This window comes from Streptomyces sp. NPDC020917, assembly GCF_044333795.1.
Taxonomy (GTDB): Bacteria; Actinomycetota; Actinomycetes; order Streptomycetales; family Streptomycetaceae; genus Actinacidiphila.
The window spans coordinates 1-48,804 of sequence record NZ_JBIRRR010000033.1 but is presented as its reverse complement, the minus strand read 5'-3'; the positions used below and the strand labels follow the sequence as shown (position 1 = coordinate 48,804).

General features: G+C 73.3%; 48 protein-coding genes. 31 read left to right on the top strand and 17 right to left on the bottom strand.

Features of this window, described 5'->3' with window-relative positions; genetic code table 11:
• The first annotated feature begins 372 nt into the window (after positions 1-372).
• A complete protein-coding gene (locus tag ACH4TG_RS39535; protein ID WP_398247919.1) occupies positions 373-969 on the top strand; it encodes a DinB family protein in 597 nt (198 codons plus the stop codon).
• Entirely contained in the window at positions 966-1,427 is a 462-nt protein-coding gene (locus tag ACH4TG_RS39530; RefSeq protein WP_398247918.1) for a VOC family protein, read from the top strand. The genes ACH4TG_RS39535 and ACH4TG_RS39530 overlap by 4 nt, the downstream gene beginning before the upstream one ends.
• Positions 1,428-1,494: 67 nt before the next feature.
• Here the strand turns inward: ACH4TG_RS39530 and ACH4TG_RS39525 are convergent, their stop codons facing one another.
• The 5 genes from ACH4TG_RS39525 to ACH4TG_RS39505 form a co-directional block, all read right to left on the bottom strand.
• Complete coding sequence (locus ACH4TG_RS39525) at positions 1,495-2,865, bottom strand: C39 family peptidase (protein ID WP_398247916.1); 1,371 nt, start codon at positions 2,863-2,865, stop codon at positions 1,495-1,497.
• A gap of 342 nt (positions 2,866-3,207) precedes the next feature.
• Positions 3,208-3,618, bottom strand: a complete 411-nt coding sequence (locus ACH4TG_RS39520) for a VOC family protein (RefSeq protein ID WP_398247914.1) — start codon at positions 3,616-3,618, stop codon at positions 3,208-3,210.
• A 5-nt stretch (positions 3,619-3,623) separates the two neighbouring features.
• Positions 3,624-4,097 carry a helix-turn-helix transcriptional regulator gene (locus tag ACH4TG_RS39515; RefSeq protein WP_398247912.1) on the bottom strand — a complete coding sequence of 158 codons (474 nt, stop codon included), beginning with the start codon at positions 4,095-4,097 and terminating at the stop codon, positions 3,624-3,626.
• A 28-nt stretch (positions 4,098-4,125) separates the two neighbouring features.
• Positions 4,126-4,746, bottom strand: coding sequence for a glyoxalase (locus ACH4TG_RS39510; RefSeq protein WP_398247910.1), 621 nt, complete (start codon positions 4,744-4,746; stop codon positions 4,126-4,128).
• A 132-nt stretch (positions 4,747-4,878) separates the two neighbouring features.
• Positions 4,879-5,481, bottom strand: a complete 603-nt coding sequence (locus ACH4TG_RS39505; protein WP_398247909.1) for a TetR family transcriptional regulator — start codon at positions 5,479-5,481, stop codon at positions 4,879-4,881.
• An 84-nt stretch (positions 5,482-5,565) separates the two neighbouring features.
• Between ACH4TG_RS39505 and ACH4TG_RS39500 the strand changes: the two genes are divergently transcribed.
• On the top strand, positions 5,566-6,465 hold the full coding sequence (locus ACH4TG_RS39500) for an SDR family oxidoreductase (RefSeq protein WP_398247907.1): 900 nt from the start codon (positions 5,566-5,568) through the stop codon (positions 6,463-6,465).
• Between the two features lie 109 nt (positions 6,466-6,574).
• Entirely contained in the window at positions 6,575-6,922 is a 348-nt protein-coding gene (locus ACH4TG_RS39495) for a VOC family protein (protein ID WP_398247905.1), read from the top strand.
• Positions 6,923-6,944: 22 nt separating this feature from the next.
• On the opposite strand, the gene ACH4TG_RS39490 is transcribed toward ACH4TG_RS39495, so the two are convergent.
• The gene (locus tag ACH4TG_RS39490) at positions 6,945-7,826 is read right to left on the bottom strand and encodes a LysR family transcriptional regulator (protein ID WP_398247903.1); all 882 of its coding nucleotides are present in this window, start codon (positions 7,824-7,826) and stop codon (positions 6,945-6,947) included.
• A gap of 80 nt (positions 7,827-7,906) precedes the next feature.
• On the opposite strand from ACH4TG_RS39490, the gene ACH4TG_RS39485 reads away from it, so the two are divergent.
• On the top strand, positions 7,907-8,269 hold the full coding sequence (locus tag ACH4TG_RS39485; protein WP_398247901.1) for a DoxX family protein: 363 nt from the start codon (positions 7,907-7,909) through the stop codon (positions 8,267-8,269).
• Between the two features lie 93 nt (positions 8,270-8,362).
• Here the strand turns inward: ACH4TG_RS39485 and ACH4TG_RS39480 are convergent, their stop codons facing one another.
• On the bottom strand, positions 8,363-9,079 hold the full coding sequence (locus ACH4TG_RS39480; RefSeq protein ID WP_398247900.1) for an SDR family NAD(P)-dependent oxidoreductase: 717 nt from the start codon (positions 9,077-9,079) through the stop codon (positions 8,363-8,365).
• Positions 9,080-9,157: 78 nt separating this feature from the next.
• Between ACH4TG_RS39480 and ACH4TG_RS39475 the strand changes: the two genes are divergently transcribed.
• The 3 genes from ACH4TG_RS39475 (at position 9,158) to ACH4TG_RS39465 (ending at position 12,850) form a co-directional block, all read left to right on the top strand.
• Complete coding sequence (locus ACH4TG_RS39475) at positions 9,158-9,721, top strand: MarR family winged helix-turn-helix transcriptional regulator (RefSeq protein WP_398247898.1); 564 nt, start codon at positions 9,158-9,160, stop codon at positions 9,719-9,721.
• 142 nt (positions 9,722-9,863) lie between these two features.
• Positions 9,864-11,690 (top strand): glycoside hydrolase family 15 protein, encoded by a 1,827-nt coding sequence (locus ACH4TG_RS39470; RefSeq protein WP_398247896.1) that lies wholly within the window; start codon positions 9,864-9,866, stop codon positions 11,688-11,690.
• A gap of 107 nt (positions 11,691-11,797) precedes the next feature.
• The gene (locus ACH4TG_RS39465) at positions 11,798-12,850 is read left to right on the top strand and encodes a PP2C family protein-serine/threonine phosphatase (protein ID WP_398247894.1); all 1,053 of its coding nucleotides are present in this window, start codon (positions 11,798-11,800) and stop codon (positions 12,848-12,850) included.
• Positions 12,851-12,883: 33 nt separating this feature from the next.
• Here ACH4TG_RS39465 and ACH4TG_RS39460 read toward each other — a convergent pair whose 3' ends face one another.
• On the bottom strand, positions 12,884-13,588 hold the full coding sequence (locus tag ACH4TG_RS39460) for a DUF6215 domain-containing protein (RefSeq protein ID WP_398247892.1): 705 nt from the start codon (positions 13,586-13,588) through the stop codon (positions 12,884-12,886).
• Between the two features lie 179 nt (positions 13,589-13,767).
• Between ACH4TG_RS39460 and ACH4TG_RS39455 the strand changes: the two genes are divergently transcribed.
• From ACH4TG_RS39455 to ACH4TG_RS39415, 9 genes are all read left to right on the top strand, one after another.
• On the top strand, positions 13,768-14,772 hold the full coding sequence (locus tag ACH4TG_RS39455) for a hypothetical protein (RefSeq protein WP_398247890.1): 1,005 nt from the start codon (positions 13,768-13,770) through the stop codon (positions 14,770-14,772).
• A gap of 174 nt (positions 14,773-14,946) precedes the next feature.
• Positions 14,947-15,990 carry an iron-siderophore ABC transporter substrate-binding protein gene (locus ACH4TG_RS39450; protein ID WP_398247888.1) on the top strand — a complete coding sequence of 348 codons (1,044 nt, stop codon included), beginning with the start codon at positions 14,947-14,949 and terminating at the stop codon, positions 15,988-15,990.
• Positions 15,991-16,039: 49 nt separating this feature from the next.
• Positions 16,040-17,044, top strand: a complete 1,005-nt coding sequence (locus tag ACH4TG_RS39445; RefSeq protein WP_398247886.1) for a FecCD family ABC transporter permease — start codon at positions 16,040-16,042, stop codon at positions 17,042-17,044.
• The gene (locus ACH4TG_RS39440; RefSeq protein ID WP_398247885.1) at positions 17,041-18,147 is read left to right on the top strand and encodes a FecCD family ABC transporter permease; all 1,107 of its coding nucleotides are present in this window, start codon (positions 17,041-17,043) and stop codon (positions 18,145-18,147) included. The genes ACH4TG_RS39445 and ACH4TG_RS39440 overlap by 4 nt, the downstream gene beginning before the upstream one ends.
• Positions 18,144-18,953 (top strand): ABC transporter ATP-binding protein, encoded by an 810-nt coding sequence (locus ACH4TG_RS39435; protein ID WP_398247883.1) that lies wholly within the window; start codon positions 18,144-18,146, stop codon positions 18,951-18,953. The genes ACH4TG_RS39440 and ACH4TG_RS39435 overlap by 4 nt, the downstream gene beginning before the upstream one ends.
• 826 nt (positions 18,954-19,779) lie before the next feature.
• Complete coding sequence (locus tag ACH4TG_RS39430) at positions 19,780-20,751, top strand: sporulation protein (protein ID WP_398247882.1); 972 nt, start codon at positions 19,780-19,782, stop codon at positions 20,749-20,751.
• A gap of 46 nt (positions 20,752-20,797) precedes the next feature.
• On the top strand, positions 20,798-21,883 hold the full coding sequence (locus ACH4TG_RS39425; RefSeq protein WP_398247880.1) for a sporulation protein: 1,086 nt from the start codon (positions 20,798-20,800) through the stop codon (positions 21,881-21,883).
• 371 nt (positions 21,884-22,254) lie between these two features.
• Entirely contained in the window at positions 22,255-23,154 is a 900-nt protein-coding gene (locus tag ACH4TG_RS39420) for an arginase family protein (protein ID WP_398247878.1), read from the top strand.
• An 89-nt stretch (positions 23,155-23,243) separates the two neighbouring features.
• Positions 23,244-23,873, top strand: a complete 630-nt coding sequence (locus ACH4TG_RS39415) for a DUF3887 domain-containing protein (RefSeq protein WP_398247876.1) — start codon at positions 23,244-23,246, stop codon at positions 23,871-23,873.
• Between the two features lie 24 nt (positions 23,874-23,897).
• On the opposite strand, the gene ACH4TG_RS39410 is transcribed toward ACH4TG_RS39415, so the two are convergent.
• The 5 genes from ACH4TG_RS39410 to ACH4TG_RS39390 form a co-directional block, all read right to left on the bottom strand.
• On the bottom strand, positions 23,898-24,398 hold the full coding sequence (locus ACH4TG_RS39410; RefSeq protein WP_398247875.1) for a DUF6328 family protein: 501 nt from the start codon (positions 24,396-24,398) through the stop codon (positions 23,898-23,900).
• Between the two features lie 43 nt (positions 24,399-24,441).
• Positions 24,442-25,359, bottom strand: a complete 918-nt coding sequence (locus ACH4TG_RS39405) for a carbohydrate ABC transporter permease (RefSeq protein WP_398247873.1) — start codon at positions 25,357-25,359, stop codon at positions 24,442-24,444.
• Positions 25,352-26,482, bottom strand: coding sequence for a carbohydrate ABC transporter permease (locus tag ACH4TG_RS39400; RefSeq protein WP_398247871.1), 1,131 nt, complete (start codon positions 26,480-26,482; stop codon positions 25,352-25,354). Before ACH4TG_RS39400 ends, ACH4TG_RS39405 begins: the two co-directional genes overlap by 8 nt.
• Complete coding sequence (locus tag ACH4TG_RS39395) at positions 26,472-27,725, bottom strand: extracellular solute-binding protein (protein ID WP_398247869.1); 1,254 nt, start codon at positions 27,723-27,725, stop codon at positions 26,472-26,474. The genes ACH4TG_RS39400 and ACH4TG_RS39395 overlap by 11 nt, the downstream gene beginning before the upstream one ends.
• Before the next feature lie 149 nt (positions 27,726-27,874).
• Positions 27,875-28,912 (bottom strand): LacI family DNA-binding transcriptional regulator, encoded by a 1,038-nt coding sequence (locus ACH4TG_RS39390; protein WP_398247867.1) that lies wholly within the window; start codon positions 28,910-28,912, stop codon positions 27,875-27,877.
• 156 nt (positions 28,913-29,068) lie between these two features.
• Here ACH4TG_RS39390 and ACH4TG_RS39385 point away from each other — a divergent pair, with 156 nt between their 5' ends.
• On the top strand, positions 29,069-31,216 hold the full coding sequence (locus tag ACH4TG_RS39385; RefSeq protein ID WP_398247865.1) for a glycogen debranching N-terminal domain-containing protein: 2,148 nt from the start codon (positions 29,069-29,071) through the stop codon (positions 31,214-31,216).
• Positions 31,217-31,225: 9 nt separating this feature from the next.
• Here ACH4TG_RS39385 and ACH4TG_RS39380 read toward each other — a convergent pair whose 3' ends face one another.
• On the bottom strand, positions 31,226-32,122 hold the full coding sequence (locus ACH4TG_RS39380; RefSeq protein ID WP_398247863.1) for a MurR/RpiR family transcriptional regulator: 897 nt from the start codon (positions 32,120-32,122) through the stop codon (positions 31,226-31,228).
• Positions 32,123-32,313: 191 nt separating this feature from the next.
• Between ACH4TG_RS39380 and ACH4TG_RS39375 the strand changes: the two genes are divergently transcribed.
• From ACH4TG_RS39375 to ACH4TG_RS39355, 5 genes are all read left to right on the top strand, one after another.
• On the top strand, positions 32,314-34,305 hold the full coding sequence (locus ACH4TG_RS39375) for a family 20 glycosylhydrolase (RefSeq protein ID WP_398247862.1): 1,992 nt from the start codon (positions 32,314-32,316) through the stop codon (positions 34,303-34,305).
• The gene (locus ACH4TG_RS39370; protein WP_398247860.1) at positions 34,302-36,224 is read left to right on the top strand and encodes an alpha-L-fucosidase; all 1,923 of its coding nucleotides are present in this window, start codon (positions 34,302-34,304) and stop codon (positions 36,222-36,224) included. The genes ACH4TG_RS39375 and ACH4TG_RS39370 overlap by 4 nt, the downstream gene beginning before the upstream one ends.
• Before the next feature lie 110 nt (positions 36,225-36,334).
• Positions 36,335-37,195, top strand: coding sequence for a class I SAM-dependent methyltransferase (locus ACH4TG_RS39365; RefSeq protein ID WP_398247858.1), 861 nt, complete (start codon positions 36,335-36,337; stop codon positions 37,193-37,195).
• A 258-nt stretch (positions 37,196-37,453) separates the two neighbouring features.
• Positions 37,454-38,248, top strand: coding sequence for a hypothetical protein (locus tag ACH4TG_RS39360; protein ID WP_398247856.1), 795 nt, complete (start codon positions 37,454-37,456; stop codon positions 38,246-38,248).
• Between the two features lie 67 nt (positions 38,249-38,315).
• Positions 38,316-38,915, top strand: a complete 600-nt coding sequence (locus tag ACH4TG_RS39355; RefSeq protein ID WP_398247855.1) for a hypothetical protein — start codon at positions 38,316-38,318, stop codon at positions 38,913-38,915.
• 49 nt (positions 38,916-38,964) lie between these two features.
• On the opposite strand, the gene ACH4TG_RS39350 is transcribed toward ACH4TG_RS39355, so the two are convergent.
• On the bottom strand, positions 38,965-40,206 hold the full coding sequence (locus ACH4TG_RS39350; protein WP_398247853.1) for a threonine/serine exporter family protein: 1,242 nt from the start codon (positions 40,204-40,206) through the stop codon (positions 38,965-38,967).
• 448 nt (positions 40,207-40,654) lie between these two features.
• On the opposite strand from ACH4TG_RS39350, the gene ACH4TG_RS39345 reads away from it, so the two are divergent.
• Positions 40,655-41,170: a GNAT family N-acetyltransferase gene (locus tag ACH4TG_RS39345; protein WP_398247852.1), complete on the top strand. Its 516-nt coding sequence runs from the start codon at positions 40,655-40,657 to the stop codon at positions 41,168-41,170.
• Positions 41,171-41,224: 54 nt separating this feature from the next.
• Here ACH4TG_RS39345 and ACH4TG_RS39340 read toward each other — a convergent pair whose 3' ends face one another.
• On the bottom strand, positions 41,225-41,551 hold the full coding sequence (locus tag ACH4TG_RS39340) for a hypothetical protein (RefSeq protein ID WP_398247850.1): 327 nt from the start codon (positions 41,549-41,551) through the stop codon (positions 41,225-41,227).
• Positions 41,552-41,567: 16 nt separating this feature from the next.
• Between ACH4TG_RS39340 and ACH4TG_RS39335 the strand changes: the two genes are divergently transcribed.
• Complete coding sequence (locus tag ACH4TG_RS39335) at positions 41,568-41,753, top strand: hypothetical protein (protein ID WP_398247849.1); 186 nt, start codon at positions 41,568-41,570, stop codon at positions 41,751-41,753.
• Between the two features lie 147 nt (positions 41,754-41,900).
• On the opposite strand, the gene ACH4TG_RS39330 is transcribed toward ACH4TG_RS39335, so the two are convergent.
• Positions 41,901-43,973, bottom strand: coding sequence for a glycosyl hydrolase family 8 (locus ACH4TG_RS39330; RefSeq protein ID WP_398247847.1), 2,073 nt, complete (start codon positions 43,971-43,973; stop codon positions 41,901-41,903).
• A 288-nt stretch (positions 43,974-44,261) separates the two neighbouring features.
• On the opposite strand from ACH4TG_RS39330, the gene ACH4TG_RS39325 reads away from it, so the two are divergent.
• The 6 genes from ACH4TG_RS39325 to ACH4TG_RS39300 all read left to right on the top strand — a co-directional run bounded on the left by ACH4TG_RS39325 (position 44,262) and on the right by ACH4TG_RS39300 (position 48,570).
• Positions 44,262-45,170, top strand: a complete 909-nt coding sequence (locus tag ACH4TG_RS39325) for a hypothetical protein (protein ID WP_398247845.1) — start codon at positions 44,262-44,264, stop codon at positions 45,168-45,170.
• Positions 45,167-46,144, top strand: coding sequence for an ADP-ribosylglycohydrolase family protein (locus tag ACH4TG_RS39320; protein ID WP_398247843.1), 978 nt, complete (start codon positions 45,167-45,169; stop codon positions 46,142-46,144). The genes ACH4TG_RS39325 and ACH4TG_RS39320 overlap by 4 nt, the downstream gene beginning before the upstream one ends.
• Positions 46,145-46,322: 178 nt before the next feature.
• The gene (locus ACH4TG_RS39315) at positions 46,323-46,742 is read left to right on the top strand and encodes a hypothetical protein (protein ID WP_398247841.1); all 420 of its coding nucleotides are present in this window, start codon (positions 46,323-46,325) and stop codon (positions 46,740-46,742) included.
• Between the two features lie 17 nt (positions 46,743-46,759).
• A complete protein-coding gene (locus ACH4TG_RS39310) occupies positions 46,760-47,584 on the top strand; it encodes a transcriptional regulator (RefSeq protein WP_398247839.1) in 825 nt (274 codons plus the stop codon).
• Between the two features lie 82 nt (positions 47,585-47,666).
• Entirely contained in the window at positions 47,667-48,059 is a 393-nt protein-coding gene (locus ACH4TG_RS39305) for a roadblock/LC7 domain-containing protein (protein WP_398247837.1), read from the top strand.
• A 136-nt stretch (positions 48,060-48,195) separates the two neighbouring features.
• The gene (locus ACH4TG_RS39300) at positions 48,196-48,570 is read left to right on the top strand and encodes a hypothetical protein (RefSeq protein WP_398247835.1); all 375 of its coding nucleotides are present in this window, start codon (positions 48,196-48,198) and stop codon (positions 48,568-48,570) included.
• Positions 48,571-48,804 lie beyond the last annotated feature (234 nt).

Sequence of the window (48,804 nt, the reverse complement as noted above, 5' to 3'; positions counted from 1 at the left end):
CCCCGTGTAGGCATCGAGCCAAAGGGCCCGCCGGTGTCTAGAGAGAGAACGCGCGCAGTGAGCGCAGCGAGCGAGCACGATCGACCGGCAGACACGGGGTCTAAGGGCCCGGCGGCGAGAGGCCGGCAAAAAAGGGCCAGGACGTTCACTTTTCGAGCTACCCGCACCGATCACGTTCAGCCGATCCGTTCACGTGACGAGCTACCTCCACCCCTCACGTTCAGCCGGTCCGTTCACGGTGCGAGCTACCCGCACCGATCACCTTCAGCCGATCCGTTCACGTGACGAGCTACCTCCACCCACCCACCCCACCTCACCCCCACCCCCCATAGCGGACGCGTTCCGTCCTGATCGGGTGACAGGGTGGTGGTCATGGAGCGAAGGCAGGTGGAGGGCGTCGACTGGAACCGGGTGCTGCGGGAGCAGTGGGAGTTCCAGTGGGACGGGCTGGTCCGGCCGCGGCTGGAGGGGCTCACGGACGACGAGTACTTCTGGTCCCCGGTGCCCGAGGCATGGAGCGTGCGGCCGCGCGGTACGTCGACGGCGCCGCTGCAGCTGGGTGCGGGCGAGTTCACGTGGGACTACGGCCATCCGGCACCGGATCCCGCTCCCTTCACCACCATCGCCTGGCGGCTCGGGCATGTCGTCAGCGGCGTGCTCGCCGTACGGAACGCGTCGCACTTCGGGGCGCCGGCCGCCTCGCACGACACCTGGCGGTACGCGGGCACCGCGGCCGGGGCGCTGGAGCAGCTGACGGCCCAGGCCGACGTGTGGCTGGCCGGGGTCCGCGCGCTGGGTGACGGCGGGCTGCGGGTTCCGGTCGGCGCGAAGGAGCCGTACCCGCAGGCTCCCATGGCCGACCTCGTGCTGCACATCCACCGCGAACTGATCCACCATCTGTCCGAGGTCTGCCTCCTGCGCGACCTCTACCTGCACACGCACCGCACCGCGAACGGAGCCTTCCGATGAGCCGCCACTTCCAGGTCACCTTCGACGCCCACGACCCGCGGGCGCTGTCGTCCTTCTGGCGGGACGTCCTGGGATACGTCCATCCCGGCCCGCCCGGTGTCGACGTGCCCGAGGGCGGGGACCCGCTGGCGGCCTGGGACGAGTTCCTGGAGCGGGTCGGGGTGCCCGAGGAGCAGCGCAACAGCCGGTCGGCGATCGAGGATCCGGACGGGCACGGCCCGCGGGTGTTCTTCCAGCAGGTGCCCGAGGGCAAGACCGCCAAGAACCGCGTCCACCTCGACGTCCGGGCGGCTCCGGGGCTCGCGGGCGACACGCGCATGGCGGCGCTGGAGGCCGAGTGCGACCGGCTCGTCGCGCTGGGGGCGGCACGGGTGCGGCGCCACGAGCCCGAGCCTCCGCTGAGCGCCGGCTTCATCGTGATGACGGACCCGGAGGGGAACGAGTTCTGCCTGGACTGACGGGTGGGCCTTGCGGCGCGGCGGGCCTCGTGGCGACGGCCGCCGCGCCGAGCGGTCCTTCGCTCCGCTACCAGGTCGGGTTCGCCGGATCCAGGACCGGCGGCAGCGCCTTGTCGTGCGGCGTGATGACGTAGGCGACGCCGCCGGAGCCGTAACCGGTCGAGCCGTCGGCCCGTGTCCAGTACGTGCGCAGCCAGATGTTCTCCAACTGGGCGCGGGCGTACACGTGGCGGACCTGCGCGTCGGACGCCGAGAACGGGTCGTCGACGATGAAGTCGCCGTTCGCGGTGAAGCCGATGACGACCATCAGGTGGCCGGCGGTGCCGTAGCCGGAGCCGGTCAGCTCGCCGTTGTCGAAGGCCACGGAGATGGCCACCGGGATGCCGGCCGCGACCAGTTGCTCCAGGTCGTCGGCGCTGGGCAGCTGCACGATCTCGGCGTCGAGTCCGAAGTGCGCGGCGTAGCCCGCGTTGAACGGCCAGTTGCCGGTGCCCTGGTAGCGGTAGTCGTAGGTCTCGCGGGCGGCGTAGTCGACGCTGGGGTCGGCGAAGGTAGGGTCCACCCAGGTCAGGTCGGCGGCGGTCGGTCCCGCGCCCCAGAACTCGTCGATCATCTCGTTGGAGGTCGGGCTGCACCAGGCGTCACCGCCACCGCCGTACTTCTTGTACTCGCCAGCGTGGATCTGCTGCGAGTAGCGGGGCACGGCCAGTTCGACGCCCTCGGCGCCGCCGGGCGGGCTGGCCGGCACCGACGTGCGGGCGGGGACGAGCGAGGCGAACGCGGCGAGCTGCCAAAGCCGCGGGGTGGCGGTGGTGCCGGTGAGGCGGTACAGCGTCGCCCGCAACTGGTAGGCCTGGACGGTGTGTCCGGCCGACGCGTTGAACGTGTCTGTGTCGACCTGCCCGTAGGGGGCGGCGCTCGGACTCACCGACGTCCGTGCGATGTCGGTGTCGAGGGCGGCCCAGTGGCCCATGTCCAGCCACCCGGTGCGCACGCCGTCCTCCATCGTGGCGTTCACCTCGACCTTGAGCCATGTGCCCGCGGGCGTCTGGGCGTTCCATGACGGGACGATCTCGGTGGCGCCGAACGCGACGGCGTGGACCGGCGAGGTCCAGGTGGCGTAGTCGTAGGTCTTCGTGGTGTGCAGGTACGCGTCCTTGTACTTGAGGGTGCCGACGGCCGCGGAGACGTCGATCCCCATGCGGTCGCCTGCGAGTTGCTCGACCCCGTCGGCGGTGCCCGCGGCGAAGTCGGCCTGGGTGGTCCACTTGTGGAAGTCGACGCGGCTTCCCGACGGCGACGCGGACGGCGCGGGCGAGGCGGACGCCGCATGCGCCGCGCCGGCGGCGAGCGCGCCGATGGACAGGACGAGCGCGGCGGCGGCCCGGGCCAGGCGGCCGGGCCGGTGCAGCGGGGACATCGCGGTGCGCGCACTCATGCACGAGCCTCCACGGACGCGGGTGGGCGGAGCGGGGCTGGGCGGAGCAGTGGCGGGACCGTCCGGGGGTGCCGGTTGGTGCCGCCGATGGCGATCGCTTCTGCCGAGGCAGGGTGCCAGTGCGGCGTGAGCACGTCAATACCGCACGGACAAGGGGCGCATGACGGTGTGTCGGTGCCGTCCGCCAGGAGGGCGCGGTCACCTGGGTCAGGTGGCGCGCACGTCGTCACCAACGGCCCGGGAATCAGCGGGAGGTGGGCCCTGTCCGCCGCCCGGCGCTCCGCCCCCCACCGGGGCGCCGGGCACTCCGTCCGGCCCGGCCCGGCGGAACGGCGCGGCGGATCAGGCGAGTTCCTGGATGCGGACCAGGTTGCCGGCGGGGTCGCGGAACGCGCAGTCCCGGATGCCGTAGGGCTGCTCGGTGGGCTCCTGGACGACCTCGGCGTCCGCGGCCCGCACCTGTGCGAAGGTCGCGTCGAGGTCCTTGGCGGCGAGCAGGATCCATCCGTAGGTGCCCTTGGCCATCATCTCGGTGATCATGCGCCGCTCGTCCTCGGTGATCCCCGGGTCGGCGGCCGGCGGGGCCAGCAGGAGGGACGTGCTGGGCTGGCCGGCCGGGCCGACCGTGATCCAGCGCATCTTGCCGGACCCCACGTCGGTGCGGACCTCGAAGCCGAGGACGTCGCGGTAGAAGGCCACGGAGGCGTCGGGGTCGTCGTGCGGGAGAACGCTGGTGTGAATCGTGATGTCCATGGCTCTCACGCTAGCTGCGGCTCGGGGACCTGCGCTTCTCGATTCCTGACCGGCCCGGCCGCCGGCCCGGCGCCGCCGTCCGGCAGGACCGCGGGCCCCCGCGCGGCGCCTGGCGCCGCCCGCCGCGCGTAGGCGTCGGGCGGTATGCCGGCCCACGCGGTGAAGAGGGTGCGGAACGCGTCCGGGGACGGGCACCCGACGGCGCGGTGCACGTCGGCGGGGGCGGCGCCGCCGTGCAGCAGCACCGTCGCGCGCTCGACCCGGCGGGCCAGGAGATAAGCGTGCGGGGCCTCGCCGTAGGCCAGCCGGAACTGCCGGCTGAGATGCGCCGCCGTCACACCGGCGGCGTGGGCCAGCGCCTCGACGTCGAGGGGAACGGCGTACTCCCGGTCGATCCGGTCACGGACGCGGCGCAGCCGCGCGAGATCCTTTAGATGCTGGGCGAACACGAGCGCGCGCCTGTACGCGGGGTGGCACACCGGAGGGTCCTTCCTCGAGGCGGGCGGGTCAGTTCTCGGAGCCGGGGGTCTCCCACGCGAAGCCGTCCGGGTCGGTGAAGGGCCCGGACGCGCCGCCGATGGAGATGCGGTGCGAGCCGCTGCCTTCGGGGGAGACGCCGGCGTCCTTGGCCAGCCCCTTCCGCCCGTACAACCCGAGTCCCACCGGGCTGTCGGGAAGCGCGAACTCGACGTACTTGCGGCCGAAGCTCCGCGCCACGGACAGCCCGCGCTCGACGTAGAACTTCTTGCTGGCCAGGACGTCCTCGGCGCCCAGCAGCAGCACCAGCTGGTCGAACTCCCTGGTGGCCGGGCCGGTGTCCTTCTTCGCGGAGGTGGCGACCTTCCAGATCGCCCCGTCCGGCGCCTGCACGACGCCGCCGTAGCCCCAGAGGGACTTCGAGACGGGCTTGAGCGTGGTGGCGCCCGCGCCGACCGCGGCGTCGACGAAGGCGTCGACGGTGGCCGGACGGGACACGACCAGCGACAGGGTGAAGCCGCGGAAGCCGTCGGTCGGGGCCTGCGAGGCGCGCAGGCGCACCTGCTTGTCGAGGCCGAGGGCGGAGCCGTAGAAGTCGGCGACGGCGGCGGGGTCGGGTACTTCGAGGGTGACGGAGTCGATGCTGTTCATGACGTTCACGCTAGTCAGCGCTTGTGCGCGGGGGCTTCTCGAATCCTGACCGGTCCCGAACCGGTCCTGCGCCGGTGCTGCGCCGGACCTGCACTGGTGCCGGCGGGGGCCGGCGCCACCGGTCGGCGGACGTCAGGTGAGGGCGCGCAGTGCCGCCGCGGTGTCGGCGACGCAGTCGACGAAGCTCGGCGGGGCCCCGGCGTCCCGGCCCTCGTTCCCGTCCTGGGCCGCGTCGCCGTCCTGGGCCGCGATCCAGCGGGCGAACGCGACGTGGAAGACGGTCACCGCGGAGTGCGCGGCCAGGCTGGCGGCGGGCTCGGCGACGCCCCGCTCGTGCAGCGCCTTCGCCGTCGACTCGGTCATCGCCGCCAGCTTGAGCAGCTCGCGCTCCTGCAGGCTCGGATGGGCCGCGACGATCCGGGAACGGCGGACCGCGTGCTCCCGGCGCTGCTCCAGCAGCCCGCCGCCCGCGACGATGCCGGTCAGCGCCGCCTCGAGCGGCGACATGTCGTCAGGAGCGGCCAGGATCGCGTCGTGCGCGGTGCGCTCCAGGGTCGCGGAACCGTCGAAGAGGACCTCGCGCTTGTCGGTGAAATGCCGGAAGAAGGTGCGCTCGGTGACGCCGGCGCTCTCGGCGATGTCGCCCGCGGTGGTCTGTTCGAAGCCGCGCTCGGCGAAGAGGTCCATCGCGGCGCGGATCATCCGCCCCCGCGCATCCGGCTCCCAGCGACCCATGCGGACGAGTGTAGCGATGGCAGTCGCTGACATCATCATGTACGGTTGATGTCAGTTACTGTCATACGTGGAAGGACTCCCGTCATGCACGTCTTCGTCACCGGAGCCTCCGGCTGGATCGGCTCGGCGGTCACCGACGAACTCCTCGCCCACGGCCACAAGGTCGTCGGCCTCGCCCGCTCCGACGAGGCGGCCGCCGCGCTCGAGGCCAAGGGCGCCGCCGCCCACCGCGGCGACCTCGACGACGTCGAGGGCCTGGCCACCGCGGCCGCGGCCGCCGAAGGCGTCATCCACCTCGCCTTCAAGCACGACTTCACCGACTACGCGGGCGCCGGGCGCAGCGAGCACGGCGCCGTGCAGCGCATGCTGGAGGTCCTGGAGGGCAGCGGGCGGCCGTTCCTGCTCGCCTCCGGGCTGGCGTCGGGCGTCACCGGGCGCCCGATCACCGAGGACGACCCCTCGCCGTTCCACGGCGCCGACTCCATGCGCGGCGGCAGCGAGAACCTCGCCCTGTCGTACGCCGAACGGGGAGTGCGGCCGGTCGCACTGCGCTTCTCCCCGACCGTGCACGGCATGGGCGACCACGGCTTCACCGCACGGCTCGCGCAGGTCGCGAAGGAGCACGGGACGGCCGGGTACATCGGCGACGGCTCGACGCGCTGGGCCGCCGTGCACCGCACCGACGCCGCGCGGCTGGTGCGGCTCGCCCTGGAGGAGGCGCCGGCCGGGTCGCGGGTGCACGCCGTCAGCGAGACCGGCATCCCCTCCCGGGACATCGCGGCCGCCCTCGGCGCGTACCTCGGAGTGCCGGTCTCCTCGGTCGCGCCGGAGGACGCCGAGGCGCACTTCGGCTGGATCGGGCGGTTCTTCGGCATGGACGTCAGCGCGTCGAACGACGCCACCCGGGCCCTGCTCGACTGGACGCCGACCGGTCCCACGCTCCTGGAGGACATCGCCGCCGGGGCGTACGCCGTGCAGGGCTGAGCACCGGCACGCCCGGCCCGGGCCGGCGGGCTCGTGGGTCCCGGCCGGGCGGCGCGGGCCGTGGGAGGATCGCGGCGTCCCCGTCCGATCCCGGCCCAGGGAGCCCGCGTTGACCGTGCGCCGTGTCGTTCCGAACATCCCGACAGACACCTGGGAGGAGAGCCGGCAGTTCTACGGCCGGCTCGGCTTCGAGGAGGTCATGAACCACGGCTGGATCATGACGCTCGCCTCCACCGCCGTCCCGGGTGCCCAGGTCAGCCTGATGACCGCGGACAGGACCGCGCCCGTCACGCCCGACATGAGCGTGGAGGTGGACGACGTCGACGCGGTGTACGCGGCCGTGCGGGAGAGCGGCGCGGAGATCGTGTACGCGCTGCACGACGAGGAGTGGGGCGTGCGCCGGTTCTTCGTCCGCGACCCCAGCGGCCGGGTGGTCAACGTCCTGAGCCACCGGTGACGCGGGATCACCCGGCCGCCCGTCAGTTGCCGCTGCTCCGCTGTCCGTCCCCGCTGCCCCGGTAGGCCGCGGCCGCGGCCTCGGCGAACGAGCGGATCAGCGGATTGGTGTCGCCCTCGTTCCACGCGGCCACCACCCGGCTCGGCGGCATGTCGGCGAGCGGCACCACGGTGAGCCCGCGCGGCGGGCGGTGGTCCAGGAGCGTCATCCCGACGGTGCCGTTCCACAGCACCGCCTGCCGGCACTCCTGGACGGCCCGCACCACCGGGCCCTCGCGCGGCTCACCGCCGTTCCAGTACGCCTGCCAGTGCGGGTCGGTGCCGGGCGGGAAACGGAACCAGCGGCGGTCGGCGAGGTCGGCGAGCCGCAGGCAGGTGCGGCCGGCCAGCGGATCGTCGGCCCGCAGCAGCGCGCCCACCGGATCGGCCCGCAACTCCCGCACGGTCAGGCCGGTCTCGTCGAACGGCCCGCGGGTCAGGGCGACATCGACGAGCCCGGCGTGCAACCCGCAGGTGGGATCGGTCAGATCGGTCTCGCGGATGCGGACCTCGACGTGCGGGTGCCGCCGGCGGTAGGCGGCGGCGAGCCGGGCCACGTCCGGGTCGGCGCTGTCGCCCAGAAGCCCCACGGTGAGGGTCGCGGTGCCCGCCGCGGCCGCCACCTTGACCCGCAGCCGGTCCGCCTGGTCGAGGAGGCTGCGCGCCTCGGCGAGCAGCACCGCGCCGACCGCGGTGAGCTGCACCCCGGCGGGCGAGCGGTCGAACAGCGCGGCGCCGGCCTCGGCCTCCAGGTTCCTGATCGCCCGGCTCAGCGGCGGCTGGCTCATGTGCAGCCGCGCCGCGGCCCGGCCGAAGTGGAGCTCCTCGGCGACGGCCACGAAGTAGCGCAGCGTCCGCAACTCCATGCGGCCACGATACCCGCCGGGTATCGGCGCTGCCCAAAGGGTCTTGGACACCGCGACGCCGGGCCGGTGGAATCGGCGGTATGAGCGTCGCCTACTGGATCGTCGCCGGACTGCTCGCCCTGTTCTCCCTCTACGCGGGCGGGCTCAAGGCGGTGCGCAGCCGCGAGCAGCTGCTGCCGATGATGGGCTGGGTGGACAGCACGCCGATGCCGGCGGTGCGGGCCATCGGCGCCGTCGAACTGCTCGGCGCCGCCGGGCTCGTCCTCCCGCCGCTCAACGGCGTCGCGCCGGGCCTCGCCCTGGCCGCGGCCGTCGGCTTCGCGGTGCTGCAGATCGGCGCCACCGCGCTGCACCTCTCCCGCGGTGAACGCGCGATCGCCCTCAACGCCGCCGTCTTCACCGCCGCCGTCGCCAGCGCCTGGCTGGCGACGACCTGGCCGTGAACGCCCGCCCGCGCGGCGGGAGTTGTCGTACGTCGTGGCAGACCGGAGCTCGGCTCCCGGCGTGACGACCGGGCCCGGACCCTCAGCACGCGTCTAGCGCGTGGTGAAGGCGCCGCCGTTGACGTGGAGCGTCTGGCCGGTGATGTGGCGGGCGCCGGGGGAGGCGAGGAAGTACGCCGTCGCCGCGATGTCGTCCACCGTGCCCGGACGCTTGTCGTGGGTCTCGTCCACCAGCGTGCGATGGCGCTCGTCGGTCATGCCGCCCTGGAAGAAGTTCGTGCCGGCGATGTATCCCGCGGAGATGACGTTGCAGGTCACGCCGCGCGGGGCGAGGTCGGCGGACAGCGCGGCGTTCCAGGCCGCCAGCGCGGCCTTCGCCGCGCCGTACGACCCGCCGCGGCGCTCGGCGCCGATCGAGCCGACGCTGATCACGCAGCCGTCCCCGGTGAAGCGGTCCTGGACGGCGGACGTGGTGAGCACCGCCGTGAGCAGGTTCTGCGCGAGGGCTGCCTGCCACTGGGCGAGCACCCGGTCCAGCGCCGATCCGCCGCCGGGTCCGGCGCTCGCCAGCCCGCCGGCCGCGTTGACCAGGACCTGGAGCGACTCCAGCTGCTCGGCGAGGGCGCCGGCCTGCGCCGGGTCGGAGGCGTCGCACACGACGCCCCGCACCCCCAGCTCCTTGGCGGTCCGCTCGACGGTGTCCTGGTGGCGGCCGGTGACGACGACGTCGGCGCCGTCGGCGGCGAACCGTTCGGCCACCGCGCGGCCGATGCCGCTGGTGCCTCCGGTGACGAGCACGGTGCGGGACAAGGCTCCTCCGTTCACTGCGGCCTGCAGAGCCGGTGTACGTTTAGATCTAAACATAACAGCCGGCGAGGAGGGCAGCGCATGACCGAGGAGGGCGCGGGAGAGGCCGCACCGCCCAGCGGCGATGCCCCCGGCGGGACGCCGGGCGGCACTCCGGCCGCCGAGATCGCCGCCGCATGGCAGCGGGAGCGCCCGGGCACCCCGACCGCGTCCATCGAGATCGTCACGCCCATCTGGCGCCTGGCCAAGCTCTTCGCCGACGACCGCAACCGGGTCCTGCGCGAGGCCGGCATCGACGCGGCCACCCTCGACCTGCTGTCCGTCCTCCGCCGCGCCGGCCCGCCCTACACGCTCAGCACCCGGGCACTCGCCGACCGCACGCTGGTGACGGCCGGCGCGATCTCCCAGCGCGTGGCCCGCGCCGAGCGCGAGGGGCTGGTTGCGCGCGGGCCGGGGACGACCGGCCGCCGCACCGTCCTGGTCCGGCTCACCCCGGCCGGCCACGCCCTCATCGAGCGGTCCGTCGACGCGGTCCTCGGCCGCGAGGCCGCCCTCGTCGCCGGCCTGCCGCCCACCGAACGGGCCACTCTCATCGCCCTGCTGGACACGCTCATCACGGACGTCCGGGCGCGCATCGAACCCTGACCGGCGCCGGGGCGGCGCGGTGCAACCGGCCGGGCAGGCCGCCGCGGCACGCCCGGCCGGAACCCTGGGCCCGTGTGGCAGGGCCCGCAGGCCGATCCGATAGTGGGGGAGCGGGGGCGACCGTCGAACGCGCGGAGGAGCCATGGACCGCTACCCCCCGATCGCCGACCACGGCCTGGTCGGCGATCTGCAGAGCGCCGCGCTGGTCTCCTCGCAGGGGGTCGTGGACTGGTTCGCGGCCCCCCGCTTCGACTCGCCGAGCGTCTTCGCCGCGCTGCTCGACCACGACCGCGGCGGGTACTTCCGGCTCGGCCCGGACCGCGCGGACCAGGTGTGCAGGCAGCTCTACCTGCCCGACACCGCGGTGCTGGTGACCCGGTTCATGTCGCCGGAGGGCGTGGGTGAGGTGGTCGACTTCATGCCGCCCGACCCGTCCGGCACCGTCAGCGACCGGCACACGCTCTTCCGGTTGGTGCGCGCGGTGCGGGGCAGCGTCGAGTTCACCTTGGAGTGCCGCCCCCGCTTCGACTACGCCCGCGCCGCGCACGAGGTCGAGGTCGGAGAGGACGGCGCGCTCTTCCACGCCCCTGGCATCGACGCCCACCTGCAGGCCACCTTCCCGCTGGAGCGCGACGGCGACGACGTGCGCGGGACCGTGCGGCTGGAGGCCGGCGAGTCCGGCGGAGCCGTGTTCACGGTGTGCACGCCCGGCGGGGATCCGCCGCCCGCCCCCACCCTGGACTCGGTGGCCGAGGAACTGGCCGGGGTCATCGACTTCTGGCAGCGCTGGCTGCGCCAGTCCCGGTACCGCGGCCGCTGGCCCGAGTTGGTGCACCGCTCGGTGATCACCCTCAAGCTGCTGACGTACGCGCCGACCGGCGCGCTGGTCGCCGCGGCGACCACCGGCCTGCCCGAGCAGGTGGGCGGTGAGCGCAACTGGGACTACCGGTTCACGTGGGTGCGCGACGGGTCGCTGTCGGTGGGGGCCATGCTCGCCCTCGGGTTCGAGGAGGAGGCCACCGCGTTCGTGCACTGGCTGGTGGCGCGGCTGCGCGAGCGCGCGGGCAAGGAGGACGAGCCGCTGCAGACCATGTACCGGATCGACGGCAGCCCCGACCTGCCGGAGGAGGTCCTCGACCACTTCGAGGGCTACCGCGGCTCGGCGCCCGTGCGCATCGGCAACGGCGCGGCCGACCAGCTCCAGCTGGACATCTACGGGGAGGCCGTCTACGCGCTGTCCCAGGGCCGGGCGATCGGGCAGCAGGCCACCTATCAGGGCTGGAGGGCCTTCGCCAGGACTCTGGACTGGCTCGCGGACCACTGGGACCGGCCGGACGAGGGCATCTGGGAGACCCGCGGCGGGCGGCAGGACTTCACCTACAGCAGGGTGATGTCCTGGACGGCCTTCGACCACGGCCTGAGCCTGGCCGAGACGTTCCGCAGGCCCGCCGACGTGGAGAAGTGGCGTGCCGCCCGGGACGCCATCTACGAGCAGGTCGTGGACCGGGGCTGGAGCGAGAAGGAGCGCGCGTTCGTCCAGCACTACGACGGCGACGTGCTGGACGCCTCGCTGCTGCTGATGCCCATGGTCGGCTTCGTCACCGCCCGGGACCCGCTGTGGCTGTCCACCCTCGACGCCATGGACCGCCGGCTCGTCTCCGACAGCCTGGTCTACCGCTACGACCCGTCGGCCTCACCCGATGGCCTGCGCGGCACGGAGGGCACCTTCAGCCTGTGCACGTTCCTGTACGTCGACGCGCTGGCGCGTGCGGGACGGCTGGTCCAGGCCCGGTACACCTTCGAGAAGATGCTCACCTACGCCAACCATGTCGGGCTGTTCGCCGAGGAGATCGGCCCCAGCGGCGAGCAACTCGGCAACTTCCCCCAGGCGTTCACCCACCTCGCGCTCATCATGGCCGCGACCACCCTGGACAAGGCGCTCGACGCGGAGCAGGGCCGGGTCCGCTGACCGCTCCCCTCCGGCCGCCGTCGCGGCGTCCCCCATTACCGCCGGATTGTCCCTATATTTCCCCCATGAGGGTTCTTGGTGACAGAGACGTGCGGTGGCAGGACAGGGTGCGTCAGGATCCGGTGCTGGTCGCACCGTTGCTGCTGACCGTGCTCCTGGCGGTCCTCTCGTCGCTGACCCCGCACAACATCCCGTTCACCCGGCTGCTGCCGACGGCGCCCGCGCTCGCGGCGGCCCTGTGGACGGTGGTGCCGACCCTGGTCCTGGGCGTCATCTGCCTGGTGGGCGTCGCGGTCTACGCCGCCATGTCCTCGGACCACTCCATCCTGTTCACCGCCGCCGCCATCGGCGCCGTCACCGTGACCGCCGCGTACGCCAGCCATCTGCGGCTGCAGCGCGAGACGGCCCTCACCGGCATCCGAGCCGTCGCCGACACCACGCAGAAGGTGCTGCTGCGGCCCATTCCGGGGCGGGTCGGCCCGCTGGAGACCGGCAGCCTCTATCTGGCCGCGACGCCGCACGCCCGCGTCGGCGGGGACTTCTACGCGCTGGCCGACACCCGGCACGGCATCCGCGTCATCATCGGCGACGTCCGCGGCAAGGGGCTGCCCGCGCTCGCCGTGGCGGCGGCCGTGCTCGGCTCGTTCCGGGAGGCGGCCTACGAGGCGGCGGACCTCGCGCAGCTGGCCACCCGGCTGGAGACCACGCTGCTGCGGGACGACGCCGCCTCGCTGGCGCAGGGCGACCCGGCCGAACTCTTCGCCACCGCCGCACTCGTGGAGATCCCCCGCGACGGCAGCCACGCCGCGTTCCTGACGTGCGGCCATCCGCCGCCGCTGGTCGGGCGGCGGGACGGCGTCGAACTCCTCGCCACCGACGACCCCGCGCCGCCGCTGAACCTCGGCGGGCTGCTCACCGCCACCAGCACCCCGCGGCGGTTCGCGTTCCGGCCCGGCGAGCAACTGCTGCTCTATACCGACGGCGTCACCGAGACCCGCGACGCGACCGGGGCGTTCTTCCCGCTCGCCACCTGGGCCCGGGACCATCTGGCCGCGCCGCCCCGCCAGGTCCTGGCGGGCCTGCACCGCGCCCTGCTCAAGCACAGCGGCAACAACCTCAACGACGACATCGCCGCCATCGCCATCGTCAGGACGGCCTGAGCCGGCACCGCCGCCGGTCACTCATCCGGCCGGTCACGCCGTGGCGGTTCCGCCCTCCCACCCCGGGATCGTCGGCAGCACCGTCTCGGCGAGGTGGAGCAGTACACCGTCGTCGGGCACCTCGCCGTCCGCCCGCCACAGGGCCAGTTCGAAGGAGCCGCCGCTGTCCTCGCTGTCGCGGGCCACGACCAGCGTGCGCTCCGGGACGCCGGGGCCGTTGTCGCTGTCGCCCCCGTCGAGCCGGAACCGGATGCTGATGGTGTGGTCCGCGTACAGCACCGCGGGGCGGCCCAGCACGGTCCTCGGACGTGCCCCGTCCCCCAGCAGCGCCGCGGTCTCCGTCACCGGGAGGCGGTCGTAGCTGGCCGAGAGGGTCGCCGTGTAGGTGTCCAGTTCCACCCGCGCCGAGGGGGTCGCGAACCGCGTGCCGGAGGCGAGTTCGAGGGAGCCGCCGTGGGAACTCGCGGCCTTCGCCGCCTCCGCGGGCGTGCCGAGCAGATCGGGGAGGTCGGGGCGGTTCAGTGCGGTGCACAGCTGCGTCCCGGAGACCTGCCCGTGCGCGTTCCCCGGCTCCTGGTCCGGTTCCGGGCACGTGGCGGGCGCCGGGGTGCCGTCCGAGGACGACGATGCCTGCACCTTCCAGAGGCCGATGCCGAGTGCCGGCACCAGGATCAGGGCCGTCGCCACCTGCTTCCACGCGCTCACGGCCTTCGCGGGCGCGCCGATTTCGTCTGTCATTTCCCCCCACCTGTGGTGATCCCCCGATATGCGCCCGGCGACCCTAGCCGGTGATCACCCGGCCGACAAGGGGATTCGCGCCGGTGGCGCGTCGTGCCCCGGCGGGCGGGCGCGCCGCCTCGGATCTGGCGTGTTCGAATTCTGTTCGAGTACGGTGGCGGGGACGCGGGAGGTGGTCGGTGGCAGCGGTGGAACAGGCCGGAGCGGCGGGCGCGCACGTGCTGCACGTGCGGTGCCGGCCCGGGACGGGGGAGCGGGAGTACCGAACGCTGCTGGGGCTGATCCGCGGCATCTCGCCGGTGCTCCAGGTCCTCCCGCCGTCCGCGGCGCTGGTCGACGTGGCCGGGGCCCTGCGCTACTGGGACGCCTCGCCGTACGACCTGGCGCAGCGGATCCGGGTCCGCGCCCTGGCGCACCTGGACGTGGACGTGCGGATCGGGGCGGGGCCCAACTGGACGGTCGCCGCGACCGCCTCCAAGGGCCCGCTGCCGGTCACCGTCGTCACCCCGGAGCAGGTGCGCGGTTTCCTCGATCCGCTGCCGGTCGCGATGGTGCACGGCATCGGGCCGGTCCAGGAACGCCGACTCACCTCGTTCGGGCTGCGTACCGTCGGCGCGCTGGCCGCCGTCCCCGAGTCCACGGTCCAGCGGATCCTCGGCGGACGCGCCGGGCGCCTGCTGCGGGACCGGGCCCGCGGCATCGACCCGCGCCCGGTGACGCCCACCGGCCTGCCCGGCGCCACCGGCGAGCGCCGCCTGTTCGACGCCGACACCCTCGACCCGGGGGCGATCCGCGCCGCGCTGCTGGAGACCGCCGTCGTCCTCGGGGACCGGCTGCGTGGGCGCCGCCAGATCGCGGCCGGGCTGACCCTCGAGGTCGCCTTCTCGGGCGGGTCCACCGTCAGCCGCACCAGGCAACTGCCGGAGCCCTCCCACCACACCGACGACCTGCGCGGCGCCCTGTACCGGATGGTCGACGCCCTGCACCTGCAGCGGGCCCGCGTCCGCGGGATCACCGTCACCGCGGAGGGCCTGCGCCCGGCGGGCACCGCGGGCGGGCAGATCAGTCTGGAGCGGGTGCGGGAGAACCGGCTGCGCGCCGAGCCGGTCATGGACGAGGTCAACGCCAGGTTCGGCGCCGGCGCGGTCCGCCCCGCCACCCTCGCCTGGCGCAAGGCCGGTTGACCACGGCAGCCGCCGGGCCCGGACCCCGCTCCGGGCCGCCGGGCGGGCGAGCGGCCGCCGGATGCGACATGCGTGCCGTCACCAACGACCCCCCTGTTCGAGCCGCACAGACATCGCATAAGGTAAGGCTCACCTAACGCGTCAATGATCAACCCGACCTCAGGGAGTCCCGCCATGTCCCTTCGGCGCCGCGCCTCAGCCGCCGTCGCTGTCACCATCGCCGCCGCGCTGAGCCTCGCGGCCTGCGGTGCGTCCGACGACAGCGGGAAGGGGGGCTCGGGCAGTTCCGGGGCCAAGGACTCCAAGTCGGTCGCGCAGGGCGGCAAGGACTTCGGCGACGCCGCCGCCAAGACCGCCGCCCTCAGCACGGACGCCGAGCCGGGGCAGTGGCCGCGCACCGTCAGGACGGCCATGGGCGACACCGTCATCAAGTCCCAGCCCAAGCGGGTCGTCGTCCTGGACGTCGGCGAGTTGGACAACGTGGTGTCGCTCGGCGTCAAGCCGGTCGGCCTCGCCGTCACCGAGGGCTCCCCGAAGCTGCCGTCCTACCTGAAGGGCGAGGCCGGCGATCCGGCGAACGTCGGCACCATCAACAGCCTCAACCTGGAGGCCATCAACAACCTCAAGCCCGACCTGATCCTGGGCAGCCAGCTGCGCGCCGCCGGCTCCTACGACGAGCTGTCCAAGATCGCGCCGACGGTCTTCTCCATCCGCCCCGGCTTCACGTGGAAGGAGAACTACCTGCTGAACGCCGCCGCGCTGGACAAGACCGCGCAGGCCAAGGCGAACCTCTCCGCCTACCAGGCGCGGGCCAAGGCCCTGGGCGACAAGCTCGGCGCCCACAAGCCGACCGTGTCGATGGTCCGCTACATGCCCGAGGGCAAGATCCGCCTCTACGCCAACGACTCGTTCATCGGCACCATCCTCAAGGACGTCGGCATCCCGCGGCCCAAGAACCAGGACATCAGCGACCTGGCCGCCGAGGTCAGCGCCGAGAACATCGACCAGGCCGACGCCGACTACATCTTCACCGGCGTCTACGGCGACCCCAAGGCCACCGACAAGTCCAAGGCCCAGGGCAACCCGCTGTGGAAGAACCTCAAGGCGGTCAAGGACGGCCACGCGCACGACGTCCCCGACGAGACCTGGTACCTCGGGCTCGGCGTCACCGCCGCCGACTCGGTCCTCGACGACCTGACGACGTACCTGACGGCCTGACGGCCCGGCGCCGTGGAAGCAGGGGAACGAAGGAGAGTGAACGCGGCGGATGGCGCGACCCACCCGTAGCCGCATCGCCTGGCTGATCGGATGCGCGGTGCTGCTCGCGCTCGCCGTCCTGCTCAGCCTGGCGGTGGGCAGCCGGCAGATCGCCCCGAGCGTGGTGATCCAGGCCCTGCTGCACGGCGGGACCAGCAACGACGCAGAGGTGGTGCGGTCGCTGCGCGTGCCGCGGACCATCATCGGCGTGCTCGCCGGCGCCGCCCTCGCGGTCGCCGGCACCGTCATGCAGGGCATCACCCGCAACCCGATCGCCGAACCGGGCATCCTCGGCGTCAGCCAGGGGGCCTCGGCCGGAGTGGTGTGCGCCATCGCCTTCTTCGGCGTGCACACCCTCACCGGCTACGTCTGGTTCGCCTTCGCCGGCGCCGCGCTGGCCGCCGTCGCCGTCCAACTGGTCGCCGCCGGCGGCCACCGGGGCGCCTCCCCGGTCAAACTGGCGCTGGCCGGCGCCGCGATGAACGCCTTCCTCGCCTCCGTGGTCTCCGGCATCGCCACCACCAACGCCCACGCCCTGGACGAGTTCCGGTTCTGGCAGGTCGGGTCGATCAGCGGCCGCGGCACCGACGTCATCGCCCGGATCTGGCCGTTCGTCCTCGCCGGGCTGCTGCTCGCCGGGCTGCTCGCCAAGGGCCTGGACGCGCTGGCCCTCGGCGACGACGCCGCGCGCGGACTCGGCCACGACGTGGCCCGGCTGCGGGTGCTCGGGGCCGTGGGCGCGACCGTGCTCACCGGGGCGGCCGTGGCCGCGGTCGGCCCGATCGCCTTCACCGGCCTCGCGGTTCCGCACATCGCCCGCGCGCTGGTCGGCGCCGCACACCGCTGGGTGCTGCCGGTCGCCGCGCTGCTGGGACCGGTGATGATCCTGCTGTCCGACGTGATCGGCCGGATCGTCTTCCCGCCCTCCGAGGTGCCGGTGGCGGTGATGACGGCGCTGCTCGGCGTGCCGTTCCTGATCGCGCTCGTGCGGCGCAGGACGGTGGTCGCCTCGTGAACCGCGCCTCCACCGGCGGCACTTCCACCGCCACCGCGCTCAGCGCCCGCGCCGGGGTGCGCCCGGCCGGCTACGCCGTCGTGCGCGCCGGCCGGGCCAGCTTCCTGGTCCACCGCAGGGCCGTGGCCGTCGCGGCGCTGCTCGCCGTGCTGCTGGCCGCCGCCGTCGTGCTCTCCCTGTGCGTGGGGGAGACCTTCACCTCGCCCGTGCAGGTGCTCAACGTCCTGTTCGGGCGGCCCAGCCCCGACGAGTTCGTCGTCGGCACGCTGCGGCTGCCCCGGCTGGTTGTCGGCCTGCTCGCCGGAGCCGCGTTCGGCATCGCAGGGGCGCTCGTCCAGACCGTCGCCCGCAACCCGCTGGCCAGCCCCGACGTCATCGGCGTCACCCACGGCGCCGGCGCCGCCACCGTCGCCGCCATGAGCTTCGGGCTGGTCGCGCACACCACGCTGCCGTACGTGTCGGTGGCCGGCGGGCTCGGCGCGGCCCTGCTGGTGTACGCCTTCGCCTGGCGGGGAGGGCTGCAGGCGTCCCGCTTCGTGCTGATCGGCATCGGCGTGTCGATCGCCCTCGGCTCGCTGACCCAGCTCTTCCTCACCAAGGGCGACTACCTCGTGGCCCAGCAGGCCAAGGTCTGGCTGACCGGATCGCTCAACAGCCGCGGTTACGACCAGGCCGCGCCGCTGGCCCTGGTCATGCTGGTGGCGGTGCCCGCCGCCCTGTGGGCGGCCCGGGCGCAGCGCGGCGCGTCCTTCGACGACGACACCGCGACCGCCCTCGGCATCCGGCTGGACCGGGTGCGGCTCGGCCTCACCCTGCTCGGCGTCGTCCTGTGCTCCGTCGCCACCGGCGCGACCGGACCGGTCGACTTCGTGGCGCTGCTGGCCCCCCAGATCGCCCGCCGCCTGACCCGTACCGCGCAGATCCCGCTGCTGTCCTCGGCGCTGACCGGCGCCCTGGTCGTCGTGGTCGCGGACCTGCTGGCCCGCCGCCTGTTCTCGCCCGTCGAACTCCCCGTCGGCGTGCTCACCGCAGCGGTGGGCGCCCCCTATCTGATGTGGCTGATCGCCCGCACCCGCAGCCGTTCCGGAGGCAGCACCGCATGAGCACCCCCAGCCGACTCACCGCGCAGGCGCTCACCCTCGCCTACGAGGACCGGACGGTCGTCGACGGCCTCGACCTGGAGATCCCCGACGGCCAGGTCACCGTGATCGTCGGCCCCAACGCCTGCGGCAAGTCCACGCTGCTGCGCGCGCTGGGCCGGCTGCTCAAGCCGCGGAGCGGCACCGTGCTGCTGGACGGCGCCGAACTCTCCGGCATCCCCGGCCGGCAGATCGCCCGCACCATCGGCGTGCTGCCGCAGAGCCCCACGCCGCCGGACGGCATCACCGTCGCGGACCTGGTCGCCCGCGGCCGCCAGCCGCACCAGAAGTGGTGGCAGCAGTGGTCCGAGGCCGACGAACGGGCCGTCGCGGAGGCGTTGGAGCACACCAACACCGCCGACCTCGCCGACCGCCCGGTGGACGAGCTGTCCGGCGGCCAGCGCCAGCGGGTGTGGATCGCCATGGCCCTGGCCCAGGACACCGACCTCTTGCTGCTGGACGAGCCGACCACCTACCTCGACATCGCCCACCAGGTCGAGGTGCTCGACCTGGTCCGGCGCCTCAACCACGGCCGGGGCCGCACGGTCGTGGCCGTCCTCCACGACCTCAACCAGGCCGCCCGGTACGCCGATCACCTGATCGCCATGAGGGCCGGCCGGATCGTCGCCCAGGGCCGCCCGGCCGACGTGGTCACCGCCGACCTGGTCCGCGAGGTCTTCGGCCTCACCTCGGTCGTCGTCGCCGACCCCGTCACCGGCAGCCCCCTGGTCGTGCCCGGCATCCCCTGGCAGCCCACGTCCGCGGACTGACTCACCGCCACAGCGTCGCCACGGCGGCGGCCACCACGACCGGAGCCGCCGCGTAGGCCGGGAGCTGAACCTGGAACAGCGGCTGCACCAGGGCGGTCATCACGAGGAGCAGCCGCTCCGAGCGCCGCCGCCGCGGTTGCCGCCCGGACAGAGCGGAACGAACTCGTCCGTAGTACCTGCCGATTCCCCGATCCGGTGAACTCACTGATGACACCTTCCTCCGCTGAACTCCGCCGCGCCTTCGGCGCCGTCGGGACCATTGCCGTCAAGGCCGGTCCTGTTCTCCGATGACACCATCACGGTCCCGTTTCCACAGGGCTCACAAGGGGGGCTCACGAATTGCGGGGGCCGCTCACCACGGGCCCCCGTCGCTATGCTGGACGCATGCTCGGGTGAGGGGAGCGTGGTGGGCGTGGCAGTGGGTGGGGCGGAACGCCGCGAGAACGAGCGCCTCCAGCAGATCATCACGGAAGCCGGTATCAGCCACAAGCGGATCGCCTTCCGGCTCAACTCACTGTGCAAGGAACAGGGACTGCCCGGTGAGTACACCCATACTTCCGTGGCGAATTGGTGCCGCCGCGGTATGCGCCCCAGGCCGCCGGTTCCCCAACTCCTGTGCACGGTCGTCGCGGAAGGGCTGGGGCGGCCGGTTGACCTCGCGGAAATCGGCATGGACTGGTACGGGCGGACGAACCCCGATGTGGGGCTCGCATTTCCCCGGGACCAGCGGGAAGCGCTCACGGAAGCGCAGTCGTATTGGAGTACGTTGAACCGCCGTGATTTTCTGACGTCCGCTCCGTTCGCGGTCTCGGCCTTCACCGAACCGGTGACCAGGTGGCTGGTGAGCCCCACCGAGGCGCTGACGACGGGAGCCGGGCGCGTTTCCGTCGGTGCCGCGCACATCGCGGAGTTACGGGAGGCGGCCGACTCCGCGCGCGTCTGGGACTCCCGCTTCGGCGGCTCCGGTCTGAAGTCGCGCTCCCTGACGGCGTTCCTGTACGAGCGGGTGACGCCCTTGCTGCGCGGGCGGTACGCGGCGGACGTGGGGCAGCAACTCTTCTCCGTGACCGCCGAGATGGCCCGGCTCGCGGGATGGACCGCCTTCGACGCCGGCCGCCACCACGCCGCGCAGCGGCACTACATCCAGGCCCTGCGCCTGGCGAAGGCCGCCGGCGACACCAGCCTCGGCTCCTACGTGCTGACCACGATGGCGATGCAGTCGCTGATGCGGGGCTTCACCTCCCAGGCCATCGACATGGCCCAGGGCGCCTACGAGCGCGTCCCGTCGGCCGACCCGCGGGTGCGGGGATTCGCCAAGCTCATCGAGGCCCGGGCGCACGCCCGCGACGGCGACGCCCGGTCGGCCTCCGCCTGCCTTTCCCGCTCCGAGGAACTCCAGCAGCGCGGTGAGGACGCCGGATCCGGAATCACCTGGATCGATTTCTTCACCCGGCAGAGGATCATCACCGATGCCGCCGAGATCTTCCGGGACCTCGGAAACCCCCGGGCCACCCTCGCCTGGCACGCCATGGGAGGAATGCCCACCGACGCCTTCGCGCGCTCCCACGCGATCCGGCTCTCCGTCCTGGCGAGCGCGTACGCCCAGCAGGGCGACCTCGAACACAGCCTCCAATTGGGCAGGAAGTCGCTGCGGATCTTCACGCGGCTCCAGACCGTGCGCGGAATCGACTACATCCGGATCTACACGCAATCGCTCGAACCGTGGCGCCGAGAGAACTCCGTCGTGCAGTACATGGGCGAAGTGCGGGCCGCCGCGGCGGAATTCCGGGCCGCCTAGCGCGGAATCGGCCGGAACGCCCATCGGGCCGACGATCGGAGGAACGATGAAACGTCGCAATTTCCTGTCGGGTTGCACGGCGGCCACGGCGGCCACGGCGTCCGGCGCGGCCGCCGCCGCACGGCCGCCCGCCGCCCGCGCCCACGAACCGGGCACCTCCCCCGGGGGCCCTGACTTCCCGGCAGGCACCGCCCGCCTGGGCGCGCGCGTCGGGCGCAGGGAGGTGGCGGAACTGCGCCGGGCCGCCCGCGACGCCCGCCGGGCCGACTCCCGCTCCGGCGGCGGCAGCGCCCCGGCCCGGTCCGCCGCGCGTCTCCTCGTCTCCACCGCGGCACCGCTGCTCGGCGGGTCCTGCACCCCGGCCGTGGAACGGGAGTTGTACAGCGCCACCGCCGAACTGGCACGCCTGGCCGGGTGGGCGGCGTTCGACACCGGCCGGCACGACCTCGCGCGCGGGTACTTCCGGCAGGCCCTGCACCTGGCCGGGGCCGGCGGGGACACCCAGCTCACCGCCTACGTCCTGGCCTGCATGAGCCTGCAGGCCACTCTCACCGGCCGGCCCGGTGAAGCGGTCGACCTCGCGGCCGCGGCGGCCAGGACCGGTGCGCACTCGCCGCGGCTGCGGGGCTTCGCCCACCTCGTCCAGGCGCGCGCCCATGCCCGGGACCGCGCCCCGCGTGCGGCGGGCGCCTGCCTGGCCGGCGCCGAGGTGCTGCTCGAGAGTGCCGAGGCCCGCGGCAGCCAGGACGACCCGGAGTGGCTCGACTTCTTCACCCGCCCACGGCTGGCCGCCGACGCCGCCGAGATCCACCGGGACCTCGGCAACCCGCGCGGCTGCTTCCGCTGGCACGCCGAAGCGGACGCCATGGCGCCGGGCGACTTCACGCGATCGGTCGGCATGCGCCTGTCGGTGGTCGCGACCGCCCACCTCCAGGCGGGAGACCTCGACCGGGCGCTGGCGCTCGGCCGCCGGTCGGCGGACATGCTCCAGGACGTCGCGTCGCACCGCGCACACGGCTACCTCGGCGCGTTCACCGCGTCGCTCGGACCCTGGCGCCGTGAGCCGGCCGTGCGCGCGTTCACGGCAAACCTGCACCCGGACGCCGCCGGCGGGGGCCGCCGGACGTCGTGACCGGCGGCGGTGAAGGCGCGGAGGTGCCGGAGCCCGCGCGGCTCAGTTGCGGCGGTAGTTGGGGCCGCCGATCAGGAAGAGCAGCAGGCCGACGGTGAAGGCGATCACGCCCAGGCTGAAACCGATGGTCTCCAGTGCCCGCATCCTGGGACTCCTCTCGGTGGCGGGGCGGGCGCCGCACGGGGCGGCGGCCCGACGGGGCGGGAGCGCGGGGTCGTACCGGCTCCGGCCAGATCCAACGTCGCACGGCACGCCGGTCCGCGCCCGCCGGCGTCCCGATTGCTGGACGATCGGTCCCAGCAGGCGGGCGGCTGCCCCGGTCACGGGGGCCGCCCGGCGGCCCGCTTGCGGCGGCTGGTCATAATGGGCCGATGCGCGAACGCCTCGTCCTGCTCGACGCCCCCTCGAACCTCGGCCTGCGCCCGCCCGCCGAAGGTGCGGTACCGGGCTGCTACAAACTCGCCGGGGCGCTGCGCGAGCAGCGGCTCCTGGCGCGGCTCGGCGCCGCGGAGGGCGGTGTCGTCGTGCCGCCCCGCTACGACCGCGGGGAGTGGAAGCCGGGCGACGGGGTCTTCAACGCCGCCGCCATCGCCGCCTACACCCGCAAGCTCGCCGACCGCATCGAGGGCCACGTCCGGGACCGGGAGTTCCCCGTCGTCCTCGGCGGCGACTGCTCCATCCAGCTCGGCGCCTCGCTCGCGCTGCGCCGCCGCGGACGGTACGGGCTCGCCGTGATCGACGGGTCGGCCGACTTCCGGCACCCGGGCAACTCCGCGTACGTCGGCGCCGCGGGAGGCGAGGAACTCGCCCTGGCCACCGGCCGAGGCCAGGCCGACCTGACCGACCTGGAGGGCCTGCGCCCCTACCTGCGGGAGAGCGACGTCCAGGTCTTCGGCATCCGGGACTACGACGAGGAGCGGGCCGAGCTGACCGCGTCCGGCATAGCCAGCACCACGGTGGGGGAGATCCGCGAGCGCGGCGCCGAGAAGGCGGCCGAAGCGGCCCTGCGCACGCTGGCCGCACCCGGGCTCGACGGCTTCTGGGTGCACCTGGACGCGGACGTGCTGGACCCCTCCGTGATGCCCGCCGTGGACAGCCCCGACGACGGCGGCCTGCTGCCCGGCGAACTCGCGCCGCTGCTGCGCGCGCTGGTCGGCTCCGAGCGCTGCGTCGGCCTCAACATCACGATCTACGACCCCGACCTCGACCCGGAGGGCACCTACGCGGCGCTGCTCGCCGACCTGGTCGTCACCGCCTTTCACCAGGGCTGACGCCACCGCCGGCCCCCGCCCGGCCCGCCCCGGCGAAGTGGCGTCAAGGAATCCTTGACGCCCGTCGGGTGTAAAGGCATGCTTGACGTGTGACCGAGCCCTCGCCGTCGCTGACGGACCTCACCGCATCGCTTGCCGACCGGGCCTCCACCCTCTCCCGGGCCCTGGGCAGCCCGCTCGCGCCGCCCGCCTACCTCGACCTGGTCGGCCAGGCCAGGGACATGGACGGCGTGGCGGAGCAGGTGCTCAGGCTGTGCGTCCAGCAGGCCCGGGACGCGGGGCACACCTGGCAGGAGATCGGGGACCTGCTCGGGGTCACCCGCCAGGCCGCGTTCCAGCGGTTCGGCAAACCCATCGACCCCCGCACGGGAGAACCCATGGACAAGACAGTGCACATGGCGGACGCGGCGGAACGGGCCGTCGCCGTCGTCACGGCCGTTCTGGAGGACCGGATGGACGACGCGCGCCCGTCGTTCAACGACGAGGTGCGCGCGGCGTTCACCGACAAGGTGCGCGGCGACGCGCTGGCCTCGATCGCCGGCCTGGTCGGCGCGTTCGAGGGCTACGGCGAGCAGGAGCCCTTCGTCCGGCGCATCGGCGACCACACGGTGGTCGACGTCCCGTTGCGGTACGAGGCCGGCGACATGAAGGCGCGGGTCACCTTCGACACGGATGAGAAGGTCGCGGGGGTCTTCATCCTGCCCAACGAGACTCCCTGAGCCGCCGGCCCGCGTAGCCCGGCCTCACCTGTCATCGGCCTCAGGCGCGCTGTTGCGGTGCCGCGCCCACAGCGGGAAGCCGAGCCAGCACATCGCGAACCACACCACCATCACCCCGACGACCCACAGGCTCGTGGTGTCGGTCGCCGCCACCCGCACCACCAGCAGCAGCGAGCAGACCATGGTGCACAGCAGCAGGAACAGGCCGAGTGCCATCAGCCGGGAGGCGAAGGCGACCGTCTCGGGCTTCAGGCGGTGACCGGTCAGCAGCCGGTGCACGGCCACCGGTCCGACCAGCGCGCCGGTGGTGGCCGCGCCCAGCACCACGCTCGCCACGTACAGATGCCGCTCGCCGGCCGTGAGTTGGCCGAACCGCTGCTGGAAGACGACGGTGAGCAGGAAGCCGAACAGGATCTGCACGCCGGTCTGGGCGACCCTCAGTTCCTGCAGCAGGTCGCCCCACCGGCGGTCCGCGCGCTCCTCCGTCGTCTCGTCGCGGCCGAGGTCGACTTCCGGATGTTCCATAGTGCGCTCCCTTCCCCGCCGGGGCGCAAAGCACGCATACGGGTCACTCCTTCACCGAGCCCGCGTTGGAGCCGCGGACGAAGTAGCGCTGGAAGCAGAAGAACAGCACCGCCACCGGCACGGTGGACAGCAGCGCGGCCGCCAGCTTCAGCGGGTACTGCGTCCCGCCGCCGAGCCCGCCCGACACGAAGTGCGCCAGCCCGGTGGTCAGCGTGTCGAAGCGGCTGGACTGGGTGGACACCAGGAAGTGCGTGAACTCGTTCCACGAGCCCTGGAAGCACAGCACCGTCAGCGAGATCAGCGGGGCGCGGGACATCGGCAGCACCACCGACCAGAAGGTCCGCAGCACCCCGGCCCCGTCGATGCGCGCGGCCTCCTCGATCTCGCGGGGGACGGACTCGAAGAACTGCTTCATGATGAAGACGCCGCCCGCGTCGACCAGCAGCGGCACGATCATGCCGCCGTAGCTGTCGAACATCCCGAAGCTCTTCAGCACCAGGAACTTCGGGATCAGCAGCACGACCGGCGGGACCGACATCGCGGACAGCAGGAACACGAAGAGCGTCCGGCGGCCGGCGAACGGCAGCCGCGCCAGCGCGTAGCCGGCCATGGAGTCGAACAGCACCCTGCCGGCCGTGACGACCACGGTGACGAGGGCGGAGTTGCCGAGCCAGCGCAGGAACGGCACGCTCTCGGCGCTGCCGGACATCCCGAACAGCCGCCGGTAGGCGGTCGCGGTCGGATGGGACGTGAGCAGCGACATGGGGTGGGCGGCCGCGTCCGGTTCCGTCTTGAAGCTGGTCGCCAGCTGGATCAGGAACGGCAGCAGGTAGAGCAGCGCGAAGGCGCACAGGGCCAGATACCCCGCGAGCCGCGCCGGCCGGGGGAAGCGCCGCAGGACCGGCCGCTCGCCCGTGCCCCGTTCGACGGGCCTCCCGGCGCCGGGCAGTTCGTCAGCCACGGGCCCGCACCCCCTTTCGTGTGTGCCTGGTGCCGCGCTCCCGCAGCACCCACCGCTGCAGCCCGGCCAGTGGCAGGATGATCGCCAGCAGCAGGAACGCGATCGCCGCGCCGTGACCGAAGTCGGCGTTGTCGAAGCCGGACGAGTACGACAGGTACGCCGGGGTGAGCGTGGTGTTGCCCGGCGCGCCCTTGCCCATCACGTACACCTGGTCGAAGACCTGCCAGGTGGCGATCAGGCCGAGCGTGAGCACCAGGAACAGCACCGGCCGCAGCGCGGGCAGCGTGACGTGCCGCAGCAGCTGGCGCCGGTTCACCCCGTCCAGTGCGGCGGCCTCCTCCAGGGTGCGGGGGATGCCCTGCAGCGCGGCGAGGAAGATCAGCATGAAGGTGCCGGACGTGGTCCACACCGACAGCAGGATCAGCGTGCACATCGCGACGGACGGTCCGGAGAACCAGTCGGCCCACGACAGTCCGAGCGCGCCGTGCCGGGCGAGCGGCCCGCCCGGATGGTCCTGGTCGGTGATCCCGAGGTTGCCCAGCACCAGCCACACGACGCCGCGCGGATCGGCGAACCAGTTCGGTCCCTTGACGCCCACCCAGGACAGCATCCGGTTGACCGAGCCGCTGCCCTGGAACAGGAACAGGAACACCGTGGACACCGCGATGGAGCTGGTCACCGACGGGAAGTAGAAGACGGTCCGGGCCGCACCGCGGCCGCGCAGCAGCCGCTGGTTCACCGCGATCGCCAGTCCCAGCGCCAGCACGGTCTGCAGCGGCACGGTCAGCAGCACGTAGTACGCGGTGTTGCGCAGCGAGGTGGCGAACAGCGTGCGGGTCAGCCCGTCGGTGCCGATCAGGTCGCGGTAGTTGCGCAGGCCCACGAAGTCGACGTTCCCGGTGAACGGGTTGGACTGCCCGTCCCAGTGCAGCAGGCTCACCCACAGCGCCATGAGGATGGGCAGCGCCATGAACAGGCCCAGCACCAGGACCATCGGCGTCACGAACAGCCAGCCCCACGCGCCCTGGCGTATCCGGTCCCGCACCGGCCGGCGGCGGGTGGCCGCCGCCGGCCGGTGCGATCCGGCTGCCGCCGGCGTGCCCAGCAGTGCGCTATCGGGCATTGGCCAGCACCTGGCCGCCGTTGCGCTGCAGGGCGCCGAGGATCTGCGCCGGCGACGTGCTGCGCAACGACTGCAGATCGGTGTTGAACTGGGTCAGCACCTGGTTGAACCCGGCGATGGTGACCGGCCGTTGGGCGTAGTCGATGCCCTCCACCCACGCCTTGGCGTCCGGGTACTTCTGCGCGTACGAAGCCAGCGCGTCGGTCCGGGACGGCATCACACCGAACGCGTCGCCGAAGGCGAGCTGCTGCTTGGCCGACGTCAGGTAGCGGACCAGGTCCACGGCGGCCTTCTGGTGGCCGCTCTTGGCCGCCACGCCCCAGCAGTTGCTGAACACCAGCGTGCCCTTGCCGGCCGGCCCCGCGGGCAGCGGCACCACGGTGTAGTCGACGCTCGGGAAGTCGGCCTTCATCGCGCCGGACAGCCAGTTGCCCTCGATGGTCATGGCCGCCTTCTTCTTGCCGAGCGCCTCACCGCCCCAGCCCGCGTCGACGTCCGAGGCGTACTTCAACGACCCCTTGGCCATCATCGACTTGACGAAGTCAAGGGCCTGCTTGTTGGCGGCGCTGTCGGCGGTCATCGTTGTCTGGTCGCCGTTGGTGATCCAGCCGCCGGCCTCCTTCATCAGGGCGCCGAGCCGCTGGTAGTCGGGCGTGGTGACGAGCCCGGTCACCCCGCCCTTGGTCAGCTTGGCCGCGTCCTTCGCCAACTGGTCCCAGGTCGTGGGGTAGTCGGCGGCGGTCAGCCCGGCCTGCTTCCACAGGGTCTTGTTGATCGCGAGGCCCAGTGTCGAGCTGTCCTTCGGCAGGCAGACGAGCTTGCCGTTGTAGGAGAAGGAGTCGCGCAGCGTGCTGGAGAAGGCCGAGGCGTCGGAGATCTGGTCGCCGTAGGCGTAAAGCGAGCCGCCCTTGGCGTAGTTGGCGAACTGGTCGGAGTTGACGTAGAAGACGTCCGGCGGCTTGTTGCCCGCGAACGCCTGGCCGAGCTGCTGGTTGATGTCGCTGGCCAGCTGCACCGTGACCTTGTTCCCGGTCTGCTTGGCCCAGGCGGCCGTGGCCTCCTTGACCGCGGCGGTCTCCGCGTCGCCCGAGGTGGCGATCATGACGGACAGGCTCTGCGGGCCGCTCGACGACTGCTTGGGCGCCGACGAGTCGAACCCGCTGTTCGACGAGCAGCCGGTCACGGCGAGCAGGACGGCGGCGCAGGCCGCCGTCGCTGCACCGAGCGTACGGGAAGTGGGCATGCGGGATCTCCTGACGTGTGCGGGGCGCGGGCAGGTGACTGTGCGGGGGGAGTGGGGAGAAGAGGACAACGAATGTGGGGAGGAGCGAGACAGGGAAGGGGGGGAGGAAGCGAGGCAGGGAAGGGGGAGGGAAGCGCGTCGTCAGGCGCTCAGATGCTGTCGCGCACGATGAGGTGCGGCGCGAGCAGGACGTGCTCGGCCGGCCGCCGGACGTCGTTCAGCCGGTCGAGCAGCAGGCGCATGCACTCCCGGCCGACGGCCTCGATCGGCTGGGCGAGGCTGGACAGCGTCGGCCAGAGCATGGTGGCCACCGGTGAGTCGTCGAAGCCGACCACCGCCACGTCCGAACCGGGTGTCCGGCCGCGCCGGTGCAGCGCCTGGTAGCAGCCCACCGCCAGCGCGTCGCTCGCCGCGATCACCGCCGTCGCACCGGCCTCCAGCAGCCGGTCGGCGGCCTCGGTGGCCGGGGCGAGATCGCCCGGGCTCTCCGCCCGCCGGTTCCTGATCGGCAGGCCGAGCTCGCGCATCGCGTCGTGCCAGCCCTTGGCGCGGTCGTCACCGGCGCCGGAGCCCTTGGGCCAGCCCAGGAAGGCGATGTCGCGGTGGCCGAGGGAGGCCAGGTGGCGCACGGCGGCCGCGGTGCCGGCCGCACCGTCGATGTCCACCCAGTCGCCGACGTCCCGTCCCGTCCAGGTCCGGCCGAACGCGACGAACGGCACGTCCTTCTTGTGCAGCCACGCCTGCCGCCGGTCGCCCCGGTCGGTGCCGCTCAGCACGAACGCGTCCGCGCCCTGCTCGTCCAGGAGTTGCTGGTAGCGGTCCAGCTCCTCGTCGGGCGGCGCCGAGAACAGCACCACGCGGTAGCCCGCCTGGTCGGCCGCGTCGGAGATGGCGTGCAGGAACTCGTCGAGCACCGGGCTCGTCACCCGGCCGGTGCTCGGCCGGATCCCGTAGCCGATCAGCCTGCTGGCCCGGGTGCGCAGCGCCTGGGCGGCGCGGTGCGGCCGGTAGTTCAGCTCCTCGATCGCCCGCCGCACCCGCTCCAGGGTCTGCGGGCGCAGCAGTTCGGGGGAGTTGATCGCGTTGGAGACGGTCTGCCGGGCCACTCCGGCGCGGGTGGCGACCATCTCCAGCGTCACCGTGGGTCCCGCCTTGGGCGGCACGGAAGGGCTTGCGGGCACAGGCACGTCCTGGATTCTGGGGCTCTTTCGGGTTTCCGTCCATCGTCAGGCCGGTCACTCCTCCTTGGAGCGTTCCAAAAACTGCTGTCGCCGGTCTTGCCAGCGGGCATGATTTCTTGGAACGCTCCAAATACGGCTTCAATGGCAGAGAGGATCGGCCCCGTGGACGCACCTGTCAAGGCTCACGACGACTCCGGCGAGGGGGAGTCGGCGCCGGGACTGCAACCGTTCCTCCACGACGCCTGCGTCTCGGCCGCCGCCCCCAGCCTCTGCGTCTCCGGCCCGGACGGGGCGCTGCGCGGCGGTGCCGACGGCTTCTACCACGGCGACCGCCGGGTGCTGTCCCGCCTGGAGGCGGTCGTCGAGGAGGTGCCGGCGGTGCCCGTCGGCTCCGCGACGCTTCCCGACGGGGACGTGGTGTTCCGCTCCGTGCTGCGCGGGCTCGCCGAGCAGACGCCGGACCCGGCCGTGGTCCTGGAACGGCACCGGACGGTGGCGCCGGGCCGGCTCACCGAGCGGTACACGGTGCGCAACGCCGGCGGCCTGACCGCGCGGTTGCGGCTGACCCTGCGTGCCGCCGCGGACCTGGCCACGATGGAGCAGGTCAAGTCCGGCCAGGACGTGGCACATCGCGATCCGGAGCAGGTCGCCCCGGGCGGTGCCCGCTGGACCGACGGCGCGATCACCGCGACGCTGGCCCTGTCCCCGCCGCCGGACGGCGAACTCCCGCAGTCCGGGAAGACGGTGGCCGTGACCTACGCCATCGAGCTGCCACCCGGAGCCAGTTGGCAGGCCGTGCTGCAGTGCACCGCCGAGCATCGCGACGGTGACCTGTTCCCCGCACCCGCACCCGGCACGCGCTGGTGGAGCCGGCCCGAGGTGACCGGCCCCGACCGCCGCCTGGCGCACTGGATCGCCGCCTCCGACCGCGATCTGCACGGTCTCGTGCTGCGCGACCCGCTGGACCACCAGGACGTGTTCCTCGCCGCGGGTGCCCCCTGGTTCCTGACCCTGTTCGGCCGCGACGCCCTGTGGGCTGCCCGCATGCTGCTCCCGCTCGGCACCGACGTCGCCGCCGGCACCCTGCGCACCCTCGCCCGGCGGCAGGGCCGGGACAGCGTGCCCGAGACCGAGGAGCAGCCCGGGAAGATCCTGCACGAGGTGCGCCGCCACGACCCGGGTGCGGGCAGCACGTTCGGGCTGCCGCCGTCGTACTACGGCACCGCGGACGCCACGCCGCTGTGGCTGATCCTGCTGCACGACGCATGGCGCTGGGGCCTGCCCGGCAGCGAGGTCGAGGCGCTGCTGCCGCACGCCGAGGCCGCGCTGGACTGGCTGGAGCGCTATGCCGACGCGGACGGCGACGGCTTCCTGGAGTACGCCGACGGCACCGGGCGCGGACTGTCCAACCAGGGATGGAAGGACTCCTCCGACGGCATCCGCTTCCGTGACGGCCGGACGGCCGCCGCGCCGATCGCGCTGAGCGAGGTGCAGGCCTACGCCCACGAGGCGGCGCAGAAGGCGGCATCGCTGCTCGACGCGTTCGGCCGGCCGGGCGGTGACCGGCGGCGCCGGTGGGCGGCGGAGCTGCGGGACCGCTTCCGCGACAGCTTCTGGACCGAGGACGGCGCGGGCCCCTATCCCGCCGTCGCCCTCGACGGGGACAAGCGGCGGGTGGACTCGGTCGCCTCCAACATGGGCCACCTGCTCGGGACCGGGCTGCTCGACGCTGACGAGGCGGCACACGTGGCGCGGCGGCTGACCGGCACGGTCGAGGACACGGGCGCCGACGCGGACTCCGGCCTGGACTCCGGCTTCGGCCTGCGCACCCTGGACGCGTCGGCGGCCGGTTTCAACGCCCTCGGCTACCACACCGGTTCGGTGTGGCCGCACGACACGGCGATCGCGATCAACGGCCTGGCCCGCGAGGGGTTCGCCGACGGTGCGGCCCGGCTGGCCGCCGGACTGGTGGGCGCCGCGGAGCAGTTCGGCTACCGGCTGCCCGAACTCTACGCCGGGTACGCGCGCGTGGAGCAGCCGCGCCCCGCGCCGTACCCGGCCTCGTGCCGGCCCCAGGCGTGGGCCGCCGCGGCCCCGGTGCTCGTCCTGCAGTCCCTCTTCGGCCTGGAACCCGACGCCCCGGCGCAGCGGTTGCGCCACGCCGCCCGCGTTCCGGCAGGGTACGAGGGCCTGCGCGTACGCGGACTGCGGGTGGCGGGGCGGACGTTCGACGTCACCGCCGGATCGGACGGCGCCGTCGAGGTGCACGGGCTCGACGACTGGACCCTGGTGACCGGGGAGGGCGGCTGAGCGGATCGCTCAACTCGTCGCGGGCGGCTGCTTGTAGGGGCTGACGGCCTCGGTGGTGGCCGCCATCGCCTCGGTGCTCTGATCGTAGGTGCGCTGGGCGATCGCGATGTAGAGCAGGTCGAGGACGGCCATCTGGGCGTGCCTGCTGAGGATCGAGTTGTGCCCCGGCGCGTCGTTCCGCACGCTGCTGGCCAGCACCAGGTCGACGCGGCGGGCCAGCGGGGACTCGGAGTCGTTGGTCAGCGCCACGGTGACGGCGCCGCGGGACGCCGCCTCGGCGGCCAGGTCGATGACCTCGCGGGTGCGCCCGCTGTGCGAGATGGCCAGCATCACGTCGTGCGGCCCCAGCAGCGCGGCGCCGGTCAGCGCCACCTGGGTGTCGCTCCAGCACCACGCCGGCACCCCGATCCGGAAGATCCGGTGCTGGAACTCGGTGCCCATCCCGGCGCTGCCGCCCATGCCGCACACCTCGACCCGGCGCGCCCGGGCGATCGCGGAGGCGGCCTCCTCCACCGCGGACAGGTCCAGCCGGGACAGCGTCTCACCGACCGAGTGGCGCACGGCCGCCGAGATGGCCTCGGCGACCTGCCCCAGCTCGTCGTTCTCGGAGATCTGCCGGCCCATGTTGGCCTGCCACGTCTCGCTCTCCGAGCGGCCGGTGTCGGCGGCCAGCGCGATCCGCAGGGCGGAGTAGCCGGGCAGGCCGAGCGTGCGGCAGAAGCGCGTGATGCTCCCGGTGGAGACCCGGCAGGCGTCCGCGAGGTCGAGGATGGTCATCCGGGCGACGGCGGCGGGGTCGTCGAGGATCAGCGCGGCCGTGGCGCGCTGGGCCTCCGGCAGGCCGGGCATCAGCTCGCGGATCCGCTCGACGACCCGGTCGTCGGAAAGCTCGGCGGCAGAGCGCATGGGGGGACCCTCTCACTGGGGGGAGCAAACAATTATTCTTCACGGCCTCCCCGATGGGTGTCAACGTTGTGCGCATGCCATTGACGAGTCCGGTGAACAGCGGGCACAGTCCTCCCCGCGAAGAATAATTTTTCTCCGGACACATGTGATCGGGCAGCACCACCCACCTTCCGAACCTGGAGTGCACACCCATGACATCCCACGAGGACCTCCGCCGTCCCCGGCCCGCCGGCCGGTCCCTCGGCAGAGTCACCACCGCGATCGCCACGCTGCTGACGTGCGCGGGGATGACCGCGACCGCTCTCGCCGGTCCCGCCGCCGCGGACGACACCGCCCCCGCGGCCACCACGGCGGCCGCGGCCCCGGCGCTGATCCCCGCCCTGCAGAACTGGGCCCCGGGCAGCGGCTCCCTGCACCTCGGCCCGGACTTCCGGATCGACACCGACGCCACCGGTGAGGCCACCGCCCGCCTCCTGGCCGACAACCTGTACGACGTCCTCGGCCGCCACGTGCCGGTGGTCGGCGGCCCCGCGAAGCCCGGTGACATCGTGCTGCGCACCGACCCGAGCCGCACCGAACTGGGCACCGAGGGCTACCAGTTGACGGTGGGCACGGAGGCGCAGATCACGGGTGCCGGCGCGGCCGGCCTCTTCTACGGCACCCGCACCGTGCTGCAGATGCTCAGCGGTGGCGACCTGCCCGCGGGCACCACCACGGACGTGCCCGCCTCGCGCGAGCGGGCGGTCGGCGTGTGCGCCTGCTACACGTACAACACCGACGCCTGGTTCACCCGCCTGATCAAGGACATGGCGTACCTGAAGCTCAACACCCTGCATGTGGAGCTGAAGGTCAAGAACGACGAGTACCCGGCCGTCAACACCTTCTCGTACTACACCAAGCCCGAGATCCGCCGGATGGTCGCGCTCGCGACGAAGTACCACATCACCGTCATCCCGGAGATCAACTCGCCCGGGCACGTGGACCCCTACGTCGCGCCGTACCCGGACCTGCAGCTGAAGAACACCGCGGGCACGCCCGACCCGACGCGGCTGGACATCACCAACCCCGCCGCCTTCTCGTTCTTCACGCAGCTGATCGACAACGACCTCAGCGTCTTCCCCGGCCCGTACTTCCACATGGGCGCGGACGAGTACATGATCAACTCGGCGTACTCCAACTACCCGCAGCTGCTGGCCTACGCGCGCCAGAAGTTCGGCGCGAACGCCACCCCGCAGGACGCGTACATCGACTTCATCAACCGCGTCGACGCCTACGTGCGCTCCAAGGGCAAGACGCTGCGCATCTGGAACGACGGCCTGACCGGCGCCAACACCGTCGCGCTCAACAAGGACATCATCATCGAGCACTGGCTGCCGGAGAAGCAGACCACCCAGCAGCTCCTGAACGCCGGCTACCAGGTGATGAACGCCACCGACGCCTGGTACTACGTGCGTGGCAGCTACCAGCCCGACGCGCAGCGCCTGTACAACTCCGGCTGGACCCCGCTGACCTTCGCCGACGGCACCGTCACCGACCCGGCCTCGCGCGTCACCGGCGCCGAGTACATGGTCTGGCCCGACAACTACGGCAAGGAGAACGAGAACACCACGCAGCAGCGGATGTTCGTCTCCCTGCGGGCCTTCGCGCAGGGCGCCTGGGGCAGCCCGCGGCCGACCGCCGACTACACCGGCTTCACCGCACTGGCCAACACCCTCGGCCACGCCCCCGGTTGGGGACCGCAGTGGGTGCAGCCGCTGCCCGCCGGCACCTTCCAGGTGCGCAGCACCGGCGGCGCGCTGACCGCCCCGGCCACCGCAGGATCCCCGCTGGCCATCGACCCGAACGCGCCCGCGGACACCAGCACCTGGCAGCTCCAGCCGACCACCGACGGCTACTACCACCTGATCGCCGCAGGCAGCGGCCTGTGCGCCGACGTCAGCCGCGGCCAGACGAACAACATGCGCGTCGTCGAGCAGGCCGGCGCCGCCGCCACCGCCGAGACGTGCGGCACCTCCGAGAGCCAGAAGTGGCAGCTGGAGCCGGTGCCCGGCGGCTACCGCCTCGTCGACGCGATCACCCAGCAGGCGCTCGACGCCACGGACCCGGCCGCGGTCGTGCAGCAGCCCCGGGACGTCGCCGTCCACGACGTCTGGCGGTTCTCCGCCGCGGGAGGCGCCGCGTGATCAGCCGCAGGGACCTCATCGCCACCGGCGCCGCGGCCGCCGCCGCGCTCGCCACCACGGGCCTCGCCGGCACCGCGCGGGCCGCCGACGGCGGCACGCCGTCCGCCGGCACCTTCGGGGACACCGCCGGCACCGCCGCGGCCGGCGGCCGGATCAAGCCCGCGTCGATCCTGCCCGTCGACCCGGGGGACACCCCCGAGCGCATCATCGCCAAGGCCGCGGCCATCGTGCCGCGCCCGCCCCAGGTGACCTGGCAGGAGCGGAAGGTCACCGGGTTCACCCACTTCGGCATGAACACCTTCACCGACCGCGAGTGGGGCTCGGGCTGCGAGGACGAGGCGACGTTCGCGCCGTCCGCGGTCGACATCGACCAGTGGATGCAGGCGTACCGCGCCGCGGGCATGCGGCAGGTCATGCTCACCGCCAAGCACCACGACGGCTTCGTCGTCTACCCGACGCGCTACACCAACCACTCGGTGCTGGCCAGCCCCTGGTGGTACCGCGGCGCACCCGACGCCACGGCCACCGCGGCGCGGGCGCGGGCCGCCGCCGCCCGCGGCGACGACTACGCCGCGTACTGGAAGATCCGCGCCGAGGGCAACGTCAACCCCGACGGCGACATCCTCGGCACCTACCTGCGCGCCGCGCGCAAGGCCGGGCTGAAGGTCGGCGTCTACCTGTCGCCGGCCGACGGCGCGGAACTCCCGCACGCCTGGCACCGCACGTTCGTTGAGCAGATCGTCGCCAAGCACGACGCGGGAAAGTCGCTGAGCACCGAGGAGCAGGCGACCTACGACGACCGCGACCGCAGCCCGTCCGGCATGGGCCGGTACGGCAGCGGCAGCGCCGTCACCGCGCGGACCATCCCCACCCTCGTCGAGGGCGACGACCGCGCGGACGCGGTGGCAGGCGGGGAGCTGCCGGTCTTCCAGGTCACGGCGGACGACTACAACGCCTACTACCTCAACCAGCTCTACGAGCTGTTCACCCAGTACGGCCCGATCGACGAGCTGTGGCTGGACGGCGCCAACCCCTGGACGTCCAGCGGCGTCAGCGAGGCGTACGACTTCACCACGTGGTTCGCGCTGATCAAGGCGCTGTCCCCGGACACGGTGACCTTCGCCGGGCCGCAGGGCACCCGCTGGGTCGGCAACGAGGGCGGCACCGCGCGCCTCACCGAGTGGAGCGTCACCCCCGCGATCGCCGACCCCGCCACAGCCCACGGCGAGGGGCTGCTGCCGCACGGCGCCCAGGTCACCGACATCGGCTCGGACGCGGCGATCACCGCACCCGGCGTGAAGTACCTGCAGTGGTTCGCCGCCGAGGCGGACGTGTCGATCCGGCCCGGCTGGTTCTGGCACGCCCGCGAACGGCCCAAGACCGCCGAGCAGTTGGTGGCCCTGTACGGCACGTCCGTGGGACGCAACGCGGTGCTGCTGCTGAACGTCCCGCCGAACACCTCCGGCCGGGTCGACGACGCCGACGTGACCCAGCTGACCCGGTTCGGCGCGGCCATCGCCGCCACCTACGGGCACAACCAGCTGGCCGGTGCCGTGCCGGCCGCGCTCGCCCGCACCCTGTCCGACGAGCGGCTCGGGTCGTCCTGGTCGCCGCCGGGCGACCAGACCACGGGCGCGGTCGAACTGCGGCTGGCGGACGGGGTGGCGTTCGACCAGATCTGGCTCGGCGAGGACATCCAGCGCGGCCAGCACGTCCAGCAGTTCACCGTCGAGGCCGGCGACGGCACGACGTGGACGACGCTGGCCACCGGCACCACCATCGGGTACTCGCGCATCCTCACCGTCCCCCTCCAGACCGGCGTCCGCGCGCTGCGCGTCACCATCACGCAGTCCCGGGCCACCCCCTACCTGTCCACCCTCGGCCTCTACCGCACCACCCCTCCGCCGCCCGCCTCCTGACGGCGGTGCACCCAGGCAGGGCCCGGACCACCCGGTCCGGGCCCTGCCGCCTGCCGCGGCGCCGGGTAAATCGGTTTGCCCGGCCGGCACCGGTCGGCCAGGGTTCGTGCATGGCGGAGACCACGGACAGCCAAACGACCGGCACGGAGGCCACCGAAGCCGAACTCCCGCGGCTTCTACCGGAGATCGCGGCCTACTACGCGGCCGGCAACGAGGACGCACGGCTGCGCACGGGCGAGGGGCGGCTGGAGTTCTGGCGCACCCAGGACGTGCTGCGCCGGCTGCTGCCCGGGCCGCCCGCCCGGATCCTCGACGTCGGGGGAGGCAGCGGGGTGCACGCGCAGTGGCTGGCGCAGGCCGGACACGCCGTCGAACTCGTCGACCCGGTGCCCTTGCACGTCGAGCAGGCGGGCCGGCTGTCCGGCGTCACCGCCAGGCTGGGCGACGCCAGAGCGCTGGACGCGCCCGACGCGTCCGCCGACGCCGTCCTGCTCCTCGGTCCCCTCTACCACCTGATCGAACGGGCCGACCGGGTCCGCGCGCTCGCCGAGGCGCGCCGCGTCGTCCGCCCGGGCGGCCCGGTGATCGCCGCGACCATCAACCGCTTCGCCGGAATGAACGACACGCTCCGCCGGGCCCTCTACTTCGACCCCGAGCGGCAGCAGGCCGCCGACGCGATACTCCGCGACGGGCTCCAGCACATCCACCACCCCAAGCGCGAGTTCACCACGGCCTACTTCCACCAACCACCCGAAGTGCCGGCGGAGTTCCTGGACGCGGGCCTGGCGCCGTTCGGCCAGTACGGCGTCGAGGGCACCGCCTGGCTCATGGACGGCATCCACACCTGGCTGGACGACCCCGACCAGCGCGAGGCGGTCCTGCACGCCATGCGCCTGGCGGAGTCCGACCCCTCCCTCCTCGGCGTCAGCGGCCACCTGCTGACCGCCGGCCGCCGCCCCCAGGACTCCTGACCCGCAATCCCGCCGTGCCCTCGCCGGGCAGCGCGGCGCCAGTCGGTGAACGGCAATCGGGCGGTCAGCCACCGCCCACCGGCTGCGGTCGACCTGTACGACGCGCCCGGGCAGATCGGCGTGCTTCCCGGCTCGACGGCCGGGACGAGGGCCGAACCCTTTACGGGGAGTGCCGCTGCCGGCTGCCGGCTGCCCGCGTTTGCGTCGCCGATCGGCGGCAAAGCGACGGTAAGGAACGGAAGTTGGGGAGGCAACGTCATGTCCGCAGCAGCGATCCTGAGCGTCGTCGTCGCCGTACTCGTCGTGGCCGCCGCCGTCGTGGCCCTGACCGTGATGCGGGGCGGCACGGGCCTCGGCGGCGTCCGGCTCAAGCACCGGTTCGGGCCGGAGTACGAGCGGGCGCTCGCGCACCACGACGGCGACGAGAAGGCGACCCGGCACGAACTGTCACAACGGGTCAAGCGGTACGCCAGGTTGGAGATCAGGCCGCTCGCGGCCCAGGACGCCGAACGGTTCGAGGCCCGCTGGGCCGCGCTGAAGGCGCAGTTCGTCGACAGCCCCACCGAGGCCGTGGCCGAGGCCGACGGGCTCATCGGCCGGCTCGCCGAGCGACGCGGATTCCCCGGCCAGGAGTCGCCGGAGCACAACGACGCCCTGTCCGTGCACCATCCGCACCAGCTTCACGGCTACCGCCAGGCGCACGCGCTGACCGGCGAGCCCGGGACGGCCGGACCCAAGGCCACCGAGGAGCTGCGCCAGGCGCTCGTCGCGGCCCGCGAGATGTTCGAGGCGCTGCTGGGCGGCCCGCCCGCGCCCGCCGCCGGACCGGCTCCCGAGGAGATCCCCGCGGCCGCGTCCCGGCCCGCGCCGGCCGCCGGCGAGAACGCACACGCCGACGCGCTCGCCCCGGCGACCGCGCACGCCGGAACCGCGGACGAGCCGAAGCCCAAGGCCGCAGCCGGCGGAAAGCTCCGCCGATCGCCCCTCGGCCACCGTCTGGCCGCCCTCACCGGAAGCGCCGCGCGCGAGGACGGGACCGGCAGCGCGCACTGATCCCCGAGGAGCGCGCGGAGCCTGAAGCGGAGCCCGACGCACCTTTGGACGCGAGGAGTTGACCACGGTGAATCTGCACCGACCGAGTGAGTCGCACCTGGCCACCGGGGCCTCCGGAGGCGGCACCCGGCCCGGCACGAGCGGCCCGAAGGACGGTACGCCGTCGAAGGCAAGCCCGTCGCCCGAAACGGGCGGCGCCCCGGCCACCGCCGCACCCGCACCCGCCCCCGAAACCGCGCCGCGCCCGAGCCGGACGCCACCGCGCCCGCCGTCGCCGCCGGAACCGCCGGCCGGCCCCGGGCAGGCCGCACCCGCACCCGCACCCGCACCCGCGCCCTCCGCCCCTCCGGCGACGCACGACGGCGCCCCGGCCCGCCACCACTCCGCGCCGGCGCCGGGCCGGACCCCGGCCGTCGACGGGGAGCGGCTCGGCCGCCGGATGGACCGCGCGGTCAGCGGCTTCGTGGACGACCCGCGGCGCGCCGTGCGGGACGCGGACGCGGTCCTCGACGACGCAGCCGCGCTCGTCGAGCAGCGCCGCGAGGAGCTGCGGCAGTGCTGGGACGGGGAGGGCGACGGGACGGCCGACACCGAGGAACTGCGCCTGGCGCTGGCCCGCTACCGCGACCTGACCCGCGGCCTCATCGCCCTGACCGCCGCCTCCTGACAGCCCGCGCACCGCACCGCACCGCACCGCACCGCCGCGTCGTGTCGCATCACGCCACCGGCGCCTGCTTCGGCCGCGGCGCGATCACGGACCCCACCAGGAGCCCGGTGGCGATGGCGGTGACGATCGTGATCATCTTGGTGAGGTCGTGGAAGCCCTGGATGGGGTAACCGCCGGCGAGGGCCGTCAGGCCGCGCAGGCCGAGGGAGCCGACGGTGAGGGTGAAGAAGCCGGGCAGCAGCAGCACGATCCGCGGCGGCAGCGACGGGCGCCTGCCGAGCCAGGTCGCGGCGGCGCCGAGGGCCACGGCCGCGGCGAACGTGCCGCCGACCTCCCCGATGAGTTTGGTGGCCGCGGTCTGCACGCCGACCGTGAGGTAGACCAGCAGCAGCAGGCGGCCCAGCAGCCGGAGCGGGATGGCGAACGCCAGGACGGTGCCGACGGTGAAGACGATCCACGCCAGGAACAGCGCCCAGCGCGGCAGGTCGGAAGTGGCGGCCACGTCGAACAGGTCATGGCGCGAGCGCCCGGTGACGACGAGGCCCAGCAGGATGCCCAGGTACAGCTGGACGAGCAGGAACACCGCGTACACCAGGCGGATCGCTCCGGTCGTCAGGAAGCCGGCGGCCAGTTCCCCGGTGGCGGCGCTGAGGTAGTCACCGGGCACGAAGTAGAACAGGGCGGGCAGCATCAGCAGCACCGGCCCGCCGTGCGCGTGGGTGCGGGCGAACACCTCCAGCGTGACGAGGGAGACGACGGTCGCGGCGACGAGCGGCAGCACCGGCGCCAGCCGTCCCACCCGTTCGGCGAGAATCGCCAGCGCGGCGGTGACCGTCCCGAGGACCGCGGTGGCCCCGACCTCGTACCAGGTGCTCTGCATCAGCGGCGCGAAGCCGAGGGCGAACAGCACGATGCCCAGCAGCCGCAGCCACCACGGATAGGGCTGCCGGGCGGTGGTGATCGCCGCCAGGCGCCGCCGTGCCTCGGCGGCGCCGACGCGGCCCTCGGACATCTCCGCGAGCAGCGGCTTGAGCGCGATCACCTGGTCCATCCGGAACGCCTCGGGGAAGCCCCGGACGCTGATGGTGCTCAGCTCGCCGTGGGAGGCGGCCGTCACGGTGGCACCGTCGGGCACCACCACCAGGTTCGCCCGCACCCCGAGGCCCCCGGCCGCCGCGATCACCGACCGGTGGACCTCCTCGGCGCCCTCACCGCTGGTGTCGAGCAGCAGCCGGGTCAACTCGCCAAGGAGGGCCACCTCCTGCCGGTGCGCCTCCCGTTCCGTGTCCACGCCCGTCTCCGCCCGATCTCATCGCTTCGCGCGCGCGAAGGACCTCAGGACCCCAGCCTCGACCTGGACTGCCCGCGCCGTGGGGCGTGCGGGTGCGGTCGAACCGGAGTCGTCGGGTGATCCGGTCGCCGCGGCCACCGACGGCCCTCGGTCCCGCTCCAACTTTGCGGGGTCATGCCGCGCAGCACTACTCGCGGCGATCCGTCAGTACATCGAGGATTCCGAGGGGGACTCATGGCGCCTCCGCGCGTGTGACATCGAGGCACGGCCGGGCCCCGTCGTGTCAGCATCGGCCGGCGAGGGAAGGGTCGCACGCCGGGGCACCCGAACGGGGGCGCTCCGACCGGGGCGCCCGTGACCGTGCTGCCCGGACGCGGGACGTCGAGCCGAGCGTGCGGGCCTGCGGAATTCCGTTGCCGCCGGACGGCCCGGGCCTCAGACTGTGCCGGTGCTGATCCGACGTGAAGTCCGTGCCGACGTCCCCGCCGTCCGCGCGATCACCGCTGCCGCCTTCGCCGAGCCCGACGGTCCCGAACCGGTCGAAGCTGCCTTGCTGGACAACCTGCGCGCCTGCGACGCGTGGCTTCCGGAGCTGTCGCTCGTCGCGGTCGGCGCAGCGGGGGAGGTGACCGGGCACGTGGTCTGCACCCGGGCGCGGATCGGCGGCGCCCCGGTCCTGGGGCTCGGCCCGATCAGCGTGCACCCGGACCACCAGGGGCACGGCGCCGGATCTGCGCTGGTGCACGCCGTCCTCGGCGCGGCCGACGCGCTCGGCGAGCCCCTCGTCGGTCTGCTCGGCTCGCCTGCCTACTACGGCCGTTTCGGCTTCCGTAGCGGCACGGAGGCAGGGGTCCTCCCGCCGGATCCCGGCTGGGGCGACTACTTCCAGGTTCGCGCGCTGACCGCCTACCGGCCGAGCCTTCGGGGCACCTTCGTCTACGCGGAGCCGTTCGACGACGTGTGACGGGCGGTGAGCCGAAGGGTGCGGCGGCGCGGTGCCGCCCGCCCCGCCCGGGGGTCAGGCCCCGGCGAGGGAGCGGCGCCAGCGCTCGAAGCGCGCGTAGCGGTTGAGCACGTCACGCAGGTGGCTGTCGGGAGCGGCGAACAGCGACCGGACGATGCTCGCTGGGTCCACCAGCGGAGTCGGGTTCTCGTCGATCTCGTCGAGCTCCTCCAGCGCGTCCTGCTCGTGGCCTTCCAGGGTGGCGCGGGGCACGGTGAGCAGCGGCTGGCCGCCGGCCGCCCCGCCCGGCGGGGGAGGGGCCTGGCGATCGCACCGCCAGGCGGCACCGCAGTGGTTTTTCTGCAAGGCGCCGAAGAAGAACGTCAGCAAGGCCCAGTTCACGGCGCAGCACAAGAACTTGCCGCGCACCGCGAAGACGGCGACCCGCACCATGGCCGACGACGCGGACAACCGCGCGCTGCTGCTGCTCGGCGGCGGGGGCCGTCCGCACGCCGGGCCGACTCCGAGCCACCCGGTGAGCCCGCCGTCCAACGGATCGGGCAAGGGCCGCCCCGGCGCTGACCTGGCGCCGGTGCGGCCTTGATGTGGTGGCGGCGCCAGGCCGCGAGCGGCCGGCGCGGATGACGCTCCGGCAGCGCGGCCCTCCGGGGGTCTCCGGATGCCACGCTGCCGGTACGGGGGGCCTCCCGCGGGCGAGGGAGGCCCCCTGTTTCGTGCTTCGGCGGGCGGTTCAGGCGGCGTTGAGGGCGGTGTCGTCGATGACGAAGTCCGTGGTGCCGCCGTTGCCGTCGGTCTCGGTGCCGGTGAACTTCAGGGTGACGGTCTGGCCGGCGTAGGCGCTCAGGTCGTGGCTGTGCTGCACGTAGCCGGTGGCGTGGTCGAGGTTGGAGTAGGTGTGCAGCGTGGCCAGCACGCTGCCCGTGCTGCTCAGCACCTGGACCTTGAGGGTGTCCGGGGTCGCGGTCGTGGTGTTCTCCGTGGTGTCCACGTGCAGCCAGTAGCTGAGCGACGCGGTGCAGCCGGCCGGGAGGGTGACGCTCTGCGCGACGGTGTCGGTGTCGGCCGTGCTGTTGCCGTTCAGCCACGCCTCCCAGCCGCCGGAGTGCGCGGGTTCGTCCGAGCTGGAGGCGGTCACGGGGGCGAAGCCCAGCGAGGACGACTGCGTCCAGGGCGCGGGGTTGCTGCCGTTCTCGAACCCGGGGTCGCCGAGGAGCTGGCCCGCGGTGCAGCCGGTGCCGCCGCCGGAGGTGACGGTCAGCGTGTAGGCGGCGGTGTGGCTGCCGGACGCCCCGGTCGCGGTCACGGTGACGGGGTAGCTGCCGGCGGCGGTGCCGGTGCCGGCGGTGACGGTCATCGTCGAGGACGCCCCCGCGGTGACGGACGCCGGGCTGAACGAGGCCGTCGCGCCCGAGGGCAGCCCGCTCGCGGACAGGCTGACGCTCTGCGCGTTCCCCGAGGTGACCGAGGTGCTCACCGTGGCCGACACCGAGGAGCCCGCCGCCGCCGTGCCCGCGGACGGGGACACGCCCACCGAGAAGTCGTCGGCGGGGGCGCCGGCCGCGGCCGGGTTCCAGTAGTCGCCGGCCATGACGACGTAGACGAGCGTCTTGATGCTCTCGCCGTAGTAGCCGTCACCGAACGGGTTGGTCGCGAGCTGCTTCCAGATCGCGTCGGTCCACGCCTGGTCGCCCGCCGCCATGGCCGCGGGCCCGACCGAGTCGCCGGCCTCCTCGGCCTGGTCACCGGTGGAGTACGGCGTGCAGTTCAGCTTGGTGTGCGGATAGACGTTCTGCGGGTTGCCGCCGGCCTCGGCCTTCAGGCACGCGGACTCCTTGGTGGCCAGGGCGTACGCGGTGGCCGCCGTGGTCGTCCCGTTCAGCAGCGCGTCGGTGCCCATGTGCCACGGCACGCGGATGGAGTTGTAGCCGACGATGTTGTCGGGCTGGCTCTCCTGGTAGTTCGCGGGCGCGGGCTTGGGGCTGCTGGTGTTCGCGCCCACCACGAAGTCCGAGAGCAGGCCGGTGCCCGCCGAATAGGCCGCGCTGAACGCGCTGTCGACCGCCTCGGTGCGCTGGACGACCTTGTTCCAGTCGTGTGCGGTGTCGTAGGCGGCGAACGCGCGCAGGTGGTCGAGCATGTGGTCGGACGGCCGGGTGTCGGTGGAGGGTCCGTCGTCCTCGCACTTCAGGTGGCCGTCGGAGGCGACGTCGTGGGCGTAGATGTTCGCCAGCCACGCCTTGGCGTCGGCGGTGTAGCCGCCCCACTGCTTGTCGGCGAGGACGAGCCCGTAGCCGATGTCGAGGTCGCCGTCGGTCGCCGAGTCGGGGGTGCCGCTGTCGGTGTAGTTGCACGTCTTGCCGTCGAGCTGCCACTGCATCAGGCCGTCGGCGTCCTTGTGGTCCTTCACCAGCTGCCACAGGCCGTTGAACTCCGTCTGCGCGTTGGCGTCGTAACCGGCCATCAGCGGCACGATGTTCATGCCGTAGCCCTGGCCCTCGGAGACGGGTCCGTTGTTGGGCGCGTCGCCGTCGCCCTTGGTCGACACGTAGTACTCGTTCGAGGCGCAGCCGTGGACCAGGTAGGTCGCCTTCCACGCGTCGTACTGCTTCTCGACCGCGGCGTCCCGGGCGGACTGGGACGCCGACGGCAGCACGCCGACCTTGTAGGTTGTGTGGATGGGGAACGGGTGGGCGGCGGTGGCCGCCTGGGCGGGGACCGCGGCCAGCGCGGTCAGGGGCAGGGCGAGCAGGGCGGAGACGGCGGCCGAGGCGAGCAGCCGCGTTCGTCGCGCAGGAGAACGCATCCGGGCTCCCAGCAGTGAGTCGGCGGGTGGGGGTGCGGGCCTCCGCCGGGGAGGCACGACCGTTAGTAAAGCTTCCTAACTCGGCCCACAGAGTTCTCCGCGTCGGCGCTCCGGTCAAGAGGCCCGGCAGAAACGGCTGATGATGGTCGTCGTGGCCGAAGCGCGCAGCCGGCCGGGCCGATGCGCGGGACCGGAACGTGAGCCTCCCACGCCCGCGGCGTGGAGCGGCCGTGGAGCGCCGGGCGGAGCGGTGTGTTCCGCCGCTGCGCGTCGATACGCTTCACCGTCATGTGTACAGCAGCCCACGGATCCCTTCCCGTCTCTGCCCTCACCCCCCTACTGGCCGCCGCCCTGGTCGCCGCCACGAGCGGGTGCTCGTCGAACTCCGGCGGCGGCTCGGGCACGCTCGGCGCGTTGCGGCACATGGGAGCCGCGGAGACCTCCCGGACGACGGTGGCCTACGTCGACTCCCAGCGCGCCAGGGAGCTCAGCAAGCGCGACGCGAAGCGCTTCTCCCGTGTCGGGCAGCCGGGAAGCGCCCTGCTGAACCAGTACGCTGCCGGACCCTGGGGTGCGAGCCTGAACGCCGCCCAGATCGACGTCGCGGTCGACACCAACGTGGCCGGCCACTGGGAAGGCCACTTCGACGCGGACGCGATCATCGCCTCGCTGAAGAAGGGCGGCTTCACCTCGACCCAGCAGAACGGCAAACAGGTGTGGAAGCCCTCCCACGGCTCCGGCCCGGCGCTCGTGGTCTGGGCGAAGGAGATCACCTACAGCGCGACCGCGGGCTCCTTCTCGGCCGCCGACCCCAGCCTGGGCGCCTCGCTCGCCGACCGGCCGGACTACAAGCAGGCCGCCGGCTGCCTCGGCGACGTCTACCGCGCCGACTTCAACACCCCCGACAGCAACGCCGCCGTGCGGCTGTCCGTACTCGGCCAGCAGGCCGACTCCTCGGCGAAGAACACCGAGGTGCTGTGCGCGGTGGTCAAGGACCAGGCGACCGCCGACCGCCTCGCCGCCAAGCTGCGCGCGGTCGTGACCAGCAAGGCACCGAAGTACGACGGCACCAAGGTCACCGTGGGCAAGGGCGACCACCCCGTGGTCCGGGCGTCCGTGCCCGACAGCTCCTCCCAGCAGGCCGGCCGCCTGCTCGTTTCCGATGTCGACCTGTTCATGGCCGTCGGGGCCGTGTGACCCGGCCCGGCACCCCCGCGGACCCGTACAGCCGGGCCGCAGGCGCGGTGCTCGGCTCGGCGGTCGGCGACGCACTGGGCGCCCCTTTCGAGTTCGGCCCGGCCGGAGCGTGCACCACCCGCTTTCCGGTACCCGGGGCCGGCGGCGAGATGTGCGGGGGAGGAGGCTGGGACCCCGGCGAGGCCACCGACGACACCCAGATGGCCGTCCTCGTCGGTGAATCCCTGCTCGAACGCGGCGGGTTGGACCTCCCCGACATCTTCGCCCGGTTCCGCCGCTGGGCGGCGGCCGACCCGAAGGACATCGGCCTGCAGACCGAGGACGTCCTCACCGGCGGGCTGCCCTGGGACCGTGCCGCGGACGCCCACTTCGCCACCAACATGCGGGCCGCGGGGAACGGTTCGCTGATGCGCGCCGCCACCTCGGCCGTGTACTTCGCCGGTGCCGGCCGGCAGCCCACCATGGACGCGGCCCGCCGGATCGCCGCCCTCACCCACGGCGACCGCGCGGCATGGGAGGGGACCGCCGTCCTCCACGAGTTGGTGCGGCGGGCCGTGCTCGGCGACGACCCGCTCGACGCGCTGCCCGGCATCCTCGACCACGTGCACCCCGAACACCGCGCGCGGTACGTGGCCGTCCTGGCGGAGGACTGGACGCCGGACCAGGCGACGGAGTTCAACGGCGCGGTGTGGCCGTGCCTCGGGTCGGCCGTCTGGGCGCTGCGCACCACCGGAGGGTACGAGGAAGCGGTACGGGCCGCCGTCGGCCTCGGGGGTGACACCGACACGGTGGCGGCCGTCACTGGCGGGCTCGCCGGCGCCCGTTACGGAGCGGACGCGATCCCGGAACGCTGGGCCGCCGCCGTCCACGTGCCGATGCCGGGCTCCGGCGGGCGCGAGCCGCGCCGCACCGAACTGGTCGCGCTGGCGCACCGGCTCGCCGCCGAGGGTCCGTCCGGGCCCGCAGGCCCCTGATCCCGCGGCTCGCGGCTCGCGGCTCGCGGCTCGCGGCTCGCGGCGGGACCCTAGCGAACCGCGGCCAGTGCCACTGGAAAATGCCAGAACTCCCCTCGATTGATGGAACGTTGGGTAGCGTCTCCGTCACTCGAGCGGCCAAGCGCGGCTCAACCGGGCGTGTCCGCAAGGGGGTTGTGTGTCCGGCATCGACGAATGCCTGCTGGAGGCGATGAGGCTGCCCGGCGCCCGGGGCGCGGCCCTGGTCGAATGGGTGAGCGGCCTCGCCCTCGGTGTCGTCGGGGAAGCGCCGGGCGACGACCACGAGGCGATGGCCGCCGAGGCCGCCGAGTTCGCCCGCACCGCCGCCGAACTCCCGGTGTTCAGCGGCCCGCAGGAGCCGGCAGGCCCCGGAACCGGCACACCGGACGATGACGGGCGGGCGCCCGTCGAGGACGTCATCGTCGTCGCCCGCGGCGGCTACCACCTGCTGCGCTTCCTCGAAGCCCCCTACGAGGGCGGCGTGTTCCTGCACCTGTGGCTCGACCGCGACCAGGCCAACCTCGCCCTGTCCCTGATGCGCATGCGCGACCTCTCCGAACGGCTGGTCCTCGATTGAGCGCACAGGTCCCGCCGATGCTGGTCCGCCTTGCCGAACGCCGCGCCACCGGCGCCCTGCTGCGGGACACTGGCGCCCTCTACCTCGCCGACGGCGTCGTCGTCCACGCGGAGTCGCCGGCCGCACCCGGTATCGACGTCCTGCTCACCGCGGACGGCCGGCTGCCGCAGGAGCAGTGGCGCGAGGCGATGGACGCGGCGGGACCGGGCTGCCGGATCGCCGGCTACCTGGTCGACCACGGACGCCTGTCCGGCGGCGAGTTGGAGATCCGGCACCTGAGCGCGCTGTACGACGCCGCCTACTTCGTCCTGGCCCCCGACGGCGGGCCCTCCCGGTTCCGGCACGGCGCCGTGCACTGGTTCGGCCGGGTACGTCCGGTCGGTGTCGCCGACATCGAACGGGAGACCCGGCGCCGCCGCCACTACCTCTCCGGGCTGTGGCCGCACTCCCACCTGGACGCCGCCCCGCCGGTCCGCCGGCGCGGAGCCCGGCTCCCCCCGGTCACCCGGCGCCAGAAGGACGTCCTCGACCTCGCCGACGGCCGGCACACGCCGGCCCGGATCGCCACCCTGCTGGGCCGTCCCGCCTTCCACACGCTCGTCGACATCCGCCGACTGGCCGCCGCCGGGCACCTCGAGACCCGCGTCCCCGCACCCGTCAGGACCGCGACCGGCTCGGCCGGGGGCACCCCGGCGACCGGCGCGGCAGCCGATCCGGCCGCCGCCGGGACCACCGGACCGCCCACTCCCGACCGCACCCCGTTCACGGTGCCGGACATCGCCGACGGCCCCGACGTGGCCGTCCTGCGCCGGCTCCGCGACGCATTGGAGGAGCACCTGTGAATCCGCCCCCCGCCGCCCCCGCGGCACGGTCCGCGCCGTGAGGAGGCGGGGACTGAGACAACGCGCCGAGAGGAGGAAACTGATGGCGCACGAGGCCGAGGTTCGCGAGGAGTTGGCCCGCCTGCGCATCCGCACCGCCGACGTGACGGCGGCCGTGGCGGCCAGCGTCGACGGCCTGGTCCTGGCCGCGGATCCGCCCGTCGCCGACGCCGAGGGCATCGCCGCGCTCACCGCCGCGGCACTGGGCGTCGGACTGCGGCTCGCCGACAGCACCGGACGCGGCGCGTTCCGCGAACTGCTCGTCCACGGCGAGAGCGGATACGTCGCCACCTACGCCGCGGGCCCCACCTGCGTGCTCACCGTGCTGGCCGGACCCCGCGTCAACGTCGGCCGCCTGCACATGGAGGCGCGCCGGGCCGGCGCCCGCGTCGCCGAACTGCTCGACGGCGCCGCCGTACGACAGGAGGACAGCTGACGCCATGACCACCCCCCGCTCGCCGAGGGCGCGCGGCACCGCCGCGCACGCGCGATCCCCCCACACCGCGCACGACACCGAACGAACCGAACCGCCGGGCACCCCGGCACCCGTACAGCAAGGGAGCAAGCGCACCATGGCCAACACCGAAACCGCCCTCAAGGACACGATGACCTCGATCGAGGGCGTCATCGGCGTCGCCCTCGTCGACTACACCAGCGGTATGGCGCTGGGCACGCTCGGCGGCGGCAAGGAACTCGACCTGAACGTCGCCGCGGCGGGCAACACCGACGTCGTCCGCGCCAAGGTCCGCACGATGGAACTGCTGGGTCTGAAGGACGAGATCGAGGACATCCTCATCACCCTGGGCAACCAGTACCACATGATCCGCCTGCTCAAGGGCCGCGGAAAGAACGGCCTGTTCCTCTACGTGGCCCTCGACAAGGGCCGCGCGAACCTCGCGATGGCCCGCCACCAGTTGCGCGGCATCGAGGCCGACCTCGAGATCTGACCTTCGGCCGCCGACCCGCAGTCGGCCCCCGGCCGCGCCGGTCTCCCGCTGCTCTTGCGGCTGGGGGCCGGCGCGCGCGCGTTCGGGCCGGGGTGCGGGCGTGGGCCGTTCGCCGTGCATGGCTTTAGGTGTGGGTGTAGTGGGTGTAGTGGGTGAGGTGGGTGAGTTTGTTGGGGTTGGCGTTGATGTAGATGTTGTTGATGTGGTGGGTGGGGGTGAGGTCGAGGGTGATGG

Excerpts from the sequence above, each read along its gene's own strand:
- ACH4TG_RS39360 (WP_398247856.1), top strand. The coding sequence starts at position 37,454 with ATGTCCGCAGCAGCGATCCTGAGCGTCGTCGTCGCCGTACTCGTCGTG.
- ACH4TG_RS39445 (WP_398247886.1), top strand. The coding sequence starts at position 16,040 with ATGGCGCGACCCACCCGTAGCCGCATCGCCTGGCTGATCGGATGCGCG.
- ACH4TG_RS39400 (WP_398247871.1), bottom strand. The coding sequence starts at position 26,482 with ATGCCCGATAGCGCACTGCTGGGCACGCCGGCGGCAGCCGGATCGCAC.
- ACH4TG_RS39375 (WP_398247862.1), top strand. The coding sequence starts at position 32,314 with ATGACATCCCACGAGGACCTCCGCCGTCCCCGGCCCGCCGGCCGGTCC.
- ACH4TG_RS39535 (WP_398247919.1), top strand. The coding sequence starts at position 373 with ATGGAGCGAAGGCAGGTGGAGGGCGTCGACTGGAACCGGGTGCTGCGG.
- ACH4TG_RS39510 (WP_398247910.1), bottom strand. The coding sequence starts at position 4,746 with ATGAACAGCATCGACTCCGTCACCCTCGAAGTACCCGACCCCGCCGCC.
- ACH4TG_RS39490 (WP_398247903.1), bottom strand. The coding sequence starts at position 7,826 with ATGGAGTTGCGGACGCTGCGCTACTTCGTGGCCGTCGCCGAGGAGCTC.
- ACH4TG_RS39410 (WP_398247875.1), bottom strand. The coding sequence starts at position 24,398 with ATGGAACATCCGGAAGTCGACCTCGGCCGCGACGAGACGACGGAGGAG.
- ACH4TG_RS39365 (WP_398247858.1), top strand. The coding sequence starts at position 36,335 with ATGGCGGAGACCACGGACAGCCAAACGACCGGCACGGAGGCCACCGAA.
- ACH4TG_RS39500 (WP_398247907.1), top strand. The coding sequence starts at position 5,566 with ATGCACGTCTTCGTCACCGGAGCCTCCGGCTGGATCGGCTCGGCGGTC.
- ACH4TG_RS39300 (WP_398247835.1), top strand. The coding sequence starts at position 48,196 with ATGGCCAACACCGAAACCGCCCTCAAGGACACGATGACCTCGATCGAG.
- ACH4TG_RS39460 (WP_398247892.1), bottom strand. The coding sequence starts at position 13,588 with ATGACAGACGAAATCGGCGCGCCCGCGAAGGCCGTGAGCGCGTGGAAG.
- ACH4TG_RS39525 (WP_398247916.1), bottom strand. The coding sequence starts at position 2,865 with ATGAGTGCGCGCACCGCGATGTCCCCGCTGCACCGGCCCGGCCGCCTG.
- ACH4TG_RS39435 (WP_398247883.1), top strand. The coding sequence starts at position 18,144 with ATGAGCACCCCCAGCCGACTCACCGCGCAGGCGCTCACCCTCGCCTAC.
- ACH4TG_RS39505 (WP_398247909.1), bottom strand. The coding sequence starts at position 5,481 with ATGGGTCGCTGGGAGCCGGATGCGCGGGGGCGGATGATCCGCGCCGCG.
- ACH4TG_RS39395 (WP_398247869.1), bottom strand. The coding sequence starts at position 27,725 with ATGCCCACTTCCCGTACGCTCGGTGCAGCGACGGCGGCCTGCGCCGCC.
- ACH4TG_RS39530 (WP_398247918.1), top strand. The coding sequence starts at position 966 with ATGAGCCGCCACTTCCAGGTCACCTTCGACGCCCACGACCCGCGGGCG.
- ACH4TG_RS39470 (WP_398247896.1), top strand. The coding sequence starts at position 9,864 with ATGGACCGCTACCCCCCGATCGCCGACCACGGCCTGGTCGGCGATCTG.
- ACH4TG_RS39475 (WP_398247898.1), top strand. The coding sequence starts at position 9,158 with ATGACCGAGGAGGGCGCGGGAGAGGCCGCACCGCCCAGCGGCGATGCC.
- ACH4TG_RS39420 (WP_398247878.1), top strand. The coding sequence starts at position 22,255 with ATGCGCGAACGCCTCGTCCTGCTCGACGCCCCCTCGAACCTCGGCCTG.
- ACH4TG_RS39450 (WP_398247888.1), top strand. The coding sequence starts at position 14,947 with ATGTCCCTTCGGCGCCGCGCCTCAGCCGCCGTCGCTGTCACCATCGCC.
- ACH4TG_RS39325 (WP_398247845.1), top strand. The coding sequence starts at position 44,262 with ATGTGTACAGCAGCCCACGGATCCCTTCCCGTCTCTGCCCTCACCCCC.
- ACH4TG_RS39310 (WP_398247839.1), top strand. The coding sequence starts at position 46,760 with ATGCTGGTCCGCCTTGCCGAACGCCGCGCCACCGGCGCCCTGCTGCGG.
- ACH4TG_RS39485 (WP_398247901.1), top strand. The coding sequence starts at position 7,907 with ATGAGCGTCGCCTACTGGATCGTCGCCGGACTGCTCGCCCTGTTCTCC.
- ACH4TG_RS39425 (WP_398247880.1), top strand. The coding sequence starts at position 20,798 with ATGAAACGTCGCAATTTCCTGTCGGGTTGCACGGCGGCCACGGCGGCC.
- ACH4TG_RS39380 (WP_398247863.1), bottom strand. The coding sequence starts at position 32,122 with ATGCGCTCTGCCGCCGAGCTTTCCGACGACCGGGTCGTCGAGCGGATC.
- ACH4TG_RS39520 (WP_398247914.1), bottom strand. The coding sequence starts at position 3,618 with ATGGACATCACGATTCACACCAGCGTTCTCCCGCACGACGACCCCGAC.
- ACH4TG_RS39330 (WP_398247847.1), bottom strand. The coding sequence starts at position 43,973 with ATGCGTTCTCCTGCGCGACGAACGCGGCTGCTCGCCTCGGCCGCCGTC.
- ACH4TG_RS39305 (WP_398247837.1), top strand. The coding sequence starts at position 47,667 with ATGGCGCACGAGGCCGAGGTTCGCGAGGAGTTGGCCCGCCTGCGCATC.